Raw genomic sequence first — 48,011 nt, forward strand, 5'->3', positions numbered from 1 at the left:
GTTACATGACAGATTCACGCAAACCGGTCGTTACCGTTCTGACAGCACCGGGAGAGCCGGCACCGCCGGGTATAGAGGCGGTCAGAGCCCGGGCTGAAGTGCGCTTCGCCTGCGACGAACCCACCCTGCGTGAAAGCCTGCCAGGCACCGATGTCATGATGGTCACGGACTTCCGTACCGAAGCCCTTGAAGCGGCCTGGCCCTGTGCTGACAAGCTGCAATGGATTCACGCCACCAGCGCGGGGGTGGATGCGCTGATGTTTCCCGCCCTGATCAAGAGCGATGTGGTGGTCACCAACGCCCGTGGCATTTTCGACCGCACCATCGCCGAATACGTGCTCTGTACCATCCTGATGTTCGCCAAGGATTTCCCCCGCTCCATCCGGCTGCAGATGAATCAGGAGTGGAAACACCGGGATACCGAACGGGCCGAGGGCAAACAGGTACTGGTGGTTGGCGCTGGCTCCATCGGCCGGCAGATTGGCCGGCTGGTAAATGCCATCGGCCTGCACGCCCACGGTATCGCCCGTACCCCGAGACATGATGACCCGGATTTCGTGGCGGTGCATGGCAACGATGAGCTCTATGAGCAGCTCTCACATGCAGACTTCGTGGTGATTGCGGCGCCGTTGACGCCACAAACCGAAGGCCTGTTTGATGCCAAAGCCTTTGCCGCCATGAAAAAGACCGCACGCCTGATCAACATCGGCCGCGGCCCGATCGTCAATACCGAAGCCCTGCTCAAGGCACTCGACGATGGCGAGATTGCCGGCGCCGGACTGGATGTTTTTGAGGAGGAGCCCCTGCCCTCGGATCACCCGCTCTGGCAGCGGGAAAACGTGATCATGACCGCCCATATGGCCGGTGATTTTATCGGCTGGAAGCGGGCGCTCACCGATCAGTTCCTGGAGAACTTTGATCGGTGGCACAAGCAGGGCGAGCTGTTTAACCTGGTGAACAAAGAGCTTGGTTACGCCGGGAGTTAATTCAGATTAGCTGCTGAGTACTCTGATTGTAACGGCAGCAAATCAAACACCCGGCTTTCATCATTAGGATCCACCAACTCCGTCGGAGATTTATAGACCCGCGGGGTGGTGTACAACATCTTGAGCGCCGTGCTGTGAGGCATGGCCATATAACGCTCCGGCTCGTTTTCCTCCAGCCACTTGCGAACCCTCGGCGCCATGTTGTGGGCCATTTTCGGAAAAAAGTGGTGTTCAATATGGTGGCTGAAGCGGAAATGCAGGCGGTCCAGCACCGGATGGCTGCGCAGGCTCATGGAATTATCAAGTGGGTTATTGGTGGGTGTCTGCGGGCGCAGGAAGTGATTGGTGAGGATATAGCCCTGACCCAACGCGTTGGCCACCATGAACGGAATCAGCACCGTAAACAGCGCGAGCGAGCCAGAAACCGCAGCCAGCGCCAGCCACCCCCCCAGGCACAGAAACACCTGCGCGATGGCCATCCGACGATCAAACCCCTTGAACTGCTTGCGGCGTTTCGCCTGAATCCACAGCACCAGCTGGGCGTGGAACGTGAACGAATAGGTCAGGAACAGATAGCTGTACCAGGTACCGGAACCCGGAGCCAGCTTGTGAAACTTCTTCTGGCCTGGATTGGTCTTGTAACGACGCAGCGTGCCGAAGCTGTCCGGGTCTGTATCACCGGTATTGGTGTTACCGTGATGCACCACGTTGTGCCACTTGCGCCAGAACTCCGGCGGCACCAATAACGGCCCAAACCCCAGCCAGCCAAACACGTTCTGCCAGCGCCGGCTCATGCCCAGAGCACCATGCAGCACCTCATGGGCCAGCAGCGCCTGGCAACCAATGGTGTGCCCCACCAGCAACGCCAGCCCCAGATTGGCGTACCACGGCAAACCCGCCATCAGGATAACCGCCAGCCCAGCCCAGATAATGGCCTGCAGGGGCAAAAACCAGATCACCCGCCAGGTCTGCGGCTTGAACGTGTCAGCGGGAAGTTCCTTTTTCATGCGATCCCGGAGTTCCCGTTCGTCCGGTTTTCCGAAGACAGCACTCACACTTGTTTCGGATTTCACTGCAGCGTTCATCTTTTACCTGTCACCGTTTGCTGTTGAACACACTCACCATGCACCAAACTTTCAGCGCACAATTGTTAGCTGAAAACTACAACAGAAAACCCAAGAAAACAATGGCCAAAGAACGAGAAAGGGAATCCGCCCATAAAATGAATAACAAGCGTATCCCGATAAGCAATCACCAAAGCATGATGACGCAGATGGGGAAGCCCTCCCTGGGATGTCTTTGGCCATGGATGGCCAAAGAGAAGCGCACATGGAAGTGCTCGTAGCGGTCCCAGGGAGGGCTTCCCCATCTGCGGCACAGCACCGACGCCGAGAGCCGGGAGTCACCCATAAGCCGAAAACAAAAACGGGAGCCCAAAGGCTCCCGTTTTGAAACAAACTGAAAAGCTAAAACCTCAACTCCCCGAAAGCGACTGCTCCGAAGGATCCAGCTCCATCTGCTGAATGGCAATCACCGCCTGAGTCCGGTTCCGGACCCCAAGCTTGCGGAACACCGCCGTGATGTGAGCTTTGATCGTCGCCTCCGAAACATCCAGATCGTAAGCGATCTGCTTGTTCAGGAGCCCTTCGGCCAGCATCCCCAACACCCGGAACTGCTGCGGTGTCAGCGACGCCAGACGCTCAGAGAAATCCGTGGTCTCAGCCTGCATACGCTCAATCTTGTCGGCGACTCCCTCCGGCAGCCAGACATCCCCCTCCAGCACCGCCTGTATAGCCTCGGTAATGGTTGGCAAAGGTGCCGATTTGGGAATAAAGCCGGAAGCACCGTAATCAATCGAGCGGCGCATCACCTGCAGATCTTCTGAACCGGACACAACCACCACAGGCAAACCCGGGTACTGGCCTCGCATGAACACCAGACCCGAAAAACCATGGGCACCCGGCATGTTCAGATCCAGCAGGATCAGGTCCGCGTCCGGGTGCGACTCTACCGCCGCCTGCAGCGCCTTGATGCTGTCGACCTCCACCGTCTCGGCATCCGGCACCGCCTGATTGACCGCCTGTTTCAATGCTGCCCGAAACAGCGGGTGATCATCAGCGACGATAATTGTTTGTGTCATTCAACAGATTCCTCACAGGTTAGTGCCAGCAGCGGGGCGTTACTTGAACGCCCGGCTGCTGATCAGCTCATCCACTACGCCCGGATCAGCCAGAGTGGACGTATCTCCAAGCTGATCGTGCTCGTTAGCGGCAATTTTACGCAAAATCCTGCGCATAATCTTGCCAGACCGGGTCTTGGGCAGTCCAGGTGCCCACTGAATCACATCCGGCGAGGCAATCGGGCCAATTTCTTTACGCACCCACTGTACCAGCTCTTTCTTGAGCTCGTCGCTGGGCTCCTCGCCCTGCACCAGGGTTACGTAAACGTAGATGCCCTGCCCCTTGATGTCGTGCGGGTAACCTACCACGGCAGCTTCGGCCACCTTGTCGTGGGCAACCAGTGCACTCTCAACTTCCGCAGTACCCAGACGGTGACCGGAGACGTTCAGAACGTCATCCACCCGGCCGGTAATCCAGTAGTAACCGTCCTCATCCCGACGGGCACCGTCACCGGTAAAGTACATGCCCTTATAGGTGCTGAAGTAGGTCTGAATGAAACGCTCGTGATCACCGTAGATGGTGCGCATCTGGCCCGGCCAGCTGTCGAGAATCACCAGGTTGCCTTCGGTCTTGCCTTCCAGGATGTTGCCTTCGTTATCAACCAATGCCGGCTGAACGCCGAAGAACGGCAGCGTCGCGGAACCCGGCTTCAGGTCCACCGCGCCAGGCAGCGGAGAAATCAGGATGCCGCCGGTTTCAGTCTGCCACCAGGTATCTACGATCGGGCACTTGCTGTTACCGATTACGCGGTGATACCACTCCCAGGCTTCCGGGTTGATTGGCTCACCCACAGAGCCCAGCAGTTTCAGGCTGCTACGGGTGGTGCCGTCCATGCAGGACTCACCCTGCGCCATCAATGCGCGGATAGCGGTCGGTGCAGTATACAGGATGTTGACCTTGTGCTTGTCGACCACCTGCCCCATGCGGGAACTGTCCGGATAGTTGGGCACCCCCTCGAACAGCAGAGTGATGGCACCGTTTGCCAGCGGACCATAGAGAATGTAGCTGTGGCCGGTTACCCAACCGAAGTCAGCGGTACACCAGTAAACATCACCATCGTGATAGTCGAACACGTACTGATGGGTCATGGAGGCATAGACCATGTAACCACCGGTAGTGTGCAGAACGCCTTTCGGCGCACCGGTAGAGCCAGAGGTGTACAGCATGAACAGCGGGTCTTCCGCATTCATCGGCTCTGGCTGGCATTCAGCCGAGGCATTCTTCATCAGGTCTTCGTAACGCAGATCGCGGCCTTCGGTCCAGGGCACCTGATCGTTACCGGTGCGAGACACCACGATCACCTTGTCGACCTTGGCGTCGTCCTCATGCTTGAGGGCGGAATCCACGTTCTTCTTCAGCGGGATGGCACGGCCACCACGCAGACCTTCATCTGCGGTAATCACGAAACGGGATTTGCCGTTCACAATCCGTGCGGCCAGAGCTTCCGGAGAGAAGCCACCAAACACCACAGAGTGGATCGCACCAATACGTGCGCAGGCCAGCATGGCAACGGCAGTTTCAACAATCATGGGCATGTAGATGGTAACCACATCACCCTTCTTGACGCCCTGATCCTTGAGCACGTTGGCAAACTTACAGGTCTCTTCGTAGAGCTCCCGGTAGGTGACATTCCGGGATACCGAGGGATCGTCCCCCTCAAAGATGATCGCGGTCTGATCGCCACGTTGTTCCAGGTGGCGATCCAGGCAGTTGGCCGAGGCGTTCAGGACACCGTCCTCGAACCATTTGATAGACAGGTTGTTGTAATCGTAGGTACTGTTCTTGACCTTGGTGAACGGCTTGATCCAGTCGATACGCTTGCCATGCTCGCCCCAGAAGGTATTCGGGTCCTCCACGGACTGGCGATACATTTCCTCATATTGCGATTTGCTGACCAGTGCGCGCTCGGCGACCTCCGGACTTACCGGATATACCTGCTTGTCAGTCATTGTGCTCCCCCTTGATCTGAGTCTGTTGTCATTGTCGGTTTTTAAATTCAGGGTGGTCGGGCGTTTTTCGCCCGCAAGACAGATGCCTGTAGTTCAACATGTGTGCCACCGCACAATGAATTAGACTAACGTCCTAAGATGCCCGGCAATTAGGGGCAACCTGCTCAGAAATGCAGCGATAACGGCAGGGACGGGCCACTACCAGGTAATACTCTCAAGGATAGTTTGCCCGCAGGAAATGGCCAAAACAGAAGGAAGAAACCGGGGCAGAAGCGCTTTCCTGCCCCGGCGACGTTTTTCAGGCTGCTTTTTTACGCTGGCGCGCGGTTTTCAGGCTGTACACCTTTCGTTCTTTCAGGGCATAGCGATTGAGCCCGGCCAGGTGAATCTTGCGCAGGTAGAGTTCCCAGTCAATGAGGCGGGCATCCACCGGGAACAGCCCTTTATCGACATCACCCATCCGGTTCGCCAGAGCCATCAGCTCATCGTTGCGGAAGATATAATCCGGCGCGGTGTAGAAACCAAAAATGGTTGCCAGCGACTGGGTGGTATCCAGGTTCCTGAGCATTTTCAGGTCCCGGGAATTTCCCAGTAATTTGAGCACACGGTCCGTCAGGGAGAGCGGTAAGCGAACACCACTGATCACCAAATCAAACAGCGCCCGGTTAACCGCCAGAAACGGCTTGCTGGGCTGCCGGTAGAACAGGTGATCGTAGGCAGCGTAATTGGCTTTTGATTCCGCCATGAGATGGTCGATGAACTCACCCAGAGAGATTGGATTGCCGCCCCCGCTGCAACACTGATAAATGCGGCGCCGACCGGGTTCTCCAAGAGCTTCCGCCAGGGAAAGAATGATGGAGTTGGCCACCAGGTCCACTGGAATCACATCGATGATGCCGGAGCGTTTGCCCGGGAACAGGGTCACTTTTTCCCGTGCGTAAGCCAGAATGATGGCATCTGCCACCTTCACCCCCTCAATCCAGCCGGGCGCCGGCTCCTCCAGGGCACTTTCGATAATCGAAGGACGCAGAATGGTCAGGGTGCGCCCGTTTAACGCCTTCATCAGCAACTGTTCGCCCAGCCACTTGGTAAAGGTGTAGGTATCGCTCCAGCCATAGCGGTTGGCTTCCCGAATCCCCAGGTCCACCAACTTCTTCTCCAGCACCTTGCCGGAATAACGGGCCTGAACGTCTTCAATTTTATCCTGCAGCAGGCGAACGAGCTCTTCTATCTCGTAGAAGCCGTCCGGGGAACGCGGCACGGCCTCGCCTGCCGGCTTGATCACCGATTCGGTGACCTGCCCCGAGTTCATGCCATTGACATAGCAGGTGGAGACCTGCAAGACCGCAAGCTTCGGGTTCAAATCCACCAGGCCGGCAATATTCCGAAGGCACAGGGTGTTGATGGCCAGAGCCTTGTCGAGCTCTTCACGGAAATTCACGCTCGCGGCGGAGTTGATCACCGCATCCAGTTCGGTGGCGAGTTTGCGATAGTCTTCCTGCCCTATCCCGAAACCCGCTTCGGTCACCTCACCGGTCACGCAGTGAATGCGCTCTTCCAGAAAGGCGTCAAATGCCTCTGAATCGGCCTCGCGAAGACGGTCAAACACCGAGGACGTGGCAATTTCTTCCAGGAAACGGGAACGAGCATCCGGGTGCCGTTTATTGCCCCGGATCAGCAGGTAAATAGCGCCGATATCAGGCACCGCCCGAATCAGCTTTTCGAGGACCACCTTGCCCAGAAAGCCGGTGGTACCGGTGATCAGAACCCGCTTGCCGCGTAGCTGTCCGAGCACCTTTGATGATGAAGTGTCAGCGTGATGTACCTGCTGTATTGCCATGATAGAACTCCTTCTCTGAGATCACTAAAGCCGATCTGACGCCGGCCAGTACTGTGCGGGCGGGGCACATCCCTTTCCCCGTCGTCACTGATTCCCTGTTGCAACCGCCTGTCAGAGTGCCTGCATATTGCGGGCCACGAGCCACGATATCGGTCAATTCTCACACAACGAACGTGACAGCACGGTGACAGACTGCAAAATTACGACACAAAAAACGCTAATAAAATGACAATTAAAAAGGCACATGGATCGCCCCGGAAACGGCTGCCTCAGGAGCCTGTTCGGTCTTTGCCCGCCAGCGCCCGCAACAGGTCGTCCAGTGAGACATTGGCCGGTTTTTCCCGCAGGGCGCGTACCAGTTGCTCCTGCTCGCCAAAACTGACCCGGTCATACAGAGGCCCCTCAAGGCTGTGATGAACCGCCTGAGAGGGGGGCTGGTCACTCGGCGGTGGCGACAACTCATCTGACAAATGCCGCAAATGACGAGCAAGACTGGCGCGATCGCGAGTCGGCAGCTTATCCCAGTTCATGGCGGCGAGACTGGTCTGAATGATCTCCACCGTGTCGGCATCGGGACTGCGCCCCAACAGTGCAAACAGCCGGGTAAATGCTTCATATCTGAGCATGACATCGTCGGGTACCGATATCATGGCCTTTTCTAATTGTGCGATCAGATCCAGACAATGCTGCCGGCTGCTTTTATCCGCCCCACTGTTCCGACCATTACCTGCGTCCGCCTCAGTGGCGCGTTTGGCGGCCCGGTACCAATAAGCGGCGATCCCCGCCTTTCTTGGGGGCAGTCGGCCAACATGAACGTTCAGCATCTCGGCCAGGGAGTGAAACTGACGACAGGAGGGGTCCGAAGCCGGCAGCACCGTCACCGGCATCTGGTCCAGCACTGACTGACGCAGAGTTTCATCACGCCAGAGCCCGCCCAGATAATGCAGCGACCATTGCAGATGGCGCTGACAGGCACCATTAAAACGCTGAAACACAGAGCGCGCCTGACTGGCCCCCTGCGCCATATTAACGATCACTGCCGGAGTCCGGCGGTAGCCGCGGCGTTTGAGTACCTTCATCAGAGAAAAAGCGTCGGTTAGTGAGGCCGGATCAGGCGTGACAACCAGACAGGCCAGTTCGGCAGCAGCAATCATATGCAAGCCCACCGACTGTAAACCCGACGCCGTATCAATAATAACGGTGTCGTAGCGGTTCTCAAGCTCATGCAGGGCCCGCAGAACGGCCAGACCGCCCTGCTCCGACATCTCCATACAGCTCTGCACACCGGATGCACCGGGGATCAGATCCAGCCCGCCGTATGTGGTCATGATAATATCCTGCATGGCGCATCGCCCCGCCACCACATCGGCAAGCGTGCGCTGAGGGTAGGCACCTACCATAATGCTGACGTTGGCAAGGTCGGTATCGCCATCCAGCAGAAGCACCTTCTGACCCTGCTCGGACAGGGCAATGGCCAGGTTCAGCGCCACCGTGGTCTTGCCAACACCGCCCTTTCCGCCCGTAATGGCGATGGTTCGGGTCTGGCGCGATTTTTGCGCTGGGTTCTGGCTTTGTGTCTGCTTGGGGACTTCCATTAAAAACAGCCTGGACGCTTAAACTTGTCACTATAAGCGACATTTTAACCTGTAAAAAGGGTACACATATCACAGACCGGATGATAGATTGCTTAAAAAAGCACCAATAAGTATTTAATAGAGACGGATTATTGTCTAAGCTCAGGGACCAACAAGAAGAATGAACACCCTGTCATATTATTTCAATACAGAACAGGGAAGCTTGCGCACGGCCATTAGCGGACCGCGCAGGACCAAAGGGGCGTGCCATGACTACAGCGACGGATATTGCGTCAGATCTACAGCTGCCGAGCCTTCCAGAGGTTATCCTGCGCGCTCTGGACGCCTGCCATTCCGGTCAAAGCTATCGCGAAATCAGTCGTATCGTTTCTGCCGACACCGCCCTCGTTACCCGGTTACTCGCCCTCACCAGTTCCGCGCTATACCATCGGGGAGCTCCCAGCCATTCTGTTGAACAGGCCTTGTTGAGACTGGGGACCCGAAAATTCCAGACGCTGCTACTGACGTCCGCCCTGCGACAGCTGATGTGTGAACTTGGAGGCGATGAGTGGCAACAACTGAGGGACTTCTGGCGGCACTCCCTGACCACCGCACTGACGGCCAAGACGCTGGCTACGCTGACCCGCTACCCGGAACCGGAAGAGGCCTTTCTTCTGGGGATGATGCATAACATTGGCGAGCTCATTGCGATCAAAACACCCTGCCCCGAACGCAAGCAACAGATACTGAACCAGCAGAACGACATCGCCGCCGGGCTGGTGTCCTCCTGGGGGCTGGGCACAATGGCTGTCGATGCCATGCGCTATCAACAGGCCTTGCCCGGACAACTGAGGGATGCCGGGCACCTGGTCAAGGTGGTCAGTCTCTCTACCCGGCTAGCTCTGTCTGATGCCGTAGGCGTAGGGGCAGCGGCCACCATCTTCGGGTTGCAGGAAGATCTTACCCTTGAGATCAACAAGAAGATCGGCGAAGAGGTTGCCAGCGTGGCTGCCTCCCTCGGTATCCCTCTGGATACTGATTACGATGCCCGCGAGGCCAGACGTCAGCTGAACCAGCGGCTGCTGGAACACACCATGGTGCGAACCGCGCTGGCGTTGCCAGCCTCTGGCCCGGAAAACCTCTCCACACTGGTGTCGGAAGCCGCCAGCAGCCTGGCACTGATCACCGGTCTGCCCGTGCTCTGCTTTAGCCGGGAGGGTGAGGATCTTACGCTACGTTCAGGCACCTGCCGGCAACTGCCGGAGATGTCCGTTAATCCAGCCTACGGCGACAGCGCGCTAACCACTGCTCTGAGAACCGGCACCACCACAACCATGGATCAGACCGAACCCACCGTGCTTGATCAACAGCTGTGCTCCTTGCTGGCCGCACCCTCACTACTGGCGCTCCCGGTTGCAACCGGGGACAGTGTGTTCGTGATTGGCATCGACGACCAGACAGTGGCGGGTGCGCGCAACCTCGGAGAGTTGTTCACCCGGGAACTCTCAGCGGTTCTCGAGCTGTCATCTGCCGATCGCCTTGGCTCGGACCAGCAAATGGTGAACGATCGTCTGCGCCGACAGGTACACGAGGTCAGTAACCCGCTCACCATTATCCGCCAGTACCTGTTCCAGCTGCGCAGCCGGCTCCAGGATCCAGATGTTCAGGATGAGCTGAACATCATTCAGGAAGAACTCGAGCGTGCCGGCAACCTGTTGTTGCAGATCAGCCAGCACGCAGCCGAAGCAACAGGCTCCGACACCGATCTGAACGAAGAACTGACCGGTCTGGGCAGAATCCTTCGGGATAGCCTGTTCCATGACGATCACCGGGAGCTTCACCTGCACCTCTGCAAAGCGGACACTCAAGTACAGGCAGCCCCCTCTGCGGTCCGCCAGATCGTCCTTAATCTGGTCAGAAACGCAGTTGAGGGCTTTGGAGAGCGGCCCGGAACCGTCACGCTGAAAACCACGGCACCCCTGTTTCAGAACCGGCGACGCTGGGTTGAGTTACAGGTCACCGATAACGGTCCCGGCATTCCGGAGCCATTGCAACGCCGACTGTTTGAACCGGTCAACAGCACCAAGGGAGATGGCCATAGCGGCCTGGGGCTGAGCATTGTTAAACAACTGATTGATGACATGGAGGGCATCATTGCTTGCCACACCGGACAGGAGGGCACGGCCTTCCGGATACTGCTGCCGGCGGCAAGTCATAACGATAACGACACCGACTGACGACGAAACCACGGACACACAGCCATGGCAAGCGAACAGACCACAGAGTCCTCCAGCCTTTCACGACGCCCCAGTATCCTGGTGGCAGACGACGAGCCACGCCTGCTCAAAACCCTGGCCGACCTCCTCCGGAGCCGGGGTTTTGAGGTGTCAGAAGCCCACGGTGGGCGACAGGCCTGTGAACAGCTTCACCGGCAAGCCTATGATCTGGCCCTGCTGGATCTGAACATGCCAGAGCTGGACGGTTTCCAGGTAATGGCGGAAACCGGCCGGCTGCAGCCGGATTGCGGTGTCATTGTGGTCAGCGGAGAGTCGTCTTTCAGCACCGTCAGTCGGGCCCTGCGCCGGGGCGCACTGGATTACATCCGTAAACCCTTTGACCCGGAAGAATTGCTGGCAACTGTAGAAGGGGTTCTGGGCAAGCAGTCGCTTATTCGCGCCCATGAGATGGTTCAGTCCCGGCTGGAGAAATCCGAGGCTCTGCACCGCTATATCGTCAACAGCTCGCCGGACATCGTGTTCATGCTCGATGAAACCGGGCATATCTGCTTCATCAACAACAAGGTCGAAAGCCTGCTCGGCTATCAGCCCTCAGAGCTCTGCGGGCAGCATTTCCGCCACATACTGGATGACCGGGACGTGGCCCGTGGCACCTATGCTCTGCAGGGCCCCAACATCTCTGCCGACAATCCCCGGGTGCTGGAGGTCCGCCTGAAAACCCGGGGTAGCCGCAAGGCCACCCGTCATTTCGAGATCACCGCCTTCCCGGTAGACCCACAAACCTGGCCCCAGACCGGCAAGACCCAGGGCGGCTGCACCGGCCAGCCAGCGCGTTATTATGGCATCGCCCGCGATGTCACCGAGCGCAAGGAGGCCGAGGCCTTCATCAATTTCCAGGCTTACCACGACCTGCTGACCCGGCTGCCGAATCGGGCTCTGTTCAAAGACCGGCTGGAACTGGCCATCACCCATGCACGACGCAGTCAGCAGAAACTTGCCGTGATGTTTCTGGATCTGGACCGCTTCAAGGTGGTTAACGACACGCTCGGACACGCCATGGGAGATCGCCTGTTGCAGGCGGTCACGCATCGACTGGAAAAGTGCCTACGCCGGGGAGACACCCTGTCCCGCTTCGGGGGCGATGAATTCACCCTGTTATTGCCGAGCATTCACGGCAACGACGACGCAAGGAACATTGCCCGTAAACTGATCAACGCTCTGAAAGCGCCGTTCCAGCTGGGAGACCACGAGGTCTTTGTGGGGGTCAGTATCGGGATTTCAGTATTCCCCGAAGCCGGCGAGACCATGGATCTGCTGATACAGAACGCCGATATCGCCATGTACCACGTGAAAGCGCGGGGTAAAGATGGCTATCGCTTCTATTCCGACAGCATGAGCATCAACACCGCCAACCGGCTGAGCCTGGAACGGGATCTTCGCCTGGCACTGGAACGCAACGAGCTCCGGGTGTTTTACCAGCCTCAGGTATGCTCCCGTTCCAACCGGGTGGTGGGCCTGGAGGCCCTGGTGCGCTGGCAGCACCCTGAACGGGGACTGCTCTACCCCGGGGATTTCCTGCCCCTGGCAGAAGAAACCCGGCTGGTTGGCAAACTCAGTGAACAGGTTATCGATCAGGCCTGCCGCGACGTGGGCCGCTGGATCAGTAGCGGGCATTCCGACCTGCGCCTGGCGGTGAACCTCTCCCCCAGCCAGGTGGAGCACCCCAGATTCGTCGAAACCCTGATGAACCGGGTGGCCGCCCACAACTTCCCGGCCGATAACCTGGAAATCGAAATCACAGAAAATGTGATCATGAATGATCTTGAACAGATCAGCCGCAAGCTCAAGGAGCTGGCCGCCACCGGCGTGCGCATCGCCATCGACGATTTCGGTACCGGCTATTCCTCGCTCAATTACCTGCACCGTCTACCGATTCACACTCTGAAGGTGGACCAGTCCTTTGTTAAAGCCATACGCAGTGGCGAAGACGGAGCCTGCATCGTCAACGCCATTATCGCCATGGCTCACGGCCTGAAACTCGAGATTGTGGCCGAAGGTGTGGAAACCGACGACCAACTTGCGTACCTGAAAAGCCTCGGCTGTCACCAGGTTCAGGGCTTCTTCTACGGCCCCGCCCGACCCGCCGCCGACATTACACGGTTGCTGGCCAAAGATGGGCCGGCCTTCGCACATACCGGCTAAAACGATTATCGATTGTCTGACACTCTGAACCAAAACATTGACCCGGTTTGCAAAGTGTATCCTTACGTTACTTTGTGTATCCGGAAATGCGCAGTACTGCACATCTTTCAACCTACCCCTTCTCTAAGCTCGGTTTATCAGTAACCGATCACCGGAATGTCCGACAGGCTGTCGGAGCAACAATCACAATAACGGTGGCGGACAACCAGGGAACAAGAAGAAGGCAGCAGTCATCATGCGCGACAAGTACAAGTATATTGGCCCCGTCTACGATTTTCTCAGCAATCTCTACAGCGGCAAGAACATCCATCGCTGCAAGACCGCCATGCTGGATGTGGAAACGGTAAAACCCGGAGACCGCATTCTCTTTGCCGGCGTCGGCCACGGCCGGGACGCTATCCGAGCCGCAGAGCTGGGAGCGGAGGTAACGGTGGTCGATCTGTCCGAAACCATGCTGCGCAAATTCGCCGATGCCCAGCATAAAGAAGCGCCTCATCTGACCATACGCCGCATCCACAGCGACATCATGAAGGTGGATGAGTTCGAGCAATATGACATGGTGGTCGCCAACTTTTTCCTGAACGTGTTTGACGAAGACATGATGGTGAAGGTGCTCGAGCACCTGATTCGCCTGGGCAAGGCCGATGCCAGAGTGGTTGTCGGCGACTTCTGCTACCCGACGGGTAACATCCTGTCCCGCATGTTCAAGAAACTCTACTGGTACATGGCGGTGTTCATTTTCTGGCTGTTTGCCAACAACGCCTTCCACAAGATCTACAACTACCCCGAGCACATGCAGCGCCTGGGCCTGCAGGTAACCGAGAAGAAGCACTTCAAGCTTCTGAACATGGACTGCTACTGGTCCATCCTCGGCCGAAAACAGGCCTGAACCCCTGACACCAAAAACAACAACAGGTTATCGGGAGCGTCATCATGTCAGACCAGATTCTTGCACTGGACCGTACCCAGGGACTCACCGACGGACAGTTTACGTTTTCAGAGCGGGTGAACTACCTCAAGCAGTTCGGCGTGCACTCACAATCCTTCTCGACTCTGCAGCCGGGCATGCAGTACTTCGATGTTGAAGGGATGGGCTACGTGGCCTACATGCGTAAATGGGGCGGCACCTTTGTGCTGTCAGACCCGGTTTGCGCACCCGAGAACTTCCCGGTGATTCTGGAGCGCTTCCACCAGAAGTTCCCGAATGCCTGCTACATCCAGGTCTCCAAACCGGTGGTGGATTTCCTGCATCTACGCTTCGGGCTCTACGGCACCCAGTTTGGCAGCGAATCCCGCATCGACCTGCGCAAATGGTCCCTCAGCGGCAAGAAAAAGCAGATTCTGAGAACCGCCCTGAACCAGGCCGAAAAGAACGGGATCACGGTGAAAGAGCGTTTCAGTGATGACCACACGCGGGAAATCTCGGAAGCCTGGATTCGCACCCGAAAATGCAAGAGCAACGAAATCCGTTTCCTGATTCGCCCGATGGAAATGGATTATCGGGAAAACGAACGCCATTTCTACGCCTATCAGGATGGCAAGGCCGTCGGCTTTATCTACTTCGACCCGATCTATCGCAACAACGAAATTATCAGTTATGTGCCCAACATCTCCCGCGCCAACGCGGATTTCCGTCAGGGTATCTTCTATACCCTGATGGCCCACGCCATGGATGTGTTCAAGGCCGAGGGTGTGCCATTTCTGGACCTGGGCCTGATACCTCTGTCCCTCGACAAGGCCACGGAACACCAGGAAAGCCGGCTGCTCAAGAAGATGCTCCACGGAATCTATGAGAAAGGAAACTTCCTGTATAACTTCAAGGGGCTGGAGTTCACGAAATCACGCTTCCGCGGCGATGGCTTCAAAACCTACTGCTGCCACAAGCGGGCGATCCCGGCGCTGGAATTCCTCGCCATGTTCAAACTGACCCGGTTGCTGTAACGCCGGGCCAGTGACCGGCCACCATCCCCACCGGGATGCCCATTTCCGACATGAACGGGCCCAGGTCTTCCGGCGCATCACCAGAAAAGCAGGCACTGGTCACCACAGCCCCGGACTGGTTCGGCGGTGTCTGCGCACAGGCCAGGTCACCGGCCTGTTCAAACCACCAGGCCACGCGGCGGGCTATCGCCTCGCCGGACTCCACCCAGTGCATCACCTCCGGCAACGCCTTGCGTAACCAGGGCATCAATAGCGGGTAATGAGTGCAGCCCAGAACCACGGTGTCGACACCGGCTTCGCGCAGCGGCACCATGGCGTCATCCACCTCCACCTGATCCGGCGCAGAGCCGCCAACCAGCTCCTCAGCCCAGCGCACCAGGGCCGGATGGCCAAGGCGGACCACCTCGCAATCCCGGGCATACTTCTGAATCAGATCATCCAGATAGGCGCGTTTGACCGTCGCCGGTGTCGCCAACAGGCCAATGCGGCGATTGACGGAACAGGCTGCCGCCGGTTTGACGGCCGGCACCACCCCGACCACCGGCACAGCAATAGTGGCCCTGAGCTCGGGCAAGACAACGGTACTGGCGGTATTACAGGCCACCACCACCACATCGCACGGAAACTCAGCCAGACATTGCCGTATAAGCGTGCAACAGCGCTCGATCACCACCTGTTCGGGCTTGTCGCCATAGGGAAAGCCGGCATTATCTGCCAGGTAAACCAGCTCCACACCGGGCAACGTCTGGTGAATACAGGCGGCGACACTCAGACCACCGACCCCGGAATCAAACACCAGCACCCTCGGGCGACGGTCAGTCATGGTGGCTACCGCCATTGCCGGCAGCAATCTCTGCTTTCAGGGCATTGATCAATCGCCCTGCTATGGTGGTTTCTGGCGGAACCGGAGGATGTTCATCCAGCGTAAACCAGCCAGCATCCGCCAGTTCGTCTTCCTGCAACCGCAATTCACCACTCTCGTAGTCGGCAAAGAAGCCCAGCATCAACTGGTGAGGAAATGGCCAGGGCTGCGACCCCTGATAGCGAATGTTGGTCACCGCCAAACCGGTTTCCTCCATCACCTCCCGGGCCACCGCCTGCTCCAGATTTTCGCCAGGCTCCACAAAACCAGCGATCAGACTGTAGAAGTTGCGGGTAACCCGTGAGGATTTTGCCAGCAGGAAGCGGTCGCCCCGCCGAATAACGGTAATGATGCAAGGGGCAATACGCGGGTACCAGGGGATGCCACACCGGTTGCACCAGCGCGCCCGTTCGCGGGGATGAGCTCCGGTTTTCTCTCCACAGCGGCCGCAGTAACGATGGTCCTGCCACCACTGCCAAACCTGATAACCGGTACTGAGCAGATCCACCGGCGCCCCGGGCGTAAGCAGCATAGCCTCACGCAGGGACAGCGTCTGCATGCCCGGCACACCGGTGTCCGGCAGCATGGTGACATACAGAGGGCGCCCCTCCCAGGCGCCCAGGGACAGCGCCTCCGGACGGCTTCCACCCATTTCCGGGCCACCCCAGCGAAGGAACCAGCCATCCGCCGGCTTCAGAATACTGCTGCCCGTGAACGCCAGCAGCAGATCACCCTGCTCCGGCGAGGCCTCATTCCACCCGGGTACCCACTGTGCCTTGTCGTCTGCCATGCCCTGCCTTTCCTGCTGCCTGAATACCAGTCCCGAAATGTACCACATCACATTCATCACCAAGAATTGGTGCACGACTTTCCGCTACCGCCCCAACCCGTTAAACTTGGCGCCTGTTTCCAGGACCGGAGTAACCGTTTATGCGACTTTATCAGGGCATTCGCAGCCTGATCCTGTCTCTTTTCCGAAAGATCCTGTTTTTATGGGTCAGGACTGATGTCAGTGGCAATACCCTGGAAGCCCTCGGGCTGGACCCGGACAAACCCGTCTGTTACGTGCTCCAGTACAGCTCACTTTCGAGCCGGCTGGTGCTGGAGCAGGAAGTCATCCGGGCCCGGTTACCGGGCGCCACAGATACCTTGCCGGTCAAGAACGGGCCCTCGCATTCGTTTTTCTTCCTTTACAAACGCATTGGCGGCCTGTTTCGGGGCGGCCGGCACAAGCCGGTGCCTACCCGGGAATTTACTGATCTGGTCCACTTCGGGCTGGAACATCCGGATCAGGACGTCCAGATTGTGCCCGTCTCGCTGTTCTGGGGTCGCTCACCCGACAAGGAAAAGTCCCTGGTCAAGCTGCTGCTCTCAGACACCTGGTCAGTCGCGGGCCGCCTGCAGAAATTTCTGATTATTCTGGTGCATGGCCGCAACACCTACGTGCAGTTCAACCAACCGCTGTCACTCAGGCAGGTGGTGGACGAGTATCGCGACAACGAACAGAAGGCCAACCGCAAGCTGGCGCGAATTCTGCGAACCCACTTCCGTCGTGTACGCCAGGCGGTGCTGGGGCCGGATTTGTCGCATCGACGCACCCTGGTGGAGGGGCTGGTACGCACCCAGGCGGTCAAGGAAGCCATCCGTGAGACTGCAGCGAAGGACGACATCCCCCCGGAGAAGGTCCGCGCCAAGGCCTACAAATACGCAGACGAGATCGCCGCCAGCATGTCGATTGTGACTATTCGCTTCCTGGAGCTGGTATTGGCCTGGCTCTGGAACCGGATCTACAACGGCATTGCCATTCACAACATTGGGGTAGCCAAGGAAGCGGCACAGGACAACGCTGTGGTCTACGTACCCTGCCACCGCTCCCACATCGATTACCTGCTGCTGTCCTATGTGCTCTACAAAAACGGCCTGATGCCGCCCCACATTGCGGCAGGCATCAACCTGAACATGCCCATCGTGGGGCCAATCCTGCGCCGTGGCGGCGCGTTTTTCATGCGCCGCAGCTTCAAGGACAACCCGCTCTATGCCACCGTGTTCAACGAGTACATGCATGTGATGTTCACCCGGGGCTACTCGGTGGAGTATTTCGTCGAGGGTGGCCGCTCCCGGACCGGCCGCATGCTGCCGCCACGCCCGGGCATGCTGTCGATGACCGTGCGCAGCTTCCTGCGGGATCACCGCAAGCCCATCGTTTTTGTACCGGTGTACATCGGCTACGAGAAGGTCATGGAAGGGCGCTCCTACCTCGGCGAGCTGCGCGGGAAAAAGAAACAGAAAGAAAGCATTTTCGGTCTCGCCAAGACCGCTCGCAAACTGACCAACTCGTTTGGCCGCGTTGCCGTCAACTTCGGTGATCCGATCCACCTGGACAAGGTGCTGGACGACGTTCACGAAAGCTGGCGCCACGAAGCCTATGACGCCGAGTATCGTCCCCCCTGGCTGAACCAGGCCGTTGATAATCTGTCCCAGCGTGTGGCCAGCAACATCAACGCCTCGGTGGCTGTGAACCCGATTGGCATGACGGCCACCGTTCTGCTGGGTACCGAGCGGCTGGCGATGGACGAGGGCCAGCTGATCCGCCTGCTGGACAAGTATGCTGACCTGCTGCGCGCCTATCCCTATGCCGAAACCATTACCCTGCCCGAAGGCAGCGGCCGGGACTGGATTGCCTATTGCGAGAACATGGGGCTGATTACCCGTCAGCCCCAGAAACTGGGCGACATTATTGCCCTGGAAGGCTCGAACGCCATCCTGATGACTTACTACCGCAACAACATCCAGCATCTGTTTGCTCTACCAGCGCTCATTGCCAGCCTGTTCGAGAACAAGGCCAGCCTGAGCCGGGAAAAGATCGTTTTCCTCACCAGCGTCGCCTATCCCTACCTGCAGTCAGAGCTGTTCCTGCAGTATGACCAGGAAAAGGTAGACGCGGTGATCAACCAGTGGATTGACGTGCTGGTGGACCAGGGCTTGCTGATCAGGCTTGCGGATGAGCGTCTGGGACGGCCTGAGGAAGGTACCGAAGCGATGCTGCGGTCGCGGATTCTGTCCCGCTTCATCATCCAGACCCTGGAACGCTATCACATCACCCTGGGCATACTCAGAAAATATGGCTCCGGCAACCTGACTGCGGCGGAACTCGAAGAACAGAGCACCCTGCTGGCGGAACGGATGTCGATTCTGTTCGGCCTGAACGCACCGGAGTTCTTCGACAAGACCCTGTTCCGGAACTTCATCGCCAATATGCAGAAAAACGGCGTTCTCACAACCGATGAAGACGGCCGGCTATGCTACGGCGAGGGTCTGGATGAAGTGGCGGAAGACGCCCGTCTGGTTCTGAGCGTGGAGAAACGCCAGGCGATCCAGCAGGTCACCATGCTCGACGCCTGACAGATCGCTGCGGCACTGTCAGGCCGGCAGCGCCCGGATCGGATAGATGTCGTAGCGACTGCTTTTACCCTCAACCCGAGCAGCCGGCTCCGGTCCGGCGATCGCGGGTGCCTTGCGGGGGCGTTTGACCACCACCCGATAGCGGACACAGCCGAGCGCGGCCTCCAGTAGCTGGCTGGCGTCGTCATCATCACCCACCACCTGCCGGAACACCTGCATCTCCTTCTTGACCAGCGCAGACTTGTCCCGATGCGGAAACATCGGGTCCAGATAGACCACATCGACGGCCTCGGGTCCTGCCTGGTTCATCCAGTCCAGAGAACTGCCTGCGTGCAGCGTCATTCGCGCCGCGATTGGCGCACAAGTCTCATTCAGGGCGGCCCGATACAGGCCATCCGCCAGCAGCGCATGGATGACCGGATTACGCTCAAACAGTGTCATCTGACACCCCAGGGAGGCCAGCACGAAAGCGTCCTGACCAAGACCGGCAGTCGCATCCAGTACCTGCAGCGGAGCCCGGGTTTTCTGCAACCCTACGGCGCGCGCCACCAGCTGGCCGGCGCCACCACCGTGCTCCCGCCGGTAGCCCATCTTGCCAGTGACAAATTCCGCCCTGACTGGCCCGGGTGCCCCCTTACCGGTTTGCTGCAGCGCCAGCCCATTTTCGTCCATAAACAATAGCAGGCTGTAGTCCCGAACCTGTTTGGGGGCGACCACGCCCAGCCAGTCAAGCCCCAGTTCGGTGGCCAGCGCACGGGCTACGCCTGGTTCTGCCAACGGGCTATGGGCAACGGCCAGGATGTGACGGAGAGACGAGGAATCCGGAAGCTCTGTGTGAGAGGAAGACGACGGCATCAGACCAGAATATCAATTCCGCTCAGCACGCTGCCGCTCTCAAATTCCTGCCCGGCAGCGGCAACGCCGGCAAAAGCCGACAGCGCGCGGGCGGCAGGAAGCGGTAATTCGTCTGCGCGGAAGCGTTCAAGCCGGGCATCTTCTGCCGCGCGCCGGGCTTCGACACGCCGGCTGTCCAGTTCCGGCCCGGTACCACCGGGCTGTGCCGGATTACCGGGGGCGGTATCCCGATCCTGACGGGCGATATTGAGCTGGTTGCGAACATCACCCGTGGCAAGTGCCTGGGGGTCCGCCGCCGGAGTGCGGGAAACATCCGTGCGTTCCCGGGCCGGGGCGTTATTACCCGCCTGGTACAACGAAGGATTTGAGGGATTGATGCCGCCAATCATAACGCACCACCGGGGTAAGGATTCAGAGTCGTCATCGCATTATGGAGGATCTGGTGCAGAATGCAAAGACGGCGGTTGGAGCAGGGCTCACTCCCTTCCGGGCAACTTTTTCCAGGCCACTTCGTCCCGGATATACACCGGTTGTGCCTGCTCTGCTGGCACCGCCAACCCGTTCGCCATACCCTGTTCGCCCAGCTTCGCCACCTGGGCCGCTGCCGGCAACAACGTATCGTCAATGGCTGAGAGGCGTTCAACGAGCTCACCGGGCATCTGCTCTTTCAGGGTCCAGCCCTGACCGGCGCCGTACCAGTTGCCACTGAGATCCGTTGGCAGAGTCACCGCATCAGGCGGGCAGACCCGCTCCTCGCTCAGCAACACTGGAAGCCCCGCCTGACAGCGGAACACGCCCCAGTAAACCTCCCCCATGCGGGCGTCAAAGGCCACCGCAATGCAGTCGCCCTCCTGCAGAGCGTGAGTCTCGATTGCCGCGAGCGCCACCGCCGCCAGGGACGACACTGGAACCACGGGGATATCCAGGCCCCAGGCCAATCCCTGCACTACACCGGTTGCAATCCGCAGACCGGTGAAAGAGCCCGGGCCCCGGGCGAACGCCAGTGCATCGAGATCGGAAGGGGACAAGCCCTGCTCCGCGCACAATTCGCGAACCATGGGCATTAACAGGCGAGTGTGCCCCCGAGGGGCCACCTCGAATCGTTCGGTCACCCGGCCATCCAGCCAGAGTGCCGCGGAACAGCCCTCGGATGAGGTATCCAGTGCCAGAAGTTTCACAGAATCACGCCTCCGGGGCTGCGCCGGTTTCGATCACTTCAGCTGGGACAGAATCTGATCGCGAATGCTGTCGAGACTGCCAACGCCCTCAACACGCACATACTTGGGTGCATCCGCCGGGGCTTTCTCTGCCCAGCTCTGGTAGAAGCCCACCAGCGGCGCTGTCTGCTCGTGATAGATTTTCAGACGCTTGCGAACGGTCTCTTCCTTGTCGTCTTCGCGCTGAATCAGCGCTTCGCCGGTCTCATCGTCTTTGCCTTCCACCTTGGGCGGATCGTATTTAACGTGGTAGATGCGGCCACTGCCCTCGTGTACACGACGGCCAGACAGGCGGCTGACGATTTCTTCGTCTTCAACCGAGATTTCGACCACGTAGTCGATGGCGATACCCTGGTCTTTCAGGGCCTCAGCCTGGGGAATGGTGCGCGGGAAGCCATCCAGCAGGAAGCCGTTCTTGCAATCTGGCTGCTGGATACGCTCTTCAATCAGGGCAATGATGATGTCATCAGACACCAGGCCACCAGACGCCATCACCTCTTTTACCTGCAGACCCAGCTCGGATTCAGCTTTGACTGCGGCACGGAGCATATCACCCGTGGAAATCTGGGGGATCTCGAAACGCTCGGTAATAAACTGGGCCTGGGTGCCCTTACCTGCGCCTGGCGCGCCTAACATAATGATTCGCATAACGTTGTGCTCCCATTGCTTTATATTATCGTTTGAAAAGTTATGGCAAAGACCTCTGCCTTTGCGACAACCTCTCGAAGGCTCCGGACCGTGTATCCGGCGCACACGCACAAAAACGAGGCAGCATTATACGAACTCACACCCGGCAGAGAAAGTCGACCTCCGTATCATTGTCCGAATGCTGGGCTGTCAGCTGCCTCAACGGCCGGTGCAGGGCTGGGAATAATCAGGAAGCGAGGGAAGACGCCAGCACGTCCAGATCGGAAGCCACCTGGTCCATGTCGCTCTGAACCCGCTCCAGCACATCCGCCCGGAGCCCAAGGCTCTCAACCAGTGCCGGCAGGTCGTCAGGATTGAGTTCGTCACCGATACCACGCTCCTTGAGCATGGCATTGGCCAGCTGCACCATCTGGACATATTCCTCGTGCTCGCCATGGAATCCGATGTGCTGGTGCATGCCGGCGGCTTTGATCACAGCTTCCGGCAACTGCCACAGCCGGTGCAGAATACCGCCAATGGCACCATGACCAACAGCCAGAATATCCTGGCGCTCACTGTGGCCAAACACTTCCTGCTCGAGCGAGTGCATGCTTGCCTCCGGGTTGATTTCCCGCAGAGCATTGAGCTCTTCAAACTCCGCTGGAAACAGATGGCCCACCAGCAGCAGGCCGAAGTTGTGCAGCAATCCGCACAGATAGGCGAGCCCTTTGTCGCGGCCGGAATAGGCGGCGAGGTTCTGGCACAGGAACGCGCAATAAAGCGAGTGGCGCCAGAAATTATCCATGCCGAGCATGCCTCCGCGGGGCACATCAAACGCCCGCACCGAGGCAATACCCAGGGCAATGTGGGCAACCCGGTCAAAACCGAGGACCCGGGTGACCGCTTCCTGTACAGAGTTTATCTGGCCGGGGTAGTTGAACAGCGCTGATCGGGCATAGCGCATGATCTGCGCCGTCATACTGGGGTCGAATTCGATCAACTCGGCCAGCTCTTTGGCCGTCGCTTCAGTATTGGCGGTCAGCCGCAGGATTCGTAATGCCAGGGCCGGCATTGGCGGCAGCCGATAAAGCTTTTGCAGTTTGTCTGCCACGTCTTCCAGAGTCAGGGCTTCGCGATCTTCCACGCCCTGACCACGAATAACCAGATGTCCCTGCCGGGCGCCAGCCTGGGCCAGACGGAAGGCCCGGCCGTCCATTTCAACCAGGCTGTGGTCCGTGCCGCCGGAGAAGATCACACTTTCGGCTGTCACTACATCTTCATCCACCAGAACCGGCAGCTCCCAGGCGGCTCCGATCGGAGGTACAAATCCGGCGTCACAGTCCCCGAACAACCGGGAAGTCTGGCGCGCCGTCAGCGGCTGCAGGCGCCGACCGGTGAACTGGTGCACAGCATCCATATCAAGCGTGCTGTCAAAACGGTGTACCACCATAACCACCCCATTGATATCGATCAGCAGGGTCGCCTTGATAAAGTCATGCTGGGGTTTACCCGAAGCAAGCACCGCCGCGTCCAGATTGGCGACGGGCTCCGTTTCCAGTGGCTGGTAGGTAATGCCCTTGCGGGCCAGAAAACGCGAAAGCCTCTCCGACAATGCCAACGGGGGTAACTCCTTAAAGCAAATGGGCCGGGGCTGTCCGGCCCCGGCCTTATTATGCACCTTAACCGGTATTTCGCATACCGGCAGAAATTCCGGCCATAGTCACCTTCAGCGCCCTCTCGACCATTTCCGGCACCTTTCCTGCCCCCTCGCTTTCCCGGTCACGCCTGAGCAATTCTGCCTGCAGATAGTGCAGCGGATCAGTGTAGGGATTCCGGACTTTCATTGAATGGGCAAACACCGGCTCCTGCTCCAGCAGAGTCTGTTGCTGTTTGAGCTCCAGCAGACGCTCAATGCAGCCCTGCAAACGCTGCCTCAGGCTCTGGCCAAGCGCCAGCAAGCGCTCGTCCTCAACCAGGGTCTGCTCGTAATAGCTGGCAATACGCAAATCTGCCTTGGCGAGGACCATTTCCAGCATATCCACGTAGGTGCGGAAGAACGGCCAGCCCTGCATCATCTCCCGCAGCTCGGGCAGGCGGTCCGCCTGGGCCGCCTCTTCGAGGGCAACATCACTGCCCAGCCAGCTGGGCAGCATCAACCGCATCTGGGTCCAGGCAAAAATCCACGGAATGGCTCTCAGGCTTTCAACGCCCCCTGTGGCCTTGCGCCGGGCCGGCCGGCTGCCAAGGGCTAGTTTACCCAGAGCCGTTTCCGGTGTGACCTGGCGGAAGTAAGGCACAAAATCGGGATTCTCACGGACCACCTCACGGTAGGACCGCAGCGAACGCTCGGTCAGCCAGTCCATCACCTCGCGCCACTCATCCTTTGGCACAGGTGGTGGCGCCAGGGTCGCCTCAATCACCGCGGTGGTGTAGAGGGTCAGACTCTGCACCGCCAGCCTCGGCAGACCAAATTTAAAGCGGATCATCTCGCCCTGCTCGGTAATCCGGAAGCTGCCGTTCACCGAGCCCGGCGGCTGGGACAGAATCGCCCGATTCGCCGGACCACCGCCCCGGCCCACGGTGCCGCCGCGGCCATGAAACAGAGTCAGATGCACTCCATATCGATTGGCCACTTCGGTCAGCTTCTCCTGGGCCTGGTACTGGGCCCAGGCCGCCATCAACTGGCCGGCATCTTTGGAGGAGTCTGAATAGCCGATCATGACTTCCTGGCGTCCGCTGCAGTATTCCCGATACCAGTCCACCTCGTACAGGGCCGCCATACTGTCGGGTGCCCCCTTGAGATCATCCAACGTTTCGAACAGCGGTACGACGCGCATGGGGAACGCCATCCCCGCTTCCCGCAGCAGCAAAATCACGTTTAAAACATCCGAGGGCTTGCTGGCCATGGAAATCACATAGGAACCCAGGGCTTCCGGTGTCTGGCCAGCGACCACCTCGCAGGTTGCCAGCACCTCGCGCACCGGCTCGGAGGGTTGCCAATTCCGGGGCACCAGGGGGCGCCGCCCTTTCAGTTCCTTGACCAGAAACGCCTGGCGCTCCTGTTCCGACCAGGACAGATAGTCACCCAACCCCAGGTAGTTCACCATCTCTGCTACCGCCTCGGCGTGGCGTGAGGCCTCCTGGCGGATATCCAGTCGGATCAGTGGCAGTCCGAAGGTATGAGCCCGGCGAATGGTATCCAGCAGCGGACCATTGGCAATGGCTTCCAGCCCGCACTCCATCAGGGAGCGATAGCACAATTCCAACGGCCCGGTGAGATCCTCATTCTCGAACAGAATGCCCGAATCGTCTGCCGGCTCGCCCTTGACGCTGGCTTCGGCCCAGTCCCGGGTCTTGATCAGGCGCTCCCTCAATTGGGCCAGCACCTGGCGATACGGCTCCCGGGAATCTCCTACCTCGGCCCGCAATTCATCGCTTGCCTGCCACATGGAAAGCTCTGCTCTCAGCGCCTGGATATCGCGCAGATAGAGATCTGCGGCCATCCAGCGACCGAGCAGGAACACTTCCCGGGTCACTTCGTGGGTGACATTGGGGTTGCCATCCCGGTCTCCCCCCATCCACGAAGCAATACGGATCGGCGACACCTGCAACGGAAGCCCCTGACCGGTCGCCTCCGACAACGAGGTATCCAGGCTACGGAGAAATTTCGGCAGCGCCTGCCAGAGACTGTTCTCGATAACGGCGAAGCCCCACTTGGCCTCGTCCACGGCGGTCGGCCTTTCATGCCGAATCTCGTCGGTATGCCAGGCCTCGGCAATCAACAGCGACAACCGGTCAACGATTTCCTCCCGTTCACCGGGCATCAGGTCGTCATGATCCAGCCTCGACAGGCAATCGGACATTTCATCGTACTTGAGGATCAATGTACGCCGGGCCACTTCGGTGGGGTGCGCGGTGAGCACAAACTCTATGCGTAAATCTGCAACCTTCCGATGCAACTCTTGCGGGTCTATCCCCCCGGACTTCAGCCGATCAAACACGTCCCCCAGGGATTCCACCATCAGATCTGACGGATGCCCCTGCTTGCGACGAATTCCATGGTACTGCTCAGCCAGGTTGGCAAGGTTGAGAAACTGGTTAAAGGCTCGGGTCACCGGCAGCAGCTCATCATCGCTGAGCTGGCCCAGGAGTTTCACCAGGCGTTGTCCGGAACCACTTTCCTGGCGCCGGTCAGCCTTGGCGGCGGCGCGGATTTCTTCAATGCGGTCGTAGCAGTCCTGTCCGGGGAATCGGAGTATGCTCTGGCCAAGCAGATCGCCCAGCAAACGTACGTTTTCTCGAAGATCCGGGTGCAGTTCGGTCACGGCAGGTTCCTTCTGAATTGACGGAAACAATCTAAACTTACGATACTAGGGAGCAACGCAGAAAGTCTATTGACGATTCAACCACTTCGCTCAGGAGCTGACATGAAAGTGACCGAACTGCCCCAGCATTGGGAAAAGGAAAAACAGGCCCAGGAGCGCAGCCATGAATACAACCTGCGCCTGCCTCTGGAAGATGCCGCACGGATTGCGGCCCTGGCGGAACTCTACCCGGACCGGAGCGAAAGTGAGATCCTGAACGACATGATTGCCGCCGCTCTGGACGACCTGATCAGCCAGGGCCCGCTGAAAGATCGATTGGCAGAACAGAAGAAGTCGTAATACAAACAACAACGCCGGGCTAAGCCCGGCGTTGTTGTTACAAAATATGGCAATGGGTGTTGGCAACCGTCAGGCAACCGACTCCAACTGGCGGGCCTTGAGGCGCTTGATGTGTTTCTGGCTCAGGGCAACGAATTGCGGTGTCAGGCCTTTGTCCTCATAGATTTCAAAGCCATCCTCGTCGTAAGCCACAACCTTCTCACCCTGAACGTAGGGGAAACTGGTTTCCAGCTCGTCGAGAGCCGCGGAGATCAGATCCCGCATCAGATCCTGAGTGGACTTCATCGGATACAGTGCCGCAAGCTTCTGCAAACGGTCATGATGCTGGTCAGCCAAAGACAGATAGGCGGCATCCCGGGTCAGTCTTCCACGGCCGTGTTTATCCCAGTGCTTGACCAGATCTTTGATCTTCATGGTGCCTTCACTCCTGCATCTTGTTTGATGGCACAACGCACTTTTTCAGTGCGACTGTTCCCGGAAGTGTAGACGAAGAATGACAGGCCGGTGACGGAAAATTGGTAACGGATTGTACCTATCGGTGACGGTTTCCAGTTCCGCTTCCCTACTCCTTTTCCACCCCTTTCACGCTCTGCCACACGGCATCCAGCGCTTCCAGGGTTTCTTCATCCAGATTACGACCTTCTTTTTCCAGCACCCGCTCAATGGCACGGAACCGGGCATCAAACTTGTGATTGGTTCGCTTCAGGGCCTGCTCGGGATTTACTTTCAGGAAACGTGCCAGATTTACACAAACAAACAGCAGGTCACCCAGCTCGTCCTCAACCGCATCCAGATCTCCGGTACCGGCCTCGGCCATTTGCCAGGCTTCCTTAAGCTCGTCGATCTCTTCGTGAAGTTTGTCGAACACCGGGCCGATATCCGGCCAGTCGAAGCCATGCCGGGCCGCACGCCGTTGCAGTTTTTCCGCCCGGGCCATGGCCGGCAGAGTGCGGGCAATACCGTCCAGACGGCTGGCCGGAGTATCCGCCACCGGCTTCTCAGCACGCTCCTCGGCCTTGATGCGCTCCCAGCTTTCCTTGATCCAGGCTTCGTCGGGTCGATTATCCGGATCGATACGACTCTCCAGCGTGCCCCCCGGAAACACGTGGGGATGGCGCCGAACCAGCTTGCGAACCAAATGGTCAACAATGCCATCAAACTCAAAGTGGCCGGCTTCTTCTCCCATGCGGGCATAGAAGATGACCTGGAAAAGAAGATCTCCCAGTTCGTCTTTCAGATGTGGGAAATCCTCCTGCTCGATGGCGTCAGCGACTTCGTAAGCTTCTTCAATCGTGTGAGGCACGATGCTGGCAAAGGTCTGTTTGGTGTCCCAGGGGCAACCGGTGTCCGGATCCCGGAGCCGGGCCATCAGGTGTTTCAGATCTTCGATGCTGTAACTCATCCGCGTTTCCGCCTTACGTCGATGATGTTCGGCAGGTTCCGAATCTGGGCCAGCAGCCGCGCCAACTGCTCCAGACTGGAGATTTCCACCGTCACCCGCATAGTGGCCGTGTTTTCGTCTTTGTTGGTCACGGTGTTGAGAGACAACACATCACTGCGGGACGAAGACAGCACCTGGGTGATGTCTCGCAGCAGACCGGATCGATCATAGGCCTCGATTTCGATATCCACTGGATAGACCGCCGCCGGCTGCCCGCCCCAGTTCACTTCAATGATGCGGTTCGGTTCAAATTCCCGCAGGTTCAGGAACATGAGGCAGTCCTGGCGATGCACGGTCACGCCGCGGCCCACGGTGATATAGCCTCCGATCGGGTCGCCGGGCAGCGGTTTGCAGCACTTGGCCACCTGGGTTTTCAGCTTGCCAACACCAAGTATCTGGATATCGGATTCAGTGTCGTAGGGCTTTTTCCGGTTCGGGGTCAGCTTAAGATCCAGCTGTTCGGACCGGGGCTCCAACAGTTGCTGAGCCACATTGGCCACATGAGTAGGCCGCAGATCTCCCGCCCCGATGGCGGCAAACATATCATCAATGCTGTGGTAGTTGACCTTGGCCGCCAGTTGTTCCAGCTCCACATCAAACAGCGACAGGCGCTTGAACTCGTCTTCCAGAATAGCGCGGCCGTCAATGACATTGCGGTCACGGTTCTGCTGTTTGAACCAGTGTGTAACCTTCGCCCGGGCCCTGGACGTCTGAATATAGCCCAGGCTCGGGTTGAGCCAGTCCCTGCTGGGAGCCGGATTGTTGGAAGTCAGAATAAATACCTGATCCCCGGTCTTGAGCGGGTAAGTCAGCGGAACGATGCGGCTGTTCACCCTGGCACCCCGGCAGGCATGACCAATTTCGGTATGCACCCGGTAGGCAAAATCCACCGGCGTGGCGCCCTGGGGCAGGTCTACCACATGGCCTTCCGGCGTAAACACATACACCCGGTCTGAGGCCACGTCTGATTTCAGATGATCCGCCAGTCCGGAAATGTCGCCCAGCTCCTCCTGCCACTCCAGAACCTGGCGCAACCAGTTGATCTTGGCGTCGTAGCCGGTGGATTTGTTCCTGGTATCGGTGCCCTTGTACAGCCAGTGGGCACATACGCCCAGTTCCGCTTCTTCATGCATGGCATGGGTGCGAATCTGCACCTCCATGACCTTGCCTTCCGGGCCGATCACCGCCGTGTGAAGCGACTGATAACCGTTCTCCTTGGGGTTGGCAATGTAGTCATCGAACTCGTTGGGAATGTGGCGCCACAGGGTGTGAACAATCCCCAGCGCGCCATAGCAATCACGTACTTCCGGCACCAGAATGCGCACGGCACGGACATCGTATACCTGGGAAAAATCAATTCCCTTACGACGCATCTTCCGCCAGATACTGTAGATGTGCTTGGCCCGCCCGCTGAGCTCGGCCTTGATACCGGAAGCCTTGAGCTCGGTTTGCAGGGTATCAATCACCCGGCGGATGTAGCTTTCACGGTCTAGCCGTTTCTCATCCAGCAACTTGGCGATTTTCTTGTACGCGGAGCCATGCAAGTAGCGGAACGAGAGATCTTCCAGCTCCCATTTGATGTGGCCGATACCGAGCCTGTGCGCCAACGGAGCATAGATGTCGAAGACTTCCCGGGCCACGCGCATGCGTTTTTCTTCCGGCGCATCTTTCACTGCGCGGATAGCGCAGGTGCGCTCTGCCAGTTTGATGAGCGCCACCCGAACGTCATCAATCATGGTGACCAGCATCTTGCGGACATTGTCCAACTGGCCTTCGCTCTGCCCCAGGACATTGCCCTTGAGCGGATGATGGATGGACGAAATCGCAGCCATCTGCTGCACGCCGTTAATCAGCCCCGCCACTTCATCGCCGAATTCCTTGCGAACCTCTTCAAGCGGCACCCGTTCTTCACGCACCGCCCGATAGAGCACGGCGGCAACCAGGCTGGCCTGATCAAGATGCAGCTCTGCCAAAACCTGCGCCATTTCCAGACCGGTCCGGAAACTGCTGGCTCCGGGCGCCCACAAACGGTCTTCCCGGAACGCCTGAACGGCAATCTGGGCGGCTTTCTCACAAGCCCGCCGAAGCTGATCCGGATCCTCGAGATGAGTCTGTTCAGCGATGTGCTGCACGCAGCGGTCTATATCGACCTCGCCATCACCGCTGATCGAATAGTCTTCCCGAACTTTTACCATGGCAGAGCTTTACCCATTTGTTTTTCGGTTATTCTCACGGCCATCCTGGCCGTTCCGTTGCATACCCCCTAAACCCGGTCAGTCTGCGCTACGCTCAAACAACGCAATGGACTCAACGTGGGTGGTATGGGGGAACATATCCATCACACCGGCCTGTACCAGCCGATAACCGTTGCGCACCATCACCCCGGCATCCCGCGCCAGGGTAGCGGGGTTGCAGGACACGTAAACAATGCGGTTGGCACCGAAAGCAGTCAGATACTTACAGATCTCCTCCGCGCCCGAACGGGGTGGATCGATCAGAATCTTGTCAAAACCCTCTTTTGCCCAGGATTGCCCGGTGAAATCCCCGTGCAGATCTGCCCCGTGGAATTCCACATTGGAGAGATCGTTCAGGCGGGCGTTTTCACGGCCGCGAACCACCATGGCATCGTCGCCTTCCACACCCACAACCTGCCCGCCCTTGCGGGCCAGTGGCAGCGTAAAGTTGCCCAGGCCGCAGAACAGATCCAGTACCCGCTCTCCGGGCTGGACGTCCAGCCACTCGACCGCACGGTGTACCATATTGCGGTTGATGCCGGCGTTCACCTGGGTAAAGTCCATGGGATGGAAGGCCATGGTGAGGTCAAACTCATCCATACGATAGGTCAGGCGTTCATCGTCCCGCCCGCCCGATTCCGGCCAGATCCGGTGCACGGTGTCCGGGCCCTTGGGCTGCAGATAGATATGCAAGTCATGGGCCTGACCAAAGGCGATCAGCTTTTCCCGGTCGTCCGGCACCAGGTCATCCATGTTCCGGAACACCATGGCAGCCGTATCATCGCCACAGGCCACTTCTACCTGGGCAATCCGGTCAAATGCCGCCATGCCATGTAGCAACTCCCGAAGAGGCTCGATTCGCTCACCGATCCGGGGATCCAGTACCACGCAGCGGTCAATATCGGTCAGAAAGCTATTGCGCTTCTCCCGGAAACCAACCAGCACCGACTCCCGGGCCTTCACATAACGTACGCCCAGCCGCGCCTTGCGACGATAGCCGAGGCTATCCGGAGAACGCATCGGAGCCACCCACTGCTCCGGTTCAATGCCCCCAAAGTGGGCAAAATGCTCGCGCAGGGTATTTTCCTTGAACCGTATCTGGGCATCGGCGCTCATGTGCTGAAGACTGCAACCACCGCAAAGATCGGCAAACTCACAGGGTGGCTGCTGGCGGTCAGGGGCTGCTTCCAGCACTTCGGTTGTGCGCAGCTCATCAAACCGGCTGCGGGTGCTGACCATTTTGGCCATCACGGTTTCGCCCGGCAGGGCTCCGTCAACAAACTGGGTTTTGCCATCAGCGCGGGCAATGCCCCGGCCATCGTGGCTCAGGGTCTCGATTTCACAACGCACGGGCTCCTTGGGCAGAACCTTGCGGCGACGCTTACTCATATAGAATTCTCTTGATTGGGGGCCACTCAGGCGCCGGGAAACACACCGGTGGAGAGGTAACGGTCTCCGCGGTCACAGATAATGGCCACGATCACGGCGTTTTCAACCTCACGGGACAATTTCAGGGCCGCTGCAATGGCACCGCCGGAGGACACACCACAGAAAATGCCCTCTCGCTCGGCCAGTGCCCGCATGGTGTCCTCGGCTTCCTGCTGGCCAATATCCAGAACCTGGTCGACCCGGCTGGCATCGTAGATTTTCGGCAGGTAAGCCTCCGGCCAGCGGCGAATACCCGGAATCGAAGCCCCATCCTCTGGCTGCAGGCCGATAATACGGATATCGGGATTGCGCTCTTTCAGGTAACGGGACACGCCCATGATGGTACCGGTGGTGCCCATGGAGCTGACAAAGTGCGTAACCCGCCCGGCGGTCTGCTCCCAGATTTCCGGGCCCGTGGTGTGATAGTGGGCCGAAGGGTTATCGGCATTGCTGAACTGGTCCAGAACCTTGCCCTTACCTTCGGCCTCCATTCGAATGGCCAGATCCCGGGCGCCTTCCATGCCCTGCTCACGGGAAACGTTCACCACCTGGGCGCCGTATGCACGCATGGAGGCGCGTCGTTCCTCACTCAGGTTATCAGGCATGATCAGCACCATTCGATAGCCCTTGATGGCCGCGGCCATGGCCAGCGCGATACCGGTATTGCCGGAGGTGGCTTCAATCAGGGTGTCCCCGGGCTTGATCTCTCCCCGGCGTTCAGCCTCCTGGATCATGCTCAAAGCCGGCCGGTCTTTCACCGAACCTGCCGGGTTGTTCCCCTCCAGTTTTGCCAGGATGACGTTACTGGTGTCTCCCGGCAGACGCTGCAGACGCACCAGGGGTGTATGGCCGACATAATCTTCAATGGTGGGGAAAATCATATTGATACCCTGTGATACACTTTCGGATTCGAATCATACGCGTTATGGCCGCCTTGTCCCAATACAGCTTGTCGCTATATCCATGACCTGCGGCTATAACTGTCTGTTTCCGGGATAACGGCCACGGTTATATCATTGCCGTTCAGCTATGCTGACATGGAAGTATCCACCAGCAGGCGCTCCCTGCCGGCGGACAAGGTAATTTTACAGGAACTCGGTATGCGACGTTGGGGCATTCGCAAGAAAGTACTGGTGGTAACTCTGGTTCCCACCCTGCTCACCACGCTGTTGTTAGGGCTATTCTTTACCTACAGCTGGGTGAACAACATTGAGAACCTGCTGAAGGATCGCGGTGAGTCCCTGTCCCGACAGCTTGCCGCAGGCTCTGAATACGGCCTGTTCACGGCCAATCGCAGCCTGCTGAGCAGCCTCTCCAACGCCCTTCTTGAAGAACAGGATGTTCGCTCCATCACCTTCTATGGCAGCGATGGCCAGCGCATGCTTCATACTGGCCCAGGCAGCGCTGAAACCGTGGCGATGGCACCGCTGGAACCCAACCAGCCGATCCGGTTGACCCACGATAGCAGCACTCGTTTTGTCACGCCGGTTCACCTTCAGGATCTGATGATCGAGACCATGCTGGACCCGGACGCCCGCCAGTCTGCGGCGGAACGCCAGGCCCCGCTGGGCTGGGTTGCCGTAGAGATGTCCCACGTGCGCACGGAAAAGGAAACCTACAAGGCGCTGCTGATCTCGCTGCTGCTGGTGATCGGTGGTGTCCTGCTCAGTCTTGCCATCGCGCTGCGGCTGAGCCGTGCCTTCACCGACCCGGTATTCCAGCTCAACGAAGCCGTAGCCAAACTCAAGGAAGGCAAGCTCGACACCCGGGTTTACACCAGTGCCGGCCCGGAGTTCGAACAGCTGGAGTCGGGGCTCAATGATATGGCCTCGGAATTGAGTAAGGCCCAGGCCGAAATGCAACAGAACATTGACCAGGCCACCGAAGACCTGCGGGAGACCCTGGAGACCATTGAAATCCAGAATATCGAACTGGACTTTGCCCGCAAGGAAGCACTGGAAGCGAGCCGGATCAAATCCGAGTTCCTGGCCAACATGTCCCATGAAATCCGGACGCCGCTGAACGGCATCATCGGCTTCACCGAGCTGTTGCTGAAAAGCCCACTGCCCCGCCAGCAGCGCGACCACCTGAACACCATCCGCAAATCCTCGGAAATCCTGCTGACCATCATTAACGACATTTTGGATTTCTCCAAGATCGAAGCCGGCAAACTGATACTGGACCGCGTGCCGTTCCAGCTCCGGGATATCGTTGAGGAAGTGATGGTCATGCTGGCACCGGCTGCCCACGCTAAAAACCTGGACCTGGTGCCACTGGTCTACAACGATGTACCGGACAACATCATGGGGGATCCGCTGCGAGTCAAGCAGGTGATCACCAACCTGGTGAACAATGCCATCAAGTTCACCCAGACCGGCGAAGTGGTATTACGGGCGAGTCTGGAAGACGAAGATACCGAGCATAACCGGGTCACACTGCGCCTGAGCATCACCGATTCCGGCGTTGGTCTGTCACGTGCCCAGCAGCAGTCACTGTTTAACGCCTTCAGCCAGGCCGATGCCTCCACTGCCCGCCAGTATGGCGGTACCGGTCTGGGGCTGGCGATTTCCAAACGGCTGGTGGAAGAAATGGGCGGCAAGATCGGCCTGGAAAGTGAGCTGGGCAAAGGTTCCACGTTCTGGTTTACCCTGACGCCGGAACTGTCCTCAACCGGCGACAGCTCCAGCCCCAAAGAGGCGCTCCGGGGCGAAAAGATCATCTATCTCGAACACCAGAAGACCACCGGGCTGGCGGTGGAGCACCTGTTAAGGGACTGGGGCGTGGCCGTTGAACGGGTTGCCTCACCCGGAGCGCTGCAGGAACAGATAGAAGAGGCGCAACGGAGGCAGGAAGGCTACGCCGGCGCCATCATCGGCATTACCCGCCACCTGCTCAACTCCAGCCAGTACTGCAACCTGGTGCGTTCCCTGGAAGTGGAACGCGACTGCCGCACCCTGTTGCTGACGCCCACTCTGGAAACCCACGACACGCCGCTGTCAGGCCTGGCCAGCGGCCACCTGACCAAACCGGTCTGCCGGGACGCCCTCTACGATGAACTGCTGCTGATCCATGGCATTCAGTCGGGCAACCGAAGCGCGCCGGAAGCCGCGCTACCATTGAGGCAGAACAGCGGCTCAGGCACGCCCCGCATTCTGGCGGTGGACGATAACGAAGCCAACCTGAAACTGGTAATGACCTTGCTCAATGACTGCCGCCTGGAAGCCGAAGGCGCCTCCAGCGGATTCGAGGCATTGACCAAGGTGCGTCAGAAGGCGTTTGACCTGGTGTTCATGGACCTGCAGATGCCGGGGATGGACGGCGTGGAAACCACGGCCCGCATCCGTGATCTGGACAGCGGCTCACACCACACCCCCATTATTGCCCTGACCGCCCACGCTCTGGCGGACGAACAGGAACGGCTGGCGCAACAAGGCTTCGACGGCTATATGCCCAAGCCGATCAGCAGCAGCCAACTGGTGGAACTGATTCGCGAATACACCGGCTACGACTGCACCAATAGCGCCGACCGCTTCCGGATTTCCGAAGTACGGGATACCCGCCGGACACTGCGGCCGTCAAATCGCCGGATGCAGCAGGACTGCGTCAGTGTAGAGGAGAGCATTCAACTGGCGGCGGGCAAGGCCGATCTGGCGGAGGAGCTGTTCAGTATGTTGCTGGAGCAGTTACACACCGATATCGACCGGATTCAGGCGCTTTGGCAGACCGGTGGCAACGAGCCCCTGCTTGAGTGCGTGCATAAGCTTCACGGGGCCACCCGCTACTGCGGCGTTCCCGAACTCCGCACAGCCGCCAACCGGTTCGAGACCGCCCTGAAGTGCGAGGCTCCGGATCGAGAGCTGTTAAAAGATCAACTGATTTCGGCCATGGAGCGGCTGCAGATCTGGAGTGAGCAGACCGACTGGCAGCAACTGTTCCGGGAACAGCAGCGCCAGCCGGAAACCACCTGACTGTTGATCAGGCCCTGGCCCGGTCAAGAATCGCCTTCATGTCCCGGACCGCATCTTTCAGGCCGGTAAAGACGGCACGGGCGATGATCGCATGGCCGATGTTCAGTTCATTGATACCCGGGATAGCGGCCACCCGCTCGGTGTTGTGGTAATGCAGACCATGGCCGGCATTCACAATCAGCCCCTTCTTGCGGGCATAGGCCACGGCATCTGCAAGCACTTTGAATGAGGCTTCCACCGCTTCGGGTTCCCCGGCCTCGGCGTATTCACCGGTATGCAACTCCACCACCGGCGCTCCGCAGCGCACCGCCGCGTCGATCTGTACCGGGTCCGGATCGATAAACAACGAAACCTCGGCGCCGATTTTTGCCAGACGATCACAGGCCTTGGCCACCCGCTCTTCCTGGCCATCCACATCCAGTCCACCTTCGGTGGTGAGTTCCTCGCGTTTCTCCGGCACCAGGCAAACACATTCCGGGCGCACCTGCTCGGCGAACGCCAGCATGGCGTCGGTCACCGCCATTTCCAGATTCATTTTGGTCTGCAGTACTTCCCGCAACAGCAGCACATCCCGGTCCTGGATATGCCGGCGATCCTCACGGGGGTGAATGGTGATGCCATCGGCACCGACTTCTTCCGCCACCAACGCCGCCTGCACAGGGTCCGGGTAACGGGTACCGCGGGCCTGACGCAAGGTGGCCACATGATCAATATTCACTCCTAGCAGGACTCGGGTATTCATGATTCTCTCCCAGATGACGGATTCGAATGACTGAACAGGGAACGGCTGTGCAGCGGCCTGCCCTGCAAAAGGTAATCCACCAGCACCCGCATGACGCGCTTGGCGGTTTTACGGGGCGCTTCACTTATGAAATCGCCGGCCGCCAGTGCCAGCAATGCCTCACCCGGCAATTGGCGCAATGGCAGCTCGGGCGCGAGATTGGAAACGATCCCCTGGCCCGGGTCGTAGCCATAGAGCTCCCCCGCCTGTACAGACATACCGGTATCCGTGGTTTCGTCCCAGGCAAAATCGTAGCCCAGCGAGGCGGCGAACGCCCGCTCAAAACGCCTCAGTAAAGGCTCGACATCGTCCTGTGAAGACAGATCCGCCAGGGCCTGCAGGGTTTCAATATAGCTGGCAAACAACGCGGGGGAGGGATCGGCCACCGGTAACACCCGCTGAACCAGTTCATTAATGTAGAAACCACTGTACAGTGCACGGGGTTGGCTGACCGCTGGCGCGCTGCGAACTTCCAGCTGCACCAGGGTTTTCAGCTCGCTCTTGCCGGTCCAGTCCACTAATAACGGCTGGAACGGCTGCAATTGGGCCTTGAGCGGGCTTCTGGTGCTGTTGGCGCCGCGGGCAACCACACTCATGCGGCCGTGATTCAGAGTAAACAGATCCACCAGCAAGGCGGTTTCGCGCCAGGGTCGCCGATGGACCACATAAGCGGGCTCTTGCTGCACCGCGCCCTTCATGGCGGCCTCAGAAATCGCTCATGCCCAGGCTTTTCAGAGCCCTGTCGCTGTCAGCCCAGCCTCGCTTGACCTTGACCCAGAGCCGGAGCATCACCTTGGACCCGAACATCCGCTCCATATCAACCCGGGCTTCCTGACCGATACTGCGCAGGCGCTCACCCTTATCGCCAATGATGATTTTCTTCTGGCCTTCCCGTTCGACCAGAATCAGTGCCGAAACATGCAGGGTATTTCCCTGGTGCTTGAACTCTTCAATCTCCACTGCCACGGAATACGGCAGTTCAGCGCCCAGTTGGCGAGTGATTTTCTCCCGGACCATTTCGGCCGCCATAAAGCGTTCACTGCGGTCTGTGATCTGATCATCGGGGTAGAAGTGGACACTTTCGGGCAGGAAACGGCCAACAGCCGATTCCAGCGGCTCCAGATTGGTCTCTTTCAGTGCCGAAAGAGGAATGATCTCGGCAAAGTCCCGCTTTTTAGACAGAGCCTCCAGATGGGGCAACAACAGCTCCCGTTTCTCCAGCTTGTCGACTTTGTTGACCGCCAGGATAACCGGGCACTTTACCCGCTTGAGCTTCTCCAGCACCATCTCATCGGCACTGGTCCACGCCAGCTGATCCACCACGAAGACCACCACATCCACGTCGATCAGGGCGGACGCCGCCGCCTTGTTCATATAGCGGTTCAGGGCCCGGGGCTCATCCTCATGCATGCCCGGTGTATCGACATAAATGGCCTGTACCGGGCCCTCGGTCTTGATGCCCAGAACCTGATGCCTGGTGGTCTGAGGCTTCCGTGAGGTGATGCTCAGCTTCTGGCCAAGGATGTGATTGAGCAGTGTGGACTTGCCCACATTCGGCCGGCCGACAATGGCGACGAAACCACAGCGGCTTTCCGGGTTTTCCGGGCGGGTAATATCAGTCATCAGGAATTCTCCACACCCAGTTGCTTGAGTGCATTTCGGGCGGCCTGCTGTTCAGCAACACGTCGACTACTGCCAGTGCCGGTGGTTTTACGGTCCAGCGAGGGCAAGGCGCAGGAGACATGGAAAGTCTGGTTGTGGGCCTCGCCGTCAACAGAAATTACTTCATAGCGCGGCAACGGAAATTGCCTGGACTGCAGGTACTCCTGCAACCGGGTTTTCGGATCTTTCTGGGTGTCCTGAATATCCAGGTTTGCCAAGCGCTGTTCAAACCAGCGTAACACCTGAGCCCGACAGGTATGAAAGTCGCTGTCCAGATAAATGGCCCCGATAATGGATTCCACGGCATCGGCGAGTATGGACTCACGGCGGAAACCACCACTTTTCAGCTCTCCCGAACCGAGCCTCAGATACTGGCCCAACTGAAATTCACGACCGATCTCGGCGAGGGTAACCCCCTTGACCATACGGGCCCGAAGCCGGCTCAACTGCCCTTCCCGGGCCTTCTCGAAATGAAGATACAGATATTCGGCGATCACCATGTTCACGATAGAATCGCCCAGAAACTCAAGACGTTCGTTATTCTGGTTGCCAAAACTGCGATGGGTCAGCGCCAGCAGAAGCCGCTCCGGTTCCTTGAACTGGTAGCCAATGCGGCGCTGAAGTTGGTCTAGGTCTGGTTGTGAACTCACTGGCCCTGAAACTCATACTCGTGCTGGAAGTGCACAACGGTGTCCACGTTCCGGAAGATGTTATTGCGAACCTCGTAATCCACCTTGATCACGACCAGTTCACCATTTTTTTCAACGGAGATGTTCTTTGGATCAAAACCGTCAACATTATTCACACTCAGGCGCTTGTTAATCAGGCTGCGCACCTGTGCAGGCCCCATCTGTGACAGGCCGTCGGTACCATCCAGGCTTTCCAGAGCCTCCTGGATGGTAAAGTCATCCAGGTAGGCCGGCCCGATCTTGATCGCCAGAGTCAGCAGGCCACCAAAGAACAGAGCCATGATCATCATCGTCAAAGCGCCGCCCTGCTGAGTGGTCAGGCCTGCGGGATAGTGTCTTCTCATCGTCTTATACTCCGGAACCATCAGAATTATTGGATGCCACCCACCCGATCAAAAGATGGCAGACTTGTCAGTGATTTCCAGTGCATCCAGATGGCAAAGGCCTTGCCCACCACCATCTCATCCGGCACCGTGCCCCAGAAACGGCTGTCGTTACTGTTGTCGCGGTTATCGCCCATGACAAAGTAATGGCCTTCAGGAACAACCCATTCTCCCTCACCGGAACCGCTCACCCGCCCCATGGTCAGGTACAGATCATGTTCAACCTCACCCAACTGTTCCCGCCAGCGTTCCATGGGGGGCAAGCGCGCAACGAAATCCCGGGGAACCGGCTCATCATTGATGAACAGTTGCTTGTTGCGGTAACGAATATGATCGCCCGGCAGGCCGACCACCCGCTTGATGTAATTGGTGCTGCCATCCTCAGGATAACGGAACACCATGACATCACCCCGCTCCGGATCGCCGATCTCAACAATCTTGGTACCGGCCACCGGCAGGCGCAGGCCATAGGCGTACTTGTTGACCAGAATAAAATCCCCCACTTCGAGGGTCGGTAACATGGAGCCTGAGGGGATCTGGAACGGCTCGATCAGGAACGACCGAAGCACCAGGACTACCGCCAGCACGGGGAAAAATGAGCGGCTGATATCCACCAGCCAGGGTTCCCGGTCCTCGAACTCATCGGCTGATTCGTCTACCTGGCCACCCTGCTCTGCGCCGGCAAGCCGACGCTTTCTCAGGATCGCGATGTCCGCCAGCCAGACCGCTCCGGTCACGAAGGTCAGAACCACCAGTACCAGTGGAAAATCGATGTCCATCCAGGTGCCTTTTTAGTTATCCACTTTCAATACAGCAAGAAACGCTTCCTGAGGCACCTCGACATTACCCAGCTGCTTCATGCGTTTTTTACCTTCCTTCTGCTTCTGAAGCAGTTTCTTTTTACGGCTGACGTCGCCACCGTAACACTTCGCCGTTACGTTCTTGCGCAGGGCCTTGACCGTTACCCGGGAGACCACCTGGGTACCAATGGCAGCCTGAATGGCAATATCAAACATCTGACGCGGGATCAGCTCTTTCATCTTCTCGATCAACTGGCGCCCTTTGCGGTGGGACAGATCCCGGTGCACAATCAGCGCCAGGGCGTCGACACGATCCCCGTTGATCAGCACATCCAGGCGAACCAGGTTGGCACTCTGGAAACGGACAAAGTGGTAATCCAGTGACGCAAAGCCACGGCTGGCCGATTTGATCCGGTCAAAGAAGTCCATCACCACTTCCGCCATCGGCAGCTCGTAGGTGAGCTGTACCTGTGTGGACATGAAGTGCATGTTCTTCTGCACACCGCGCTTTTCTTCACACAGGGCAATGACATTACCGAGGTGCTCCTGGGGTACCAGGATGTTGGCCTCGACAATGGGCTCACGCATTTCTTCGATGGAACCAATATCCGGAAGCCGTGATGGGTTGTCCACCGACAGAGTCTCACCCTGCTTGGTGACCACTTCATAGATTACCGTCGGCGCCGTGGTAATCAGATCCAGGTCGTACTCTCGTTCCAGCCGCTCCTGAATGATCTCCATGTGCAGCATGCCCAGGAAACCACAGCGGAAACCGAAGCCCAGAGCATCCGAGTTCTCGGGCTCAAAGAACAGCGAGGCGTCGTTGAGGGTGAGCTTTTCCAGGGCATCCCGGAAATCGTCATAATCGTCGGCGCTGACCGGGAACAGACCGGCGTATACCTGGGGTTTGACTTTCTTGAACCCCGGCAGCATCGGGGTTTCTTCCGCAAACTTCTGGTGCACGATGGTGTCACCCACCGGCGCACCGTGGATATCCTTGATTCCCGCAACGACGAAACCGACGTCACCCGCTTCAAGCACATCAGTGTCGGTGGGCTTGGGATTGAAGACACCGACCTTGTCGGCGTTCCAGGCTTTCTTGGTGGACTTGATAACGATCTTGTCGCCTTTACGCAGTACACCTTCGGTCACCCGAACCAGTGACACCACGCCCAGGTAGTTATCAAACCAGGAATCAATAATCAGTGCCTGCAACGGCGCGCTGCGATCACCCTTGGGGGGCGGAATCTTTTTGATCAGATCCTCGAGTACATCCTCAACACCCAGTCCGCTTTTTGCACTGCAGCGCACGGCATCGGAAGCGTCAATGCCGATAATGTCTTCAATCTCCGCCGCAACCCGCTCGGGCTCGGCCTGGGGCAAATCCATCTTGTTCAGGACCGGCACCACTTCAAGGCCTTGTTCGATAGCGGTGTAGCAGTTGGCCACCGACTGGGCTTCCACACCCTGACCGGCATCCACTACCAGCAGCGCCCCTTCACAGGCGTACAGTGAGCGGGACACCTCGTAGGAGAAATCCACGTGGCCCGGGGTATCGATGAAATTCAGTTTGTAGGTTTCCCCATCCTTTGCCTTGTAGTTGAGCGTGACGCTCTGGGCCTTGATGGTGATCCCGCGTTCCCGCTCCAGATCCATGGAGTCCAGGACCTGTTCGGCCATTTCACGGTCTGTCAGGCCACCGCAGATCTGGATAAAACGATCCGCCAGCGTGGATTTACCGTGGTCGATGTGGGCAATAATGGAAAAGTTACGGATTCGGCTCAGTTCAGTCACAGACAATGATTACTCATATAAGACGTAGGATTGAGCCCGGAGGGGCCGCTACCGGGATCCGGGAACGGCGTGATTTTACCGGTTACAGGCCGCCATTGCCATGATCAGGAAATAAGCGGCTTCTCGTACTGCCGGATCAGGAATCCGATCAGGGCATCTTCGTCCAGCGGATAGCTGAACAGATTGCCCTGGCACTGGGCGCAACCGGCGGATTTCAGGAACGTCAGCTGCTGTAGCGTTTCCACCCCTTCCGCCACCACCGTCAGGTGCAGCTTGTGAGCCAGGGCGATCACCGCCGACGCCACATCGGTGGCACTGACGTTGTAGGGAATGTCGCGAATGAAGCGATGATCTATCTTGATCACATCCAGCGGCAACTGCTGCAGCGCCACCAGTGAGCAGGAGCCGGTACCGAAATCATCCAGAATCAGGCACACGCCCAGGTCGTTCAGCGACACCAGCAGTTCCCGCAGCATTCTCGGATCTTCATTGAGCAACTCCGCCGGCATTTCCAGCTCCAGCCGCTCGGGAGAAACGCCCGTCTCGGTAATCACCCGCCGGATCATGTCCAGGAAGCCGGAGTCCGTCAGCTGCCGCACCGAGAAGTTCACCGCCATCTTCAGCGACTCGAACCCGGCCCGTTCAAGTGCCTGGACCTGGATACAGGCTTGCCGCAGCGCCAGCTCGCCCAGGCGGATAATCAACCCGGTTTCTTCCGCCAGAGTGATGAACTGCTGGGCCGAGACCAGGCCTTTTTCCGGATGATGCCAGCGCAGGAAAGCCTCCACACCGATCACCCGCTGAGTGGCCAGATCCACTTTTGGCTGGTAGTGCAGAACAAACCGGTCGCCATCGAGTGCCGTGGCCAGCTCTTCCTGCTGCAGCAAGCGACGGGCGGCCTGGATGTTCATGGCCGGCGTGAAGAACTGATACGTGTTGCGCCCCAGTTCCTTGGCGCGGTACATAGCCAGGTCGGCATATTTCATCAACGCCCCGGCATCTTCGCTATCGTGAGGGATCATGGTGATACCGATGCTGACGGTCACACCTACCTCATGGTCGTTCAGTCGAATGCGCTGGCACAGGCGCCGCAAAATGTTTTCCGCCACTTTGCCGGCGGCTTCAGAGCCGCTGATCCGGGACAACAACACCACAAATTCGTCGCCACCGAGCCGGGCCACAGAATCTTCCTCACGGACACAGCCTTCCAGCCATTGCGCGACCTGACGCAGAAGTTCGTCACCGGCATCGTGCCCCAGGGTATCGTTGATGCGCTTGAAACCGTCCAGATCAAGGAACATCAGGGCTGCCGCCTCGCCACTTCGGCGACTGCGACGAACCACGTGATTCAACCGATCCCGGAACAGCTGCCGGTTGGCGAGCCCGGTCAGTGGATCGTAGAACGCCAGCCGGTGCAGTTCGGACTGAGCCGCCTTGAGCTGGGTAAGATCGCGAAGGCTCAGAACCACACCGTTGACGCCAGGCACCGAGAGCATCGCGGTGAAGGTGCCTTCCATATCACGCCATTGGCCATCGGCATCGCGCACCCGGGCACGCACCACTGGCATCTGTTTGCCCGGGGAGGCCATGGACTCTTCAAAGCCTCTTTGCAGGTGCGACCAGTCATCCATGTGCACCAGCTTCTCGAATTCCAGGGCTTCCACCTTGTCCGGATCGAATCCCAGGATGTCACGACTGGAAGGGCTGGCATAGAGCGGGCGCCCACGACGATCCATGACCAGGGTGACGTTGGCTGCACCCTCAGTGATGGCGCGATAACGGCCAGCGCTGACCTGGGCAATCAGCCGGGAACGAATCAGGGCCAGCACGAACAGCCAGAGCAGCAAACTGATGGCCAGGCCAGAGCCGAGAACAATAGGAGGCCGTGGATCGGCGGCGAGATAATCAAACGCCGGCGTGGAACGGGTCTGCAGCAGCCATTCCCGGCCACCGTGTCTGATGGTCTGGCTCATTTCAAAGCTGAATTCGTTGTCCAGCGAACCGAGATTGGAGCCATACATCAGGGTATCTCGTGCCACCACCCCGCTGTCGTAAATGCGCACATCCAGAAATGGCGATATCAGGCCAACAATACCGTCGATCAGGTTGTTCATCCGGAAGGCACTGAACACGTACCCGGCCAGCATCATGCGGCGCTCGGCCCGGATCTCCGGAATCTCGCCGCCCTGGAACACCGGGTAGTACATCAGAAAACCGGCCTGGTCCTCGGCAACCGACTCCTGCACCAGCACAACCTTGCCGGTGACCGTCGGGATAGCGTCATCCCGGGCCTGCTCCATGGCGGTGCGGTGGATGGGGTCACTGAAAGCGTCATAACCCAGCGCCTTGCGATTACGCTCGGTGCCCGGCTCCAGATAAACCATGGGATAGTAGTAGGGCCCGGTACCCAGCGGCTTGACCAGATAATTGTAAAGCCCCTCCGCCCGAACCGAGGCAATGTGATCGGCCATTTCGCGGACACCAATACGCTCCACGTAGCCGATACCCTCAATGCCAGGGTAATAACGATTGATATCGACGTTGTCGACGTACTCTTTCCACTGATCGCGTGTGACTTTACCGGTGACAGCAAACAGACCGGCACTGCCGGCAAGAACCTGTTCGTAATTGAGCAAGCGTTCTTCAATCGCGGTTTTAAGCTGCAGGGACTGAGTGCGGAATCGGGCCTCGGTGCGATCTTCAACCAGCCGGATGGAGACCTGCCAAAGCAATACCGTCGCAACCACAGACACCAGGAATACCACCCAGGCTATCCAGGAATTGCGCAGCTTCAGCAACTGACGGAGGGGAAGATCCTTTTTGGTCATCATCGTGTTCGGCCCATTCCATGACCCGGTTTATTGTCGAATCCGGCGAGTATAACAAAAGTGTTCTTGAACCCACAGTTTGGCCGACCGTTGGCGCTGAGGTGTGGCCTACAGCTTGGTCGGTGCTACTGACACCCTTGGCAATTCAGGCTGGCTTGCGGAGGTTCAGACGGGAGCTACGGTCGCAAAGCGCCGTTCTTTCAATACACAACCCCATCGGTTCATTGCCTAATAATCCACGTTTGCTGCGTCTAGCGGAGAACCGCCAGGTTTCAGGGATTCCGAAAGAAAATCCAGCAGCAGCCTTATCTTCGGCGACAGATGACGGTTATGGGGATACACCGCCCAGATACCGTCATCGTCTTCCTGGTAATGAGTCAGCACCGGAATCAACAGCCTGGAATCCAGTGCGCTCTGAACGTAGTAATCCGGTAGCTGAACAATGCCAATCCCCTTGAGGGCGGCATCAAGCAGGGCCCTGCCACTGTCGCAACGGATGTTCCCCGTTACCCGCACGTTGCGCGGCTGGCCCAATTCCTGGAAGCGCCAGTAATCCAGGTTTCCCAGCAGGCAGTTGTGGTTCGCCAGTTCGGACAACGAGTGGGGCGTGCCATGCGTGGCGAGATAATCCGGCGAGGCACACACGTATAGGGTTCGGGATGCGAGACGCCGGGCCATCAAGGTCGAATCCTGCAGCTTTCCCATGCGCACGGCAAGATCGTACCCCTCAGCGACCAGATCCAGTGTCTGGTTGGTAAGCTTCATGTCCACGTCGAGTTCGGGGTATCGCAAAACGAAGTCATTGACCAGCGGCGCAATGGATTTCTCTCCATAGGTCACCGGGGCAGTCAGCCTTAGTCTTCCTCGCGGGACCAGCTGCATGTTGGTAATAGAGCGTTCCGCCTGCTCCAGGGCGTCTAGTACCTGCCGGCAGTGCTGGTAAAAGATCTGTCCGGCCTCGGTTACCGACACCCGGCGTGTGGTGCGGTAGAACAACCGGGTGGCTAAGCGGGCCTCCAGGGCACTGACCTGGCGGCTGACCTGTGCCGTCGACACGTCCAGTCGCTTCGCGGCACGCGTGAAACTCTCGGTTTCAGCAACCGCCACAAACTCGTTTACCCCTTCCCAGCGATACATGGTTTTCCCTTTTTGCTTTGCACCACCCGATTATTGCACACACGTAAAGGTGATTTGATAAAAACAGCGATTATCAATCAGAGGGCCACAAATACAATATGGCCTTCGTTTGGGCGTCCCGCCCTTCCTGAATGACCAATGGAGAACATTATGGCTGAGATGATCAAATCAAAAGCAGCAATTGCCTGGGGCCCCGGTCAGCCACTGTCGGTTGAAGAGGTGGACGTGATGCCCCCGAAAGCAGGGGAAGTAAGGATAAAAGTGATCGCAACCGGTGTATGCCACACCGATGCGTTTACCCTCTCGGGTGAGGATCCCGAGGGCAACTTTCCAGCCATCCTTGGCCATGAAGGCGGCGGCATTGTAGAGGCGATTGGTGAAGGCGTTACCAGCGTTGCCGTCGGCGATCACGTTATTCCCCTGTATACCCCCGAATGTGGCGAGTGCAAATTCTGCCTGTCCGGCAAAACCAACCTGTGCGGGAAAATCCGCGAAACCCAGGGCAAGGGGCTGATGCCCGATGGCACCAGCCGCTTCTACAAGGACGGCCAGCCCATCTATCACTACATGGGCTGCTCGACCTTCTCCGAGTACACCGTTCTGCCGGAGATTTCGCTGGCAAAGGTCAACAAGGAAGCCCCGCTGGAAGAGGTGTGCCTGCTGGGCTGCGGCGTAACCACCGGCATGGGCGCGGTCATGAACACCGCCAAAGTGGAAGAAGGCGCTACAGTGGCCATCTTCGGGCTCGGCGGCATCGGCCTCTCCGCGATTATTGGCGCGACCATGGCCAAGGCGAGCCGAATCATTGCCATCGATATCAATGACAGCAAATTCGACCTGGCACAACAGCTTGGCGCAACCGACTGCATCAATCCCAAAGACTATGACAAGCCGATTCAGGAAGTGATCGTTGAACTGACTGACGGTGGCGTGGATTATTCCTTCGAATGCATCGGCAACGTGGATGTCATGCGGTCCGCACTGGAATGTTGCCACAAGGGATGGGGCGAGTCGGTCATTATTGGCGTTGCCGGGGCAGGCCAGGAAATTTCCACCCGCCCGTTCCAGCTCGTTACCGGTCGCGTCTGGAGAGGATCCGCCTTCGGCGGGGTCAAAGGCCGTTCCGAGCTACCCGGCATTGTTGAACGCTACATGCAAGGGGAGTTCAAGCTGAATGATTTCATCACCCACACCATGGGCCTCGATGACATCAACGAAGCCTTTGAGTTGATGCACGAAGGCAAGAGCATTCGCAGCGTTATCCATTTCGACAAGTGATGGTGAGGGCGGCCCGCCACTTCGGCGGGCCGCCCCGCAACGGAGTGTCCAATGACCCTTGAAAACCTGAGCAGTAACAAAAGTTTTGGTGGCTGGCACAAACAGTACAGCCATCCGTCCGAAAGCCTTGGCTGCGCTATGCGCTTCGCCATCTACCTGCCACCGCAGGTTGCCAACGGACAGAAAGTGCCGGTGCTTTACTGGCTTTCCGGCCTCACCTGCACAGACGAAAACTTCATGCAGAAAGCCGGCGCCCATCGCGCGGCTGCAGAACTGGGCATGGCCATCGTGGCACCGGATACCAGCCCCCGGGGCGATCACGTTGCCGACGATGAAAGCTACGATCTTGGCCAGGGGGCGGGCTTCTATGTAAACGCGACCGAAAGCCCATGGCATCCCCACTACCGCATGTACGACTATGCTCTCAATGAGCTGCCTGCACTGATCGAATCTGTTTTCCCGGTAACGAATCAACGCTCGATTGCGGGCCATTCAATGGGTGGTCATGGCGCCCTGGTTCTGGCTCTGCGCAACCCGGCGCGGTACCAGTCCGTGTCGGCCTTCAGCCCGATCAGCAACCCGGTAAACTGCCCATGGGGCAAAAAGGCCTTTACTGCCTACCTGGGCAAAGACAGCTCGCGTTGGGCCGAATACGACGCCAGCCTGCTGATGCGGGATGCAACACAGTTCGTACCGGCACTGGTCGACCAGGGGGACGCGGATAACTTTCTGACTGATCAACTTCGGCCAGAGGCGCTTGCGGCCGCAGCCAGCACCAGCAATTACCCGCTGGAGCTCAATTTCCGGGAGGGCTACGACCACAGCTACTTCTTTATCTCGAGCTTTATCGAGCAGCATCTGCGATTTCATGGCCGACATCTGGGGTGTGGCTCAAATTATTGATATCGAGACAGACTGGGCGTAGGTTTTTCAGAGCAGTGGGAAATTGGCTCATATTGCAGCGGGGGGAGTGTTCGCTTTTGTTGAGTCTTGCCGGGGATGTGGACGTTCGCGAAGCGAATATTCAGACTAGGTGCGTAAACCGCTGAAGG

General features: G+C 58.4%; 37 protein-coding genes. 10 read left to right on the top strand and 27 right to left on the bottom strand.

Annotated features, from left to right (window positions below; translation table 11 throughout):
- Positions 1 to 5: 5 nt before the first annotated feature.
- On the top strand, positions 6 to 986 hold the full coding sequence (locus Q675_RS24850; RefSeq protein WP_023010870.1) for a D-2-hydroxyacid dehydrogenase: 981 nt from the start codon (positions 6 to 8) through the stop codon (positions 984 to 986).
- Here Q675_RS24850 and Q675_RS24855 read toward each other — a convergent pair.
- The 5 genes from Q675_RS24855 to Q675_RS24875 form a co-directional block, all read right to left on the bottom strand.
- Positions 983 to 2,041 carry a fatty acid desaturase family protein gene (locus Q675_RS24855; RefSeq protein ID WP_227499513.1) on the bottom strand — a complete coding sequence of 353 codons (1,059 nt, stop codon included), beginning with the start codon at positions 2,039 to 2,041 and terminating at the stop codon, positions 983 to 985. The two genes, Q675_RS24850 and Q675_RS24855, sit on opposite strands and share 4 nt — an antisense overlap.
- A gap of 419 nt (positions 2,042 to 2,460) precedes the next feature.
- Positions 2,461 to 3,126, bottom strand: a complete 666-nt coding sequence (locus Q675_RS24860) for a response regulator (protein ID WP_011785685.1) — start codon at positions 3,124 to 3,126, stop codon at positions 2,461 to 2,463.
- Positions 3,127 to 3,165: 39 nt separating this feature from the next.
- Complete coding sequence (gene acs / locus Q675_RS24865) at positions 3,166 to 5,115, bottom strand: acetate--CoA ligase (protein ID WP_023010872.1); 1,950 nt, start codon at positions 5,113 to 5,115, stop codon at positions 3,166 to 3,168.
- Between the two features lie 298 nt (positions 5,116 to 5,413).
- Positions 5,414 to 6,955 carry a fatty acyl-CoA reductase gene (locus Q675_RS24870; protein ID WP_023010873.1) on the bottom strand — a complete coding sequence of 514 codons (1,542 nt, stop codon included), beginning with the start codon at positions 6,953 to 6,955 and terminating at the stop codon, positions 5,414 to 5,416.
- A 269-nt stretch (positions 6,956 to 7,224) separates the two neighbouring features.
- Entirely contained in the window at positions 7,225 to 8,550 is a 1,326-nt protein-coding gene (locus tag Q675_RS24875; protein WP_023010874.1) for a MinD/ParA family protein, read from the bottom strand.
- Positions 8,551 to 8,798: 248 nt separating this feature from the next.
- On the opposite strand from Q675_RS24875, the gene Q675_RS24880 reads away from it, so the two are divergent.
- The 4 genes from Q675_RS24880 to Q675_RS24895 all read left to right on the top strand — a co-directional run bounded on the left by Q675_RS24880 (position 8,799) and on the right by Q675_RS24895 (position 14,909).
- On the top strand, positions 8,799 to 10,766 hold the full coding sequence (locus tag Q675_RS24880) for an HDOD domain-containing protein (protein ID WP_023010875.1): 1,968 nt from the start codon (positions 8,799 to 8,801) through the stop codon (positions 10,764 to 10,766).
- Positions 10,767 to 10,790: 24 nt separating this feature from the next.
- Positions 10,791 to 12,968 (top strand): putative bifunctional diguanylate cyclase/phosphodiesterase, encoded by a 2,178-nt coding sequence (locus Q675_RS24885; RefSeq protein ID WP_023010876.1) that lies wholly within the window; start codon positions 10,791 to 10,793, stop codon positions 12,966 to 12,968.
- Between the two features lie 235 nt (positions 12,969 to 13,203).
- Positions 13,204 to 13,857, top strand: coding sequence for a class I SAM-dependent methyltransferase (locus tag Q675_RS24890; protein WP_011785691.1), 654 nt, complete (start codon positions 13,204 to 13,206; stop codon positions 13,855 to 13,857).
- Between the two features lie 44 nt (positions 13,858 to 13,901).
- Positions 13,902 to 14,909 (top strand): DUF2156 domain-containing protein, encoded by a 1,008-nt coding sequence (locus tag Q675_RS24895; RefSeq protein WP_014420787.1) that lies wholly within the window; start codon positions 13,902 to 13,904, stop codon positions 14,907 to 14,909.
- Here the strand turns inward: Q675_RS24895 and murI are convergent.
- Both murI and nudC read right to left on the bottom strand, forming a co-directional pair.
- Positions 14,887 to 15,732, bottom strand: a complete 846-nt coding sequence (murI, locus tag Q675_RS24900; protein ID WP_031211159.1) for a glutamate racemase — start codon at positions 15,730 to 15,732, stop codon at positions 14,887 to 14,889. The genes Q675_RS24895 and murI overlap by 23 nt on opposite strands.
- Positions 15,725 to 16,561, bottom strand: a complete 837-nt coding sequence (gene nudC, locus Q675_RS24905; protein WP_036193067.1) for an NAD(+) diphosphatase — start codon at positions 16,559 to 16,561, stop codon at positions 15,725 to 15,727. Before nudC ends, murI begins: the two co-directional genes overlap by 8 nt.
- A gap of 140 nt (positions 16,562 to 16,701) precedes the next feature.
- Here nudC and plsB point away from each other — a divergent pair, with 140 nt between their 5' ends.
- Positions 16,702 to 19,173 carry a glycerol-3-phosphate 1-O-acyltransferase PlsB gene (gene plsB / locus Q675_RS24910; protein WP_023010879.1) on the top strand — a complete coding sequence of 824 codons (2,472 nt, stop codon included), beginning with the start codon at positions 16,702 to 16,704 and terminating at the stop codon, positions 19,171 to 19,173.
- A gap of 18 nt (positions 19,174 to 19,191) precedes the next feature.
- Here plsB and Q675_RS24915 read toward each other — a convergent pair whose 3' ends face one another.
- The 6 genes from Q675_RS24915 to ppc all read right to left on the bottom strand — a co-directional run bounded on the left by Q675_RS24915 (position 19,192) and on the right by ppc (position 26,197).
- On the bottom strand, positions 19,192 to 20,028 hold the full coding sequence (locus tag Q675_RS24915) for a class I SAM-dependent methyltransferase (protein WP_023010880.1): 837 nt from the start codon (positions 20,026 to 20,028) through the stop codon (positions 19,192 to 19,194).
- On the bottom strand, positions 20,028 to 20,417 hold the full coding sequence (locus Q675_RS24920) for a hypothetical protein (protein ID WP_023010881.1): 390 nt from the start codon (positions 20,415 to 20,417) through the stop codon (positions 20,028 to 20,030). The genes Q675_RS24915 and Q675_RS24920 overlap by 1 nt, the downstream gene beginning before the upstream one ends.
- A gap of 87 nt (positions 20,418 to 20,504) precedes the next feature.
- Complete coding sequence (tsaB, locus tag Q675_RS24925; protein WP_023010882.1) at positions 20,505 to 21,206, bottom strand: tRNA (adenosine(37)-N6)-threonylcarbamoyltransferase complex dimerization subunit type 1 TsaB; 702 nt, start codon at positions 21,204 to 21,206, stop codon at positions 20,505 to 20,507.
- 33 nt (positions 21,207 to 21,239) lie between these two features.
- Positions 21,240 to 21,893, bottom strand: coding sequence for an adenylate kinase (gene adk / locus Q675_RS24930; protein WP_023010883.1), 654 nt, complete (start codon positions 21,891 to 21,893; stop codon positions 21,240 to 21,242).
- Between the two features lie 226 nt (positions 21,894 to 22,119).
- A complete protein-coding gene (locus Q675_RS24935; protein ID WP_023010884.1) occupies positions 22,120 to 23,490 on the bottom strand; it encodes an HDOD domain-containing protein in 1,371 nt (456 codons plus the stop codon).
- A 61-nt stretch (positions 23,491 to 23,551) separates the two neighbouring features.
- A complete protein-coding gene (gene ppc / locus Q675_RS24940; RefSeq protein ID WP_023007930.1) occupies positions 23,552 to 26,197 on the bottom strand; it encodes a phosphoenolpyruvate carboxylase in 2,646 nt (881 codons plus the stop codon).
- A 102-nt stretch (positions 26,198 to 26,299) separates the two neighbouring features.
- On the opposite strand from ppc, the gene Q675_RS24945 reads away from it, so the two are divergent.
- Positions 26,300 to 26,536, top strand: coding sequence for a hypothetical protein (locus Q675_RS24945; protein WP_011785702.1), 237 nt, complete (start codon positions 26,300 to 26,302; stop codon positions 26,534 to 26,536).
- Positions 26,537 to 26,605: 69 nt separating this feature from the next.
- On the opposite strand, the gene Q675_RS24950 is transcribed toward Q675_RS24945, so the two are convergent.
- The 5 genes from Q675_RS24950 to cysM all read right to left on the bottom strand — a co-directional run bounded on the left by Q675_RS24950 (position 26,606) and on the right by cysM (position 32,520).
- The gene (locus Q675_RS24950; RefSeq protein WP_011785703.1) at positions 26,606 to 26,950 is read right to left on the bottom strand and encodes a hypothetical protein; all 345 of its coding nucleotides are present in this window, start codon (positions 26,948 to 26,950) and stop codon (positions 26,606 to 26,608) included.
- Positions 26,951 to 27,098: 148 nt separating this feature from the next.
- The gene (gene mazG, locus Q675_RS24955) at positions 27,099 to 27,938 is read right to left on the bottom strand and encodes a nucleoside triphosphate pyrophosphohydrolase (protein ID WP_023007929.1); all 840 of its coding nucleotides are present in this window, start codon (positions 27,936 to 27,938) and stop codon (positions 27,099 to 27,101) included.
- Positions 27,935 to 30,172, bottom strand: coding sequence for a GTP diphosphokinase (gene relA, locus Q675_RS24960; RefSeq protein ID WP_023007928.1), 2,238 nt, complete (start codon positions 30,170 to 30,172; stop codon positions 27,935 to 27,937). Before relA ends, mazG begins: the two co-directional genes overlap by 4 nt.
- A gap of 78 nt (positions 30,173 to 30,250) precedes the next feature.
- Positions 30,251 to 31,600, bottom strand: coding sequence for a 23S rRNA (uracil(1939)-C(5))-methyltransferase RlmD (gene rlmD, locus Q675_RS24965; RefSeq protein ID WP_014420778.1), 1,350 nt, complete (start codon positions 31,598 to 31,600; stop codon positions 30,251 to 30,253).
- 26 nt (positions 31,601 to 31,626) lie between these two features.
- Positions 31,627 to 32,520, bottom strand: a complete 894-nt coding sequence (gene cysM / locus Q675_RS24970) for a cysteine synthase CysM (protein ID WP_011785707.1) — start codon at positions 32,518 to 32,520, stop codon at positions 31,627 to 31,629.
- Positions 32,521 to 32,739: 219 nt separating this feature from the next.
- Here cysM and Q675_RS24975 point away from each other — a divergent pair, with 219 nt between their 5' ends.
- Complete coding sequence (locus Q675_RS24975; protein WP_031211162.1) at positions 32,740 to 35,607, top strand: ATP-binding protein; 2,868 nt, start codon at positions 32,740 to 32,742, stop codon at positions 35,605 to 35,607.
- Between the two features lie 7 nt (positions 35,608 to 35,614).
- On the opposite strand, the gene pdxJ is transcribed toward Q675_RS24975, so the two are convergent.
- The 9 genes from pdxJ to Q675_RS25020 all read right to left on the bottom strand — a co-directional run bounded on the left by pdxJ (position 35,615) and on the right by Q675_RS25020 (position 45,681).
- Positions 35,615 to 36,349 carry a pyridoxine 5'-phosphate synthase gene (pdxJ, locus tag Q675_RS24980; RefSeq protein WP_023010886.1) on the bottom strand — a complete coding sequence of 245 codons (735 nt, stop codon included), beginning with the start codon at positions 36,347 to 36,349 and terminating at the stop codon, positions 35,615 to 35,617.
- Positions 36,346 to 37,086 carry a DNA repair protein RecO gene (gene recO / locus Q675_RS24985; RefSeq protein ID WP_014420774.1) on the bottom strand — a complete coding sequence of 247 codons (741 nt, stop codon included), beginning with the start codon at positions 37,084 to 37,086 and terminating at the stop codon, positions 36,346 to 36,348. The genes pdxJ and recO overlap by 4 nt, the downstream gene beginning before the upstream one ends.
- A gap of 7 nt (positions 37,087 to 37,093) precedes the next feature.
- Entirely contained in the window at positions 37,094 to 38,011 is a 918-nt protein-coding gene (era, locus tag Q675_RS24990) for a GTPase Era (RefSeq protein ID WP_011785711.1), read from the bottom strand.
- Positions 38,011 to 38,700 (bottom strand): ribonuclease III, encoded by a 690-nt coding sequence (gene rnc, locus Q675_RS24995; RefSeq protein ID WP_011785712.1) that lies wholly within the window; start codon positions 38,698 to 38,700, stop codon positions 38,011 to 38,013. Before rnc ends, era begins: the two co-directional genes overlap by 1 nt.
- Positions 38,697 to 39,083 carry a DUF4845 domain-containing protein gene (locus Q675_RS25000; RefSeq protein WP_011785713.1) on the bottom strand — a complete coding sequence of 129 codons (387 nt, stop codon included), beginning with the start codon at positions 39,081 to 39,083 and terminating at the stop codon, positions 38,697 to 38,699. The genes rnc and Q675_RS25000 overlap by 4 nt, the downstream gene beginning before the upstream one ends.
- Positions 39,084 to 39,109: 26 nt before the next feature.
- Positions 39,110 to 39,901 (bottom strand): signal peptidase I, encoded by a 792-nt coding sequence (lepB, locus tag Q675_RS25005; RefSeq protein WP_023010887.1) that lies wholly within the window; start codon positions 39,899 to 39,901, stop codon positions 39,110 to 39,112.
- A 12-nt stretch (positions 39,902 to 39,913) separates the two neighbouring features.
- Complete coding sequence (gene lepA, locus Q675_RS25010) at positions 39,914 to 41,716, bottom strand: translation elongation factor 4 (protein WP_011785715.1); 1,803 nt, start codon at positions 41,714 to 41,716, stop codon at positions 39,914 to 39,916.
- Between the two features lie 104 nt (positions 41,717 to 41,820).
- Positions 41,821 to 44,547 carry an EAL domain-containing protein gene (locus Q675_RS25015; RefSeq protein WP_011785716.1) on the bottom strand — a complete coding sequence of 909 codons (2,727 nt, stop codon included), beginning with the start codon at positions 44,545 to 44,547 and terminating at the stop codon, positions 41,821 to 41,823.
- A 225-nt stretch (positions 44,548 to 44,772) separates the two neighbouring features.
- A complete protein-coding gene (locus Q675_RS25020; RefSeq protein WP_022990898.1) occupies positions 44,773 to 45,681 on the bottom strand; it encodes a LysR substrate-binding domain-containing protein in 909 nt (302 codons plus the stop codon).
- Between the two features lie 159 nt (positions 45,682 to 45,840).
- On the opposite strand from Q675_RS25020, the gene Q675_RS25025 reads away from it, so the two are divergent.
- Positions 45,841 to 46,959, top strand: a complete 1,119-nt coding sequence (locus Q675_RS25025) for an S-(hydroxymethyl)glutathione dehydrogenase/class III alcohol dehydrogenase (RefSeq protein WP_227499515.1) — start codon at positions 45,841 to 45,843, stop codon at positions 46,957 to 46,959.
- Between the two features lie 51 nt (positions 46,960 to 47,010).
- Positions 47,011 to 47,862: an S-formylglutathione hydrolase gene (gene fghA, locus Q675_RS25030; protein WP_011785719.1), complete on the top strand. Its 852-nt coding sequence runs from the start codon at positions 47,011 to 47,013 to the stop codon at positions 47,860 to 47,862.
- Positions 47,863 to 48,011 lie beyond the last annotated feature (149 nt).

It is taken from the genome of Marinobacter sp. EN3 (assembly GCF_000475315.1).
Taxonomy (GTDB): domain Bacteria; phylum Pseudomonadota; class Gammaproteobacteria; order Pseudomonadales; family Oleiphilaceae; genus Marinobacter; species Marinobacter nauticus.

Coding starts and splice junctions, on each gene's coding strand:
- Q675_RS24945 (WP_011785702.1), top strand. CDS start 26,300: ATGAAAGTGACCGAACTGCCCCAGCATTGGGAAAAGGAAAAACAGGCC.
- Q675_RS25025 (WP_227499515.1), top strand. CDS start 45,841: ATGATCAAATCAAAAGCAGCAATTGCCTGGGGCCCCGGTCAGCCACTG.
- plsB (WP_023010879.1), top strand. CDS start 16,702: ATGCGACTTTATCAGGGCATTCGCAGCCTGATCCTGTCTCTTTTCCGA.
- fghA (WP_011785719.1), top strand. CDS start 47,011: ATGACCCTTGAAAACCTGAGCAGTAACAAAAGTTTTGGTGGCTGGCAC.
- recO (WP_014420774.1), bottom strand. CDS start 37,086: ATGAAGGGCGCGGTGCAGCAAGAGCCCGCTTATGTGGTCCATCGGCGA.
- murI (WP_031211159.1), bottom strand. CDS start 15,732: ATGACTGACCGTCGCCCGAGGGTGCTGGTGTTTGATTCCGGGGTCGGT.
- acs (WP_023010872.1), bottom strand. CDS start 5,115: ATGACTGACAAGCAGGTATATCCGGTAAGTCCGGAGGTCGCCGAGCGC.
- pdxJ (WP_023010886.1), bottom strand. CDS start 36,349: ATGAATACCCGAGTCCTGCTAGGAGTGAATATTGATCATGTGGCCACC.
- Q675_RS25000 (WP_011785713.1), bottom strand. CDS start 39,083: ATGAGAAGACACTATCCCGCAGGCCTGACCACTCAGCAGGGCGGCGCT.
- rlmD (WP_014420778.1), bottom strand. CDS start 31,600: ATGAGTAAGCGTCGCCGCAAGGTTCTGCCCAAGGAGCCCGTGCGTTGT.
- lepB (WP_023010887.1), bottom strand. CDS start 39,901: ATGGACATCGATTTTCCACTGGTACTGGTGGTTCTGACCTTCGTGACC.
- Q675_RS25020 (WP_022990898.1), bottom strand. CDS start 45,681: ATGTATCGCTGGGAAGGGGTAAACGAGTTTGTGGCGGTTGCTGAAACC.
- Q675_RS24880 (WP_023010875.1), top strand. CDS start 8,799: ATGACTACAGCGACGGATATTGCGTCAGATCTACAGCTGCCGAGCCTT.
- nudC (WP_036193067.1), bottom strand. CDS start 16,561: ATGGCAGACGACAAGGCACAGTGGGTACCCGGGTGGAATGAGGCCTCG.
- Q675_RS24915 (WP_023010880.1), bottom strand. CDS start 20,028: ATGCCGTCGTCTTCCTCTCACACAGAGCTTCCGGATTCCTCGTCTCTC.
- mazG (WP_023007929.1), bottom strand. CDS start 27,938: ATGAGTTACAGCATCGAAGATCTGAAACACCTGATGGCCCGGCTCCGG.
- era (WP_011785711.1), bottom strand. CDS start 38,011: ATGACTGATATTACCCGCCCGGAAAACCCGGAAAGCCGCTGTGGTTTC.
- Q675_RS24895 (WP_014420787.1), top strand. CDS start 13,902: ATGTCAGACCAGATTCTTGCACTGGACCGTACCCAGGGACTCACCGAC.
- Q675_RS24885 (WP_023010876.1), top strand. CDS start 10,791: ATGGCAAGCGAACAGACCACAGAGTCCTCCAGCCTTTCACGACGCCCC.
- Q675_RS24850 (WP_023010870.1), top strand. CDS start 6: ATGACAGATTCACGCAAACCGGTCGTTACCGTTCTGACAGCACCGGGA.
- Q675_RS24890 (WP_011785691.1), top strand. CDS start 13,204: ATGCGCGACAAGTACAAGTATATTGGCCCCGTCTACGATTTTCTCAGC.
- Q675_RS24975 (WP_031211162.1), top strand. CDS start 32,740: ATGCGACGTTGGGGCATTCGCAAGAAAGTACTGGTGGTAACTCTGGTT.
- Q675_RS24950 (WP_011785703.1), bottom strand. CDS start 26,950: ATGAAGATCAAAGATCTGGTCAAGCACTGGGATAAACACGGCCGTGGA.
- Q675_RS24875 (WP_023010874.1), bottom strand. CDS start 8,550: ATGGAAGTCCCCAAGCAGACACAAAGCCAGAACCCAGCGCAAAAATCG.
- adk (WP_023010883.1), bottom strand. CDS start 21,893: ATGCGAATCATTATGTTAGGCGCGCCAGGCGCAGGTAAGGGCACCCAG.
- Q675_RS25015 (WP_011785716.1), bottom strand. CDS start 44,547: ATGATGACCAAAAAGGATCTTCCCCTCCGTCAGTTGCTGAAGCTGCGC.
- Q675_RS24920 (WP_023010881.1), bottom strand. CDS start 20,417: ATGATTGGCGGCATCAATCCCTCAAATCCTTCGTTGTACCAGGCGGGT.
- relA (WP_023007928.1), bottom strand. CDS start 30,172: ATGGTAAAAGTTCGGGAAGACTATTCGATCAGCGGTGATGGCGAGGTC.
- Q675_RS24870 (WP_023010873.1), bottom strand. CDS start 6,955: ATGGCAATACAGCAGGTACATCACGCTGACACTTCATCATCAAAGGTG.
- Q675_RS24860 (WP_011785685.1), bottom strand. CDS start 3,126: ATGACACAAACAATTATCGTCGCTGATGATCACCCGCTGTTTCGGGCA.
- cysM (WP_011785707.1), bottom strand. CDS start 32,520: ATGATTTTCCCCACCATTGAAGATTATGTCGGCCATACACCCCTGGTG.